Genomic DNA, 57,671 nt, shown 5'->3' with positions numbered 1-57,671 from the left:
CCATGGTATCGAAGAAGCGGATTGCGAAATTCATGTCGGCATTTCCGGACCTGGTGTCGTCAAACGTGCTTTGGAAAAAGTGAAAGGCGAACCGATGGATATCGTTGCCGACACAATCAAAAAAGCGGCGTTCCAAATCACCCGAATGGGGCAATTGGTCGGGAATATCGCATCGCAAAAATTGGGCGTGCCATTCGGTATCGTCGACTTGGCTTTGGCCCCGACTCCTGCAGTCGGCGACTCGGTAGGGGAAATCCTTGAAGAGTTTGGGTTGGGCGTAGTCGGTACCCATGGAACGGTTGCTGCTTTGGCTGTACTGAATGACGCAGTCAAAAAAGGCGGCGTAATGGCTTGCAGTCACGTTGGTGGCTTATCCGGCTCGTTCATCCCAGTATCTGAGGATCATCGCATGATCGAAGCGGCTGCTGCCAACCAAATCTCGTTGGATATGTTGTTGGCGATGACGGCTATCTGTTCGGTTGGGTTGGATATGATCGCAATCCCTGGCAATACGCCGGCGACAACGATCGCGGCGATGATCGCGGATGAAGCGGCCATCGGGGTCCAAAACAACAAAACCACAGCTGTCCGCGTGATTCCGGCAATCGGCTGTGGTGTGGGTGATTTTGTTGAATTCGGTGGTTTGCTCGGACGCGCTCCCGTACAACCTGTCCATGAAGAAAGTTCGGCTGACTTCATCAACCGCGGTGGACGTAGCCCTGCACCGATCCACTCATTCAAAAACTAAATGTCAGTCAAAAAAATGGAGTTGTCCCTTCGCGGGACGGCTCCATTTTTTTTGAGTGCGACCGAAGGACGTGAGCGTGAGCTCCGGTGAGGGGAGGTTTCCCCGGAGTTCGGCCAACATTTAGTCTGCATCCTCCTGCGAGCAAGGCTTCGCAGGAGGACATCGTGGGGATTGTCTCTCTTCTCCGGGGAGCGGCACCTTGGCCGGAGCTGGGTGTTCGATTCCGGCACACTCCTTTGGCGGCAACCAGGAACGGATACTGTCCAGACATAAAAAAACGAAGAAGGGCTGCCCGGCATGAGCAGCCCTTCATTAATGTTATACCGTAATTTTTTTCTCGTAGTATTTATATCCGATGAAGCAAACCACGAAGCAGAACAGGATGAAAACCGGCACATAAGTCGGATTGGACACGATGCCGCCGATCAGAATGATGGCGGAGCCCATGATCGCGAATACCGGCATGATCCAACCGAAGAAAGGACTGGTGATGACCCCTTCTTTTTTCATGCTGATGACTTTCAGATAAAGGATGACATAGGTCAGATAACTGAAGACAATCGCGATTTCGCTGACATCTCCGCCCCCCATAATACCGGATTTTTGGGTCAGATAGTGCAACACCATCCACACAAAAGCAATTGCAAAAGCAATCTGTGCAGCAACCGGGGACAGTTGACTTTTTGGATCAATCTGTTTCACCTTCGCGCTGTTGGGCAACATATTTTTCTCAGCGAGCGCCTGCGGCAAACGCAGGATACCCATGATTACGCCATTCGTTACACCCAAGATCGCGATCAATACAAACGAAAGAATGATGCTGCCGCCGCGTTCGCCCAACAAGGAAATGCCCACTGTTGTAGTGGCTTCATCCCCCATCGCCAAGATGTACTCGGGGCCGGCGATGGATACCAGTCCGCTGAAGTAGGTCAAGTAGATGGCCAAAACCAGCAAGGGTCCGATGGTCAAAGCCATTGGCATCGTCCGTTTGGCATTTTTCACTTCATGCGTGATGTTTGTCGCGATAGTCCAGCCGTCGTAGGAGAAGGCCATAGGTGCCAATGCAGCAAGCCAACCCCAACCGACATTCGTGATCGGAACAGCCAATTCAGGAGGAACGATCGGAGCAGGCTCTTTCCAGAAAATACCTACAAAGGCGATGGCGATCAGCGGAATCAGTTTCATGATGGTGGCGAGATTCTGGAAGTAGCCACCCAATCTGAGCGAGAAATAGTTCAACAAGAAGAAGAACGCCATATAGCCTGTTCCGATCAGTGTTTGTGTTTCCAATGTGTTCGGCAGACCCAACAGCATGCAGGTGTAGATGCCGGATACCCAGCTCACGACGACGGTGATCGTTGGCAGGTAAACGAACAATTGGAACCAGCCGAACGCGCTTGCTGCTTTGTCGGAGATGAACTCCTCGAAATAAGCGACGACGCCGCCGTTTTTTTCGGTCCGGTTAGCCAGTTGCGTCAAGGTGATGCTCCCGAAAATGATGCTGAATGCACCGATACAGAAAACCAAAATCCCTAATGCTACGTTCCCACCGGTCGCTCCCAAAATGTCATCAGCTTTGAAAAAGATTCCTGATCCGACGCAGATGCCGACAATCATGGATACTGCAGTAAATAAGCCGTAATGTTTCTCTTCTTTCATAAGTCACTCCCAATAGATGTATTTTTTCCCAAAAAAAAAGACGGACAGATCTGGATGGCAGCTGTGTCCGCCAAAATAATCTGTATAAATCCGTCTGCTATTATACCATCAAAATGATGGCAAGCCTATCAAACTTATAACATCAGTGCGTCAGTGGTTCTACATGGACATCTGTTTCAAAAACATTGAATACCGTGCGCAAGCAATCTTCGACTGCTTCCGTGATTTCGTGGCTGCGCAACACTGTCAGCTCCGCATCCAGCAGAATGGTCACATCAACATAGACATTTGCACCATAGCTGCGTGCGGCGATGGACGTCACTTGTTGGACATCAGGAATGTCGAGGATAGCCTGTCGGTATTCAGCCAAATGATTTGTTTCGAAACCGTCGGAAAGGGAGAAGGCACTTTCGCGGAAAATATCGATTGCAGTCTTGATGATGACGATGCCTACGAAGACTGCCATGACACCGTCCAACCAGTACAGCCCGAAAATGGAGCCAAAAATAGCGATGGCCGTTGCAAAGCTGGTAAGGGCATCACTCAGGTTATCTTTCGCGGAAGCGGCCAAGCCCAGACTGTTGATGCGGTTCGCGAGCCGGTTATTGAATATGTAGACTCCAATCATGATAACCCCTGCGATCAAGGCAGTGATACCCGACAGCACATCGGGAGTAGTAAACTCTCCACTGGTCAGTTTTGAAAAGCTTGAGAACAGAACCTGTAGGCCGACCAGAAGCATAAGCAAGGAAGTGGCGAGACTTGCGATCGTCTCTGCCTTCCAATGACCATAAGGATGTTCCTCATCAGCTGGTCGACGAGCGATACGCAGGCCAATCATGATAGCGACCGTGGAAATGACATCAGTAAAATTATTCAATCCATCGGCACTCAGCGCAGCTGATCCGAAGGCATTCCCGATGAAGAGTTTTGCGAAAGAGAGGGTAACATACGCAACCATGCTGAGCCGTGCGCCCTGTTCCGCCAATTTTAAGTCCTTATATCTTTCTTTCATCGTGTCCTACTCCATTTCCTTTGAATTCATCCGGGTGTTCTTTTGCATTTTCTGAAATTGAGACAATAGAAGGATTCTACTATATTTCAGTTTGGTTGTCATCCAAAATGAATGGAAATACTGTCTACCTCCCGTTGAATAGGGACAGAAACCGGTACAACAAGGCACTGGCCCAGGCAAAACATTGCCTTTTTCTGGCGTGCCACCTACAATGGAAGGAAATGCGAAAATGATAAGGAGGCTTTTTTATGGATCGCCAGAAAGATGCTCTGTACTACACCGAACTTTTAAGGACAAAAAAGGTATCCCCTGAAGAATTGATTGTGGATGCCTTCAAAAAGATAGATAGAGAGAATCCCCGCTACAATGCCGTCGTGCATACGCGCAGGGAAAAAGCGCTGCATGAAGCCAGAACAAGGGACTTTGGGAACACTTTATTCGGTGGTGTGCCGATCTTGATCAAAGATTTGGGTCAGGACTTGGCCGGGGAGCCGTCAACATCAGGCTCGCAGCTGCTGAGGAATTATGTCGCTCCCCGCACCAGTCATTTTATCGAGGCAATTGAAAAGGCCGGATTCATCGTCATCGGCCAGACGAGTACGCCTGAATTCGGATTCAAGAACATTACCGATGCCGTCATCCATGGACCAACCAGAAACCCCTTTAATCGGGACCATTCTCCGGGAGGTTCCAGCGGCGGTGCGGCAGCTGCCGTGGCATCAGATATGGTTGCCATCGCCACCGCCAGTGACGGTGGCGGTTCGATCCGGATTCCGGCCTCTTTCACAGGTTTGGTGGGGCTGAAACCGACAAGAGGGCGGACACCGGTGGGGCCAGGAGCATATCGCGGCTGGCAAGGCGCATCGATCAGCTTCGCATTGACGAAGACGGTAAGGGATACAGCGATGATGCTCGATGCTCTGCAGACAATCCAGGCGGCAGCGCCGTTCCAAACGCCTTTGTTTCCAGGCAGCCATTTCCAGGAACAGCAATCGGGAAAACATCGCAAGTTCCGGATTGCCTATTCACTCGAATCACCGGTGAAATCTGTCGTCAGTGCGGACGCGAAGCAGGCTGTACTCCAGACAGTGACAGTATTGGAAGAGTTGGGGTACGAAGTGGAAGAAAAAAAACCTGATATCGACGGGATCCTTTTGATGGAGGCCTACTATGCAATGAATGGAGCCGAAACGGATGCGATGCTGCGAGGGTTTGCCGCGAAACTGGGGCGGCCTTTGACGGCCGATGACATGGAGTTGGTTTCCTGGTCTCTCTATCAATACGGCCAAACAATCTCCGGTGGCGACTACTCCTTGGCATTGGGCCTATGGGACCAGGCTGCGGCCACAATGGATCAGTTTCATGAAAGCTATGACTTGCTGCTGCAGCCGACTACAGCAGCAGGTGCTCCCCGCATTGATCATGCTTTCCAAAGCGAGGAACTGAAGGAGCGGATGCGCAGAGCGGATCTGTTGTCGGCAGCGGACCGGAAAGAAGTTGTCTGGACTATGTTTGAAGAGAGTTTGGGCGTGACCCCATTCACGCAGCAAGCAAATTTGACCGGGCAGCCTGCCATCAGTCTGCCGGTATACCGAACAGATTCCGGCTTGCCTTTGGGGGTGCAGTTCACTGCTCCTAAAGGGAAAGAGGAGTGGCTTTTGGATATTGCGGCGGTACTGGAGAGGGCAGGTATGTTCATCTAATTGAAGGCGCTGATAATTGCGGCAATCCAAACCCTCTGCAGGTGCTTATCGTCGCAGCCGTTTCGTTACTCACATTTTTTTTTAATATTTTTTTCATTAAAGGGCTCTTTTTTTTATCCCATGCGAGGGAATTGGCGTGTGAGGGGGAGATGAAATGCCTTTCAAATGTTATTCTGACAAGGTTTTACGTATATGTTAGAAAATGTGACATAGGATGTAAAGGTAGCGTTGACTTGAATGAGAATTAGGAGTATTCTTGTTGTATTAAATGACTCAATTAATTGCTAGTAAATACGATTAATTGCTGAAAAGAACTATCTTTTTCTCAACAGGCACTAACTCCTGAAGAAAAAGGATACATCTGTGTTTCGCTCAACTCAGAAGCTTCGATGGAGGGGTTGGTATGAAAGAAAAAGAGCTACGACGTTCGATGGCTGTTTTTACCATCGGAACCGTCATGCAACTGACGGATCTGACAGCTAGACAGATCCGCTATTACGAAGAGCAAGAACTCGTTCATCCTAAGCGCACAGATACTAATCGCCGGATGTTTTCATTGAACGACGTCGATCGTCTGCTGGAAGTCAAAGACTATTTGGCTGAAGGATTGAACATCACTGCAATCAAGCGGATGTACAGTACCGAAAGACTAAAGAAGCAGCAAGAAGAGGAGCTTGAAAACAAGCACAAAAACTTGACTGATGAAGACGTCCGTCGCATCCTCTACAAAGAGATACTCAACGCAAGTGGATTTAACCCTGGGGATTCAAACAAACCTTGGGGAAGATTATAAAAAAAACAAACAAAGCACAGTCAAAGAGAGGGAATACAAATGCCAAAATTTACTAGAGAAGAAATCATCGCATCAGCAAAGAATGATAACGTCCGTTACCTACGCTTAATGTTCACTGACATTTTAGGAACAATCAAAAACGTGGAAGTTCCTATCAGCCAGTTAGAAAAAGTATTAGACAACAAAATGATGTTCGACGGTTCTTCCATCGAAGGTTTTGTACGTATTGAAGAAAGTGATATGTACTTGTACCCAGATTTGGATACATGGTTAGTATTCCCTTGGGGCACTGAACAAGGCAAAGTTGCACGTCTGATTTGTGATATCTATCAACCGAACGGCCAACCATTTGCTGGGGACCCACGCAGCAACTTGAAACGCGCACTTGCTGAAATGGAAGAGTTAGGCTTCACAGAATTTAATTTAGGACCTGAACCTGAATTCTTCCTGTTCAAATTGGATGAAAAAGGTCAACCTACATTGAAATTGAACGATCAAGGCGGATACTTCGACTTGGCTCCTACTGACTTAGGCGAAAACTGCCGTCGTGACATTGTTTTGGAATTAGAAGCTTTAGGTTTCGAAATCGAAGCAAGCCACCACGAAGTTGCACCAGGACAACACGAAATCGACTGGAAATACGCAAATGCTGTTGAAGCTTGCGACAACATCCAAACGTTCAAACTGATTGTTAAGACTGTAGCCCGCAAACATGGCTTGCATGCAACGTTCATGCCTAAACCAGTATTCGGAATCAACGGATCCGGAATGCACTTCAACATGTCTTTATTCAACGAAAACGGCAATGCTTTCTACGACAAAAACGATGATCGTCAATTAAGCGAAACAGCTTACCAATTCATCGCTGGTCTGATCAAACATGCTCGCGGCTTTACTGCTGTCTGCAACCCAATCGTTAACTCATACAAACGTTTGGTTCCTGGTTATGAAGCGCCTGTATACATCGCATGGAGCGGAAGAAACCGTTCACCGCTGATCCGTATCCCAGAATCACGCGGCATGTCCACTCGTGTTGAATTGCGTAGCGTTGACCCAGCTGCTAACCCATACTTGGCTTTAGCTGCATTATTGGCTGCAGGTCTTGACGGCGTGAAGAACAAATTGGAAGCTCCAGCTCCAATCGACCGCAATATCTACCAAATGTCAGCTGAAGACCGTTACGAAAACGGAATTTTGGACTTGCCTACAACATTGCAAGAAGCTCTTGGAGAGTTCTCTAAAGACCAATTGTTGGTTGAAGCATTAGGTGACCATATCAGCAACAACTTCATCGAATCAAAAGAAATCGAAGTAATGTCTTACATCCAACAAGTAACAGAGTGGGAAAGAGAACAATACCTGAATATGTACTAAGAGAGTGCGATGATTTGCGGGATTCAGAACGCGTTTACCAAGAGTGTTAGAAATCACGCACTTCCCCAAAAGGCCGAGACCAATTTGTCTCGGCCTTTTGTGTCGTTCAGGGAAGAAAAATCATGCTGTTGCTGTAAACTTCAGCCGAGAAAACGTATAATGGATATATGTAAAGTTCTTTAGAGGAGGGGTTACAGTGGAAGCAATCGAAATGGAAGGTTTGACCAAACGATACCGTAAGAGTGTGGCTTTGGACAATATTCACCTCACTGTGGAACAAGGCGAACGGTTTGGTTTCATCGGGCCGAACGGAGCAGGGAAGTCGACAACCATCAAGTTGTTGCTTGATTTCATCAAGCCCAGCAAAGGAAGTGCCCGAGTTTTCGGACTGGATGCCCAGAAAGACTCCGAGAGCCTGAAGCGCATCATCGGATATGTCCCGAGTGACGTGCACTACTACAGCAATCTTACCATTGAAGAGATTTTGATGATGACGGGGAAATTCCACCAAATCCATAATATCAAGGAAATGATGGCTTATTACGTGGAACGCTTCGCATTGGAGCCGAAAAAGAAAATGAAGGACCTTTCCTTGGGTAATCGGAAAAAAGTCGCGATTGTGAACAGTCTGATTTTCAATCCGGAACTTTTGATACTGGATGAGCCCACAAACGGACTGGATCCTTTGATGCAGCATCGTTTGTTTGAGGAGCTGAACTACCACAACAAAGAAGGCGCGACAGTCTTCATTTCTACGCATAACCTTCCGGAAGTGGAAGCATTCTGTACGCGGACTGCCTTCATCCGTGAAGGCAAAATCATTTCCGTGGAAGATATGGCTTCCGGTTATCAACCAGGGAAAGTGGTGACGCTGACCGGCTCAGCCATCGTAACGGAGGATTTCGAATCCAAAGGGTATCGCGTCCTTTCCAAGACGGATCGGGTCGTTTCCTTGCTCTACAAAGATAACGTGAAGCAGATTCTGGCCGATATGGCGCCGCTGGATTTGGAGGATATCGAAATCCGCAATCAGAATCTGGAGGAAAAATTCATGACTCTGTATGGTGGAGGTGGATCCCATGAATAGCATCCGTTTGGAGTTGAAACAGGAGCGCAACGGTTTGTTCGTGTGGCTTTTCTTTATGGTCCTGATCATGGGCTTGATGATGGCGATGTTTCCCGTCATGTCGAATCAAGGAATGGAGGACATCCTGACGACCAAGCTCGATGCGATGCCTCCGGAGATGTTGGAAGCCTTCTCGCTCACGAATGGCGCGAGCTTGCTGCAGGCCACTGGATTTTTTGCCTATATTTTTCAGTACCTCTTTTTGGCGGCCTGCATTTTTGCAACGATGAAAGGGGCCCAAGCGCTGATCAAGGAAGAGACGAACGGCACGATTGAGTATCTGTATGCCCAGCCAATCAGCAGAAAAGCCATTGTCACGAGCAAGTATATCGCCAATTTGGTGCTGCTGATGATCTTTTGGATTGTCTTGTATGGAGCAGCTTTGCTGTTCATCTATCTGATCAAGGAGGATGGAGCCGATTTTGTGGAAATCATAAAAGATACCACGCTGATTTTTGGCGCGGAGTCGTTGGTATTATTGTTCTTTTATTCAATCGGCTTCCTTTTCTCAACGTTCATCGCGAGCAGCCGTTCAACAAGCGGAGTCGCGTTGTTGCTGGTTTTCGGCACGTACATGATCGGCCTTGTCTCGAAGATGGTTGATGACTATGAATTTCTGCATGTTTTGTCGCCGATCGAATACGCACATCCAGCGGCATTGCTGGAAGAGGGGATTTCCTGGGAGTATATGGTCATCTGCATCATTGGAAGCTTGCTGGTATTGGGTCTAAGCTATCTCATCTACGGCAGAAAAGATTTGCGGATCCAGGTTTAGTGTTATAGGTCGTTTAGATGGTCCTGAATTAATCAAAATAAAAAAGCCCGCGCTGGGCTTTTTTATTTTGGATTAACCGAATGTCATGAACATTACTGCGGCGACGATCAGGGCGTAGGACAATTTCTCCAGGTTTTTCTTTGTGATCGGGTTCAGGCCTTTGTCGTAGCGTGTCTGGTACATGATCCAGACGTTGATTCCGATGCTGATGATGCCTAGTATGCTGGCTGTAAGATATTTATTCACGATGTTCCTCCTGTTGGTTTTTACTTTCCGTTTGAGTGTTCTGCGAATCGATGATCATGTCGATATGCGGGATATCATCCTCCAGGTAGATATCCGATACGGGCCGGAATCCGAATGAGGCATAAAAATCCTGCAAGTAGGCTTGTGCTTGCGCGTGGATCGCTAGTCCGGGGAAATGCATCTTTGCATACTCCAGCACGACCTGCATCAATTCCTGGCCATAGCCATGGGTGCGTTCGCCTTGCGGGACAAGAACGCGTCCGATGCGCACATTATCTAATTCCGGGATCAGCCGGGAATAGGCCAACAGCCTATCTTCCGCCTGCTTCCAGAAGTGGATGCTGACGAGGTCGGTATCATCCACCTCTTGATAAGGGCAATTCTGCTCCACAACGAAAACAGCGACCCGCTCTTTATAGATCAGATGCAATTCCCTCGCCGTCATTTCTTCAAAAGGTTTGATGACCCACATGTATGTTTTCCTCCTCATCGATTGGTGGAGAGCCACCATCATAGTCCTTATTATAGCAAAGCGCAGGCAAACAAAAAACCTGGAAACAGTTTACTGCAAAGAAATAAAGCCAAGGAGTGCGTCTCGCAGTGAGACGGCTCCTTGGCTTTATTTAGTGTTCGTTATTCGGTTTAATAATATTTTAGGGCAGCTGGGCCTGAATCGCTGTTGCTGATGCGGAAGGCATCGGCAACCGGGGAAACGAAGACTTTACCGTCACCGACATGACCCGTGTATAAAGCGCGGCGGGCAGCACGGATGACTTCTTCGACAGGCACCTCGCTGATGATCGTTTCGATGCGGACTTTCGGTAAAAGATTGCCCTCAGCCTTCGCACCACGATAGAAGGTTTGTTGGCCTTTTTGGAGCCCGTAACCATGCACGGATGTGACCGTCATGCCGGTTACACCGATAGCGTTCAATTCCGCTTTCAGACGCTCCAGTTTATCCGGATTGGCGATGATTTCCACTTTATTCATCGTGTAGCCTGAATCAGCCAATTTGAAGGCTCCGACTTTAGTCAGGTCCACTTCTTGGACAGCAGGGATTCCAGCAGGTTTGCTGCTGTCTGTTACATAATCTTCGAATGCAGTCGTTGCGACAAAGTCATGGTAGCTTGAAGTCAAGCCATGCTCAGCGACATCCATACCGACGATTTCTTCTTCAGCAGTAACGCGGAGACCCATTGTTTTTTGGATGACCTTGAAGACTACGTACATGGAACCGGCTGTGTAGGCTGCCACGGAAGCGACACCCAATGTTTGTATGCCCAGCATATTGAATCCACCGCCGTACAATAATCCGCCATCTGTTGCAAAAACACCGACTAAGATTGTTCCTAAGGCACCGTTCACGCCGTGGACACTGAAAGCACCGACGGGATCGTCGATTTTCAATTTTTGATCGACGAATTCAACGGCAAGGACAATGGCAAAGCCGGCGATGAATCCGATGGCGATGGCGCCGAAAGGAGAGACGACCGCACAACCTGCAGTAATGGCTACGAGACCTGCCAATGAACCGTTCAGCGTCATGGAAACATCGGGTTTGCCGTACTTCGCCCAAGTGAATAAGAGGGTGACCAGAGTCGCTGTGACTGCGGATAAGTTTGTATTCAAGAAGATCGTACCAATTAAGGCAAGGGTTTCGTCTCCAGTTGCCGCAACCGTTGATGCTCCGTTGAATCCGAACCATGCGAACCAGAGGATGAAGACGCCAAGGGCACCGATCGTCAAATTGTGGCCAGGAATGACTTGCGCTTTTCCATCTTTATATTTTCCGATACGCGGACCGACGACGGCAGCCCCGACAAGAGCAGCAACGCCACCTACCATATGCACGGCTGTGGATCCAGCGAAGTCAATGAAGCCCATTTGAGCCAGCCAACCGCCGCCCCAGATCCAATGTCCGGAGATAGGGTAGATCAACAAGGAAATGATGAAAGAGTACACGAGATAAGAGCTGAATTTTGTCCGTTCCGCAACAGCTCCGGATACGATAGTGGCTGCAGTTGCCGCGAATACGTTTTGGAACATGAAATGGACAGTTCCAGGAATGGTGGAATCAAGTCCTTCCATAAATAAAGCAGGAGTTCCGATGATGCCGGCGATATCGTCCCCGAACATGATGCTGTAGCCGATAAGGAAGAATCCCAATGATCCGAGTACAAAGTCCATAAGATTTTTCATGATGATGTTCGCTGCGTTCTTAGCGCGAGTGAAGCCCGTCTCGACCATCGCGAAACCGGCTTGCATAAAGAATACCAATACCGTTCCCAGCAAGGTCCATAATGTGTCTACTGATGAAAACATAAATGATTCCTCCTTTTGTTTTAGCATAGTCTTAGTGTATAGAAATAATTTTATTGATGCTATATCCTGCTTACACACCATGTAATATAATGTGACAATGCTTACAAATCAATGTTTGCAAGCGCTTGGATGCGAAAATGATGAGATTTCTGAGCTTAAATCTCATCAAATTGCAGGGATGTTGGATGCGGTTGTGTTTTTTTGGTCAACATGATTAAAATAAATCTGACATTAGCGAGTAGGGAATAGGACGGATGTCAGAATCGGTGACAACGAATAGGTTCCATCAGCGGGGATATCCGGGGTAAAGAGCAAATATACAGCAAAAAGCCGTAAGGGAAACATGCGGGACATGTTTTCCTTACGGCTCTATGTATTCTTTTAGTAACTTCTAAAAGTTGATGATCCAGTCCATTTCCGATAATTCAATCAATGGCAACTCGATCGCTTCCTCTTTTAACGCCTTCTCGAACCCTTCCTTCGAAAAAGGGCCTTTTACAGATTCAATTCTTCTATCGATAATAAAATATTCGAATGCTTCATTATGTTCTTTTTCAAGAATGATAAATTCATCGGTCCAATTCAATCGTGTAATATAGCCTTGGATGCTTCCAGTCGGGTAGCGATAAGATGAAGGCAGATGGAAAAGGTTTTGCCAAGAAGCGCACTGTCTCAAAAATAGGCCTTCTCCGACCGGTATTCTAAATTTAGCAATTCTGGATATTTCAGGCAACATTCTATTTTTCCACACTATCATTTCACCCCTTTTTTGTGTCCTCATTCTTTTGACATCCCTGTGGCTTAAAGCCGGATAACAGATCCGAAAATAAGAATGAATCGCTTACATTTCTGACAAGTCATAGTATAACTGCTTTTTTTTACAAAGTACAGTAGATTCTATTGATTTTATGTACTTTATATGTTTTTTAACATTTTTGCTTTAACATTTTTTTAATTTTCAGGGTATTTTCCTATTGACCAAAGCATCAAAATATGTCTGCCGAATTTAGACGTAATTTGACTTTAAACACTATATATTGTGGTGGAAATTTCTCTTCGGATGATATATAGTATACAAAGAGAATCGAAACAGAGTCTACTTTAAGTGGAGGCAACCAACGTGAGAAGCGCATCCGATAGGGAAAGCTTGCTCACTTTGTAACTACCTCTTACTTTTTATTAGCTTTTTTTGCATGTTCGGTTGATTTTTAACTAAGGAGTGGGAAAAATATGGCTTCATTACCAACAGATTACTTAAATGAGAGCACGAATCTTCAAGTCGCTGACACAGAAGTGAACATCCAAGTATTGAAGGCGGATGGACGGGTTGTTCCTTTTCATGCCAAGAAAATATATAAAGCAATCAAAAAAGCGGAGCGTTTTTTATCTGAACAGAACGAAGCGGCTGCAGATCACGATGTGGATGCTGTCGTGGCACTGGTTGTAGACAAACTGATTGCGTCAGAAGCGGAAAGTGTTTCGACGGATGATATCCATGATCAGGTTGAAGCGACGCTTGCTGAAATGGGCAATCTGCCATTAGCCGAAGCCTACAATACCTATAAATTAGCGAAGAAAGTCAAAAAACTTCAACAACAGGACATCGAATTGCGCATCCAAAGCTTGATGAATGCTGATCAGAGCGTCGTCAACGAGAATGCCAACAAGGACAGCCGGGTCTTCAATACGATCCGTGACTTGACGGCAGGAGTGGCCGCGAAAGCGATCGGCTTGCGGATGCTGCCGAAACACGTTTCCAACGCCCACATGAAAGGCGATATCCATTACCATGACTTGGATTACCAACCATATTCACCGATGACGAACTGTGTGCTGATCGATTTCCAGAATATGCTCCGTGAAGGTTTCAAAATCGGTAATGCCGAAGTGGACAGCCCGCGTTCAGTCAACACGGCGACTGCCCAAATGGCGCAGATTTTTGCGAACGTCGCTTCCAGTCAATACGGCGGCTGCAGCGCAGACCGGGTCGACGAAGTGTTGGCACCTTACGCACGCCTGAACTATGAGAAACACCTTGAAACAGCGAAAGAATGGGTGGAAGGCGAAGCGAAACAGATCGCTTATGCCGAAGAAAAAACCCGCAAAGATATCTATGATGCCATGCAGAGCCTGGAGTACGAAATCAACACACTCTACACTTCAAACGGACAAACACCATTCACCACGCTCGGATTCGGCTTGGGGACGGATTGGTTTGCGCGCGAAATCCAAAAAGCAGTTCTGCAAGTACGCATCAAAGGACTGGGCAAGGAAAGACGCACAGCAATCTTCCCGAAATTGATCTTCGCCTTGAAAAAAGGCACGAACCTAGAGACGCACGATCCCAACTATGACATCAAGCAGTTGGCCATCACTTGTGCCACGAAACGGATGTATCCGGATGTGCTGATGTACGATAAAATCGTTGAATTAACAGGCAGTTTCAAGACACCGATGGGTTGCCGTTCCTTCCTGCAGGGCTGGGAAGACGAAAACGGAAATGAAGTCAATTCCGGTCGGATGAATCTTGGGGTCGTGACGTTGAACATCCCTAGAATCGCCTTGGAATCGGAAGGGAATCCGGAAGCTTTCTGGAACATCTTCGAGGAGCGCTTGGCTATCTGTAAGGATGCGCTTGTCTACCGTGTCGAACGCACCAAAGAAGCGACGCCTACGAACGCACCGATCCTGTACCAGCACGGAGCCTTCGGGAAACGTCTGGGCGAAACGGATAAGGTCGATGAACTATTCAAAAACAAACGCGCGACAGTTTCTCTGGGATATATCGGATTGTATGAAGCGGCTACCGTTTTCTACGGAGCAGATTGGGAAACGAATCCGGAAGCAAAAGCCTTCACTTTGGACATCGTCAAGAAGATGAAGGAAAAAACGGATGCTTGGGGCAACCAATACGGTTATCATTTCAGCGTCTACTCGACTCCGAGCGAAAGTTTGACCGATCGCTTCTGCAGCATGGACACAGAGAAATTCGGCATCATCGCTGATATCACGGATAAGGAATACTACACAAACAGCTTCCATTACGATGTCCGCAAGAATCCGAATCCTTTCGAAAAAATCGCCTTCGAAATGGAATATCCGCAATATTGCTCAGGCGGCTTTATCCATTATTGCGAATACCCGAACTTGCAGCAAAATCCGAAAGCGTTGGAAACAGTCTGGGATTTCGCCTACGACAAAGTTGGCTATTTGGGAACGAATACGCCGATCGACCACTGCCTGGAGTGCGGTTTCGAAGGAGACTTCAATCCGACCGAACGCGGATTCCAATGCCCGGAATGCGGCAATACCGATCCGCAGACATGCGACGTCGTAAAACGCACATGCGGCTATCTCGGCAATCCGCAGATCCGTCCGATGGTGAAAGGTCGCCATAAAGAAATATCCGCCCGCGTCAAACATCTGCATGCGGATTGCAAGTCAGAACAGTAATCAGAACAGTTAGGTGATGTGAAGTGAAAAATCCGCAACCGCAAGAATGGTTGGCAGAGAAATACAGCAAGGACAAGGTTGCGGACTACAAACCGTTCAACTTTGTCGATGGCGAAGGCGTGCGCTGCAGCATCTATCTGAGCGGCTGCCTGTTCGCCTGCGAAGGCTGCTACAATAAGATTGTCCAAAATTTCGACTACGGGATTGCCTACACGACCGAGCTGGAGGAACAGATCATGGCCGATCTGCGCCAGCCTTATGTACAGGGCTTGACGCTTTTGGGCGGCGAACCGTTCCTCAACACGAAGGTTGCGCTGCGGCTTGCGCGACGCATCCGTGCGGAGTTCGGCCGGACCAAGGACATCTGGGGCTGGACCGGCTACTATTGGGACGAATTGGCTTCAGAATCCGAAGACAAGCAGGAATTGCTGCGCTTGATGGATGTACTCGTCGACGGCCGCTTCGAACTGTCCAAACGGGATCTGACATTGAAATTCCGCGGCAGCTCCAATCAGACTATCATCGATGTGCAAAAATCGCTGGAAGCCGGAGAAAAAGTTCTTTGGGCCAATGCTTACGCTTGAATGTTAAAACATATCGTGCTGCCTCACTTCGAGGCAGCATTTTTTTGATGCGCTTCATTACCCAAAAACACATCAAAAATGCTATACTAATTTTATTGAAACGTTTTCAAATAATCCCAATAAGAAAGTTGGTATGACAATTGAAAAAAATAAACATCGGTAATTCAGGACTGTTAGCATCAGAAATTTCGCTCGGCATCATGCGTATGAACGCTTTGACGCATGAAGAGGCGACAGTGGTCATCCGCACGGCAGTGGACAACGGCATCGATTACTTCGATCATGCGGACATCTACGGCAGAGGGACTTCGGAGGAAATTTTCGGAAAAGCCTTTAAGGAACTCGGCATCGCGAGGGACAGCGTGATGCTGCAGACGAAATGCGGCATCGTGCCGGGTGTCATGTTCGATTTCTCAAAAGAACATATCATCGCATCGGTGGAGGGAAGTCTGAAACGACTTCAGACCGATTACGTGGATGCCTTGCTGCTGCACCGTCCGGATACGTTGGTGGAACCGGAGGAAGTCGCCGAAGCTTTCGATGAACTGCACAAAGCAGGGAAAGTGCGCCATTTCGGCGTCAGCAACCAAAATCCGATGCAGATTGAATTGTTGAAGAAAGCTGTCACACAGCCATTATTGATCAATCAACTGCAGCTCAGCCTGACCCACGCACCGATGATCGATGCAGGATTCAACGTGAACATGATGAACAATCCTTCATTCATGCACGACGGTTCCGTCCTGGAATACAGCCGGATCTCGGACATGACGATCCAGCCGTGGTCGCCATTCCAAGCTGGTAATGGCAAGAAAGGGCTGTTCTTCGACCATCCCGATTATCCGGAATTGAATGAAAAAATCAACACAATTGCGGAAGATAAAGGCGTATCCCGGGAAGCAATCGCAATCGCGTGGTTGTTGCGTCATCCGGCTAAAATGCAGCCAATCGTCGGCAGCATGAACCCAGAGCGTATTGCAGCCATCTGCAAAGCTTCCGATGTGGCGCTGAGCCGCACCGAGTGGTATGAACTCTATAAGGCTGCAGGCAAAATGTTGCCTTAAAGAAAGGCAGCAACAGTTAAAGAGAAATAAAAAAAGAACAAGACTCCAATTGGAATCTTGTTCTTTTTTCGCTTTAGGGTTCGTAAATAATCTTATCAAAATAGAGCAAATCGATTTTTTTTGCATCGGCGAACGTGGCGTTGATTTCCCCGCTGTAGAGCATTTCCCCGGACTGGAGTTCGAAAACAGCCAGTTGAGAAGCCCGGTCAGGCTCCAGATAATTTTCCGTCAGTATGATGCGATTGTCGGAAACGAGGATTTGCCAATTCATATCGACGGTCTCTTCCCAATCAGCAGTATTCTGGAGAATGATTTTATCGCGCACTTGATCCTGCATCAGATCAAGTGGTTGGATTGACCATTCCTGATCCGTGTGCTGCAATTGATAGAAAATACCATCCTTAATTGCGTAAGATAAATCATCCGCCAATGCTTCAGCAGCCAGTGTTGACCATTCCTTCGTTGTCCAATCATAGCGCTTGAAGGATAGTGAGACAACCGGTGCAACGTATTCTGTAGCTTCCGAATCAGTTTCTTCGAGCCGCTCCATGACGAAGATTGCTTTTTGATCGCCTTGTGTAAACACGGATGTGGTAACACTCTGATAACCCGTAAAATCCGCAGGTATATCGAAAGCAAAATGTTCCTCCTGCATACCACTGTCCAGATCATAAATCAGGATATCCGTGCCACGATCATTTGAATACTCATCATAACGGCTGTACGAGATAATCAGCTTACCGTCCAGGAAGTCCGTGCTATTGACGTTATAATAGGTCTTTTCTTTTTTTTCCGGATAAGCGAGGAGCGTTTCCGCAACGGTTTTGTCAGCCTTATCCAGTGTCGCTATCAGGAAGCCGTCATTATCCGCTGCTGTATAGTACAAGTTTCCTTCGGTTTCGGCATAATTCCCTTCAAAAGGCCGCTTCCCACGCATAAACGCTTTATACTCATCGCGCCAAACCTGAACAGCGCTTTCTGCGTAGTCTTGGAAGAATGCATACTGACGTTGCGTCTCGGAATGGCGCAAGCCGGAGCTGTCAAAGCTTAGGGTAGTCGTTTCCCATTGCGAGTGTGCTGTTCCGTAATAGAGTAAGCCATCCAAAACTGCTTCATCACCAGAAACTGTCTCAATACCGATACGCAAAGGCTCTTCTTTTGCCAACAGCGGCTGTGTGTAGAATCCTCCGAGAACGACAAGCAAAAGGAGACTCAGCAATAAAATCGTTTGTTTTCTCATTTTTTGTCCTCCTTCTATACGCTGATGCGTTTTTCAAGCAACCGATAATTAGCCCATGTCCCGGACAGCAAAAGCATAAGGCTCACGGCAATCGTCATCCAGTACTTTTCTTCCGCATACAAACGCGTCGTGATGCCGGTACGCAGGAAGAGAAGCATCGCGGCAAAGAGGACGATTGCGAGAGTAGCTGCCAAGAATACCCCTTTCCAACGTCCGCTCAAGTGCATCAGGATGAACGTGTACCCTAAAGTGAGCGCTGTATAGCCAATAGTGTAAAAAAGCAGATAATTGGAAAAGAGACTTGGTAAAGCCAAGGCCAATGGAGAAGCGCTGGTTGATGCCATCTGCAAGGGGATTTCCCGATAGATGTCCGCCGGAATAAGTCCGGAAAAGACCAGCTCCTCAAGATACAAAAGCCCGATTTGCCAAACTTGCAGCCCTGTAATCAGGAGCCAAATGGTCGCGAATTTTGCTGCATACACAGCGAAACGGTTACCCGGCAGACTGAGCAAACGGAAAGAGAAACGGTTTTTTCCAGACCAATCCTGATACCAGATAAAGACGGCATAGAACAGCAATGCGAAAATGGCTGTCATGATCGAAAAAACGAAGAACGAGTTGTTGGTTACATCCTCCAACGTAAGATACCCATAGTCCTGCAGATATTGTTCGGGTAGTGCAGCATAGTTCTGTTGCCGGTAGTTTTCATATCCATCTTTCCAGAAATGGTATTCGTGGAAGACTGCATAAGCCTGTAAAGCCGTCACAAAAGCCAACAGGAAGCCATAGAACCGTTTCGCGCGATTCCATTCAAATATCCATAGTTCCATAAATTTTTTCATGGTTGATACACCTCCCGCATCACATCAATGATTGCCTTGCCTTCGTTTTGACGGATGTCTTCTGCGTAAAAATCTTTGACGACACGCCCGCTGCGCAGCATGACGATCCGGTCCAACAACATTTCGACTTCATCCATATGATGAGTGGCGATGAGGACGCCCTTGTCCGTCACGAATTTGCTCGTGAAGACCTCGAGAATATCCTCGCGGGCAAAGACATCGATGCCGGAAAATGGCTCATCCATCAAATAGTAATCCGCATCCAGGGAAAGTCCCAGCAAGAAACTCACCTTTGCGCTATTCCCTTTGGAGAGATTTTTCAGTTGCACATCCGATTCCAGACGGAAAAACGAAAGTAATTCATCCGCTTTGGCGGCATTCCAATTTGGGTAGTAGGTACTCATAAACTTCATCGACTCCGCGATTGTCATCCATCGTGGCATCGTCAGTGAGTCAGGGATATAGGAGATTTTTTCGTATAGCTGTTTATGAATGTCTTGCCCGTCGATCGTAATCGAGCCGTTGTTGCGTGGAGCTAAGCCCATAATGCAGTTCATGAGGGTCGTTTTGCCTGTACCGTTCATTCCGGTCAGACAAGTCACTTCATTTTTTTTGATGGTAAAGCTGACATCTTCCAAAATGGTCCGTTTGCCGTATTTTTTTTCCAGATTCTTGATTTCAATCATTCACGTGCACCTCCTTCAAGCGCTTTTTGATCAAGTCCAGGACCGCTTCATCCTCCAGTCCGATTGTCCGTACCGTTTCGATGAATCCCTGTAAGGCCTCGTCCAATAGCTCTTGTCTTAATGTCTGGATTTTTGATTGGCTTTCCGTTATTTTGCTGAGAGAATTTCCATCTGTATAAATCAAACCAAGCCCCTCCATTTCCTTATAAGCACGCTGCACCGTATTCGGATTCACTTTTAATTGTGTAGCCAATTCCCGGCGCGACGGTATTTCTTGTCCGGGTTGGAAAGCGCCGCTTACGATTTTCTGCTTGTGCATTTCGATAATCTGTTCGTAGACCGGACTTCTTTTGTCAAAAATCACTTTTTCCACCTGCCTTTTCCGATCGATTGTATTAAAGGGTTAATACACTTGGGTTAAAAAATATATGTACAGGTGTATTATATGCATAATACACCTATAAGTCAACCAGAATCCCAGAGGCAGACATTGATTGACTTTGGGATCGAATTTTTATCAAAATGAAGAATCACTCGTCTCCGAGACACTACTTGCTGAATCGAATACCGGCACCGACTTCAACTTTTTTGCTTGATCATACAGATCGAACTCGCCGGTCAGTTCCGTCGTGGAGACGGCTTTCTGGTCGGCTTGCGTAACGATCGAGCGGTAGGAGAAGTCGCTCAGATAGAAGGTTTCGGCATCCAGACGAATTTCGATATCGTAATCGGTCCGTTCGGCTGGAAAAGTCTGGAATAGGTAGTTGATCTCTTTGTTCAACGCATCATCGCTGCCGGAAAAGTGCAGCACATACTCATCCCCTTTCAGTTCGAGCGTGCCGTACGTTTCAATGATTTGGCTCAGTTCGATGAACGCTTCCAGCGGATAGACCTGCAGGCTGGCTAAGGGTACATCAGGGGTGGCATAAGCGGTCCAGTCTGCATCGTCGGTCCGGACGTAACCCACTTCAGGGGTCACATAGAATTCGGTTTTGGTTGCGGGATAAGGGTTGTTTTTGTCTATCCGCTTTCCATAGCCGGTCTTTTCTTCCGGGAACAGCGTCGCGTCGGCGGTTGTGTACTGCTCGTTCACTGTTGTTGCTCCATTGAGATCTTCTTTGGTGGTTGTTGTTCTGAAAGCGACGAACTGGTGATAGCTGTCCAGGTCGGCGGAACGGTTGACCAGATTCTGCATGACTTCTTCCCCAGGCAGGGCGGTTGTGCAGGCTGAAAGCAGCAAGAGCGGCAGAAGCAACGCGGAAAGGATGATTTTTTTCAAGGGTATTGCCTCCAAATCTATAGCAAAGGTATGGGATTAGTCAGTTTGTTTGGGATCTGCCCGATACGCGGGCAATCTTTTCTCATTGTACAAGAGAATCTGTGATTGCGAAAGGGCGGAGTTTCATGCGGGAGGAGAGTTGCGGATAAAAGTGCGGGTTTGCCATAGCAAGGAGAGCATTCTATAATGGGGGCAGCGGCTACAACAGAAATAAGGACCGAGGTGATGGAAATGGATGAAGATTTTTTCAAGGAAGATATCTATTATAAGGACCTTTACTACACAACCAAAGGCAAAGAGCAGTGCGCTCCCAACCACAGTTTCGGGCCGACAGTCCGGGAATATTTTTTGATCCATATCATTATGAAGGGAAAGGGATATTTCGAGATCGGCAATAGCCGCTTCAACCTGAAAGAAGGCCAGTTCTTCATCATCTATCCGAATGTGATGACCTATTATCAAGCGGATGAAGAGGATCCTTGGGAATATTATTGGATCGGAATGAAGGGCGAGCATCTGGAAGCTTTGCTGACGGCCATCGGTTTCCAGGTTTCGCATCCGGTAGGAAACATGAAGATCTTTGAGCAGGTGAAGGCGATGCTACAGGAGATTATGGCAGCAAATCCGTTCGATACGTTATCCCGGCTGCGCCTGCAAGGACAGTTGTACCTCTTTTTGAGCATGCTCGCACATGATTTGGATGGCACCGAAATCAAACAGATCGAGAAAATCAATAAAGGTGTCGAATACACGAAAAGGGCAATCGAGATCATCAAAGACAGGTATCAGGACAGTGACTTTATGATCGGCGACATCAGCCGGGAGTTGTCTCTGAATGACTCCTATTTGACTGCCGTTTTCCATAAAACGACAAACCGGACACCGCATGAGTATCTGATCGATTTCCGCATTCAGAAAAGCCGGGAGTACCTGGAAACAACGGATCTGAGTATCTCTGATATCGCTGAAAAGGTCGGCTACCAGAATCCATTGAGTTTTACGCGCATCTTCAAGAGCAAAATGCAGCTATCACCGAGGGCCTACGTCAAGAAAGTAAAAACAAAATAAGCGAACCAATCAGGTTGGACGACAAAGGTCGCGCTACTTGACAACCACTCACCGCCGCTTGGCATCAGAGATGAACTGTTGTCGGGTTGGCGCGGTCTTTTTTTAAAATCAACAAAAAGGTATGTTTTTGTACGGCTGAATATCTATCAGCCCTCTCCTGTATTTGGTATTATTATGACATCAAAACAAGTAAACGTTTGCAAAGCGATTGATTTTGAATGGTTCAGGTGCAATTTCTCTATGGCCCAATAGTTTCTTGGTTTTCGAGTATACAATTTTATAGATAAAAGAAAAGGTGGAGAAGAGATGTTAAAGAATTGGAAGAAAGTATCATTAGCTACAGTATTGTTATCAGGACTTGTTTTAGGTGCATGCGGAAACGGTTCCGATGGAGAAGCCGGTTCCGGTGATGTGACCATCACTTACAGCATCTGGGACAAAATCCAACAACCGGGAATGGAAGCGATCGCAGAAGCTTTCGAAGCGGATAACCCAGGCATCGATGTAAAAGTGGAAGTGACACCTTGGGATCAATACTGGACCAAATTGGAAGCGGGCGCAAAAGGTGATAGCATGCCGGATGTATTCTGGATGCATTCTAATGAAATCGCGAAGTATGCGGCTGGTGGCGTCCTGATGGATTTGTCGGAAACCTACGCAAACAGCGAAGTGACTTCATTAGATCATTTCCCGGAAGAATTGGTCGAATTGTATTCTGCTGACGAGGCAGTCTACGGCATCCCGAAAGATTACGATACGATTGGGTTATGGTACAACAAAACGTTGTTTGATGCGGCAGGCGTTGCCTATCCGGATGAAACCTGGAATTGGGACACAATGCTGGAAGCCGCTCAGAAGCTGAACGATCCTGACAACGGCGTATACGGTATCCTGGCTCCTTTGAACAGACAAGAAGGCTACCACAACTTCATCTTCCAAAATGGTGGCTACGTATTGTCCGATGACAAGACTGAATCCGGCTTCCGCTTGGATGAAACGATCGAAGCAGTGCAATGGTATGCGGATCTGAGCGTAAAACATGGCGTTTCGCCGACACAAAGCCAATTTGCTGAAAACACAAACTTATCCTTCTTCCAATCAGGACGCGGTGCAATGGGCTTCTTCGGATCTTGGATGACAGGCGAAATGGCGAACAACGACTATACGGCTGCAAATGCTGATGTTGCCCCACTGCCTAAAGGCAAACAAGCGGCGACAGTGTTCAACGGCTTGGCGAACTCCGTTGCGGCTTCAACCGAAAATGAAGAAGCGGCTCTGAAATTCGTAGAATTCCTGGGAACAGAGGAAGCGATGCGTCTGCAAGGCGAGAACGGTGCGGCTATTCCGGCTTATGAAGGAACAGAAGAGACATTCGTAGCTGCGTACAGCCAATTCAATATGCAAGTCTATGTGGACCAAATGGAAAATGCGTACATCAAGCCTTATTCAGCAGAGACAGCCCGTTGGGAAGATATCGAAAACACTGCTTTGATGTCTGTATTTGACGGCAAAGGTTCCGTCGCAGATGTTGCTGCAGACATCGTATCCGGTGTTGAAGAAGTTTTGGCGAACGAAAAATAACAAAATAGATGGCCGCTTATGGGGAACACGCTCATAAGTGGCTTTCAATATATAGAGGTGAATTATGATGAAATCGGATGTAGCAATCCCTAAAGAAAAAACGGTAGGTACGGTGACACCTGCGCAACGTAAAAGAAAAATGGCGTTATGGGGCTGGTTTTTCATCGCTCCGACCTTGATCGGGCTTTTGATCCTGAATGTCATCCCGTTGTTCCAATCGCTGTACATGAGTTTCCAGAGCGTGAGCACGTTCGGCATGTCGACCTTCGTCGGGCTGGACAATTATCTGAAAATGCTGCAAGATCCTGAATTTTGGCAATCGTTGAAGAATACTTTTTTCTACGCCGGGATCCAAGTACCTATCACCATCATCCTGTCGCTGTTCTTTGCGGTATTGATGAATACTAAGATAAAAGCGGTCGGATTGTACCGGACGATCTTCTTCTTGCCGATGATTGCAGCTCCTGCTGCCGTAGCCATGGTTTGGCGCTGGCTGTTCAACTCGGAATACGGCTTGCTGAATGCAGTGCTTGATAAACTCGGTTATTCCGGAAATATCTTATGGATCACCGATCCGGAAGTGGCGATCTGGTCGATCATCATCGTCGGCATCTGGACGAATGTCGGCTACAACATGATCTTGTTGTTGGCAGGGCTGAAGGAAATACCTAAAGAATATTATGAGGCGGCTGTCGTTGACGGTGCCGGACCGTTGAAACAATTTTTCTCGATCACGCTGCCATTGCTTTCGCCGCAACTGTTTTTCGTTTCGGTGACGAGTGTCATCGGTGCGCTGCAGGTGTTCGATATCATCTTCATGATGTTCGACCGCACGAACTTGGCGCTGAAGAGCACGCAATCATTAGTATACATGTTCTTCAATGAATCGTTCGTGCTCAACGATAAAGGTTACGGCTCGGCTGTCGCCATCTCATTGGTGCTGATCATCATGGCGATCACCGGCATCCAGCTGCTGGCACAGAAAAAATGGGTCACCTACGACTAGGAGTGAATAAACATGCAGACAAAAATGAATAAAACGACAGCACTGATCCACATCGTGCTGATCATCGGATCTTTGCTGATGGTCGTGCCGTTCTTATGGATGGTCTTGACCTCAGGTAAAACAATCAGCGAATCTACGCAGATACCACCGCAAATTTTCCCGGAAGTATTCCAGATCGAGAACTACAAAGCGGTATGGAATTCCTTGCCGTTCGTCAGTTTTTACATCAACACCGGTTTGATGATTGTCTTCAGGGTGTTGACATCGACGCTCTTCAGCGCGATGGCAGCCTTCGCGGTTGCCAAGCTGGACTTTCCAGGCAAAAATCTATTTTTTGCCATTGTGTTGACACAGATGATGATTCCTTCACAAATCTATCTGACACCGCAATATTTATTGGTCCAGAATCTGGGTCTTTTGAACTCAATCCCGGCTTTGGTTATCCCGGGTATCGTTTCTGCTTTCGGAACGTTCCTGTTGCGCCAATTCTTCATAAAATTGCCGGATGAACTGATGGAAGCTGCCACGATTGATGGTGCGACGACCTGGCAAGTGTTCTACCGCATCTATATGCCGTTGGCGCGTTCCGGCTTGGTGGCTTTGGGCATCTTCACGTCTCTGTTCGCTTTCAAGGATTTGATGTGGCCACTCGTCGTCAACATGTCCCAGGATAAAATGACGCTGTCGGCCGGTTTGGCCAGCCTGCAAGGACAATTCACGACAAACTATCCGCAGCTGATGGCCGGTTCGGTTATCGCGATCATCCCGATGGTTATCCTTTACATCTTGTTCCAAAAACAATTCATCGAAGGCATCGCCACAACCGGCGGGAAGTAAGAAAAGCTGAACGGGTTCGCTTAGCCCTGAAAGAATTTTAGGAAATCTGTCCTCGCAACGTTCCCTACGGTCACCTTGTACTGGGGCTCTAAGGGATGAATCCCTAAGAGTCCCATGCAACTGAGCATCGAAGAGCGCAATATGCTGAGAGACTTCCTGCGTCAGCAGGTTAGTCGAATAGTATCCTTGGCTCGCAGAGACAAGGGGTTCCTTGATCCTTTCCGAAGGGCTAACCCGTGAAGCTAGACATCATTAGAAAAGCGGACCAAGCCCGCTAGACATCACCAATAAAAGACGTAACTTAACGATATTTGAAAATGAGGTAACTGTAATGAAAATCAAAAACGAAGCAATGCTCATCACCTATCCGGACAGTCTGGGCAATAACCTGCAAGATCTGGAACAGGTGCTGGATACCCATCTGAAAGGGGTCGTCGGCGGCGTGCATATCCTGCCGTTCTTCCCTTCATCGGGCGACCGCGGCTTTTCGCCAATGGACTACACAAAAGTGGATGAGCGGTTCGGTGGCTGGGAAGACATCAAGCGCATCAGCGAAAAATACTACATGATGTATGAGTTCATGCTCAACCACATTTCTGCGCAATCTCCCTATTATTTGGACTTTTTGGAGAAGAAAGAAGCATCGCCCTACAAGGACTACTTCATCCGCTACAACGACTATTGGCCGGAGAACCGACCGACTGAAGCGGACATCGATCTGATCTACAAACGCAAACCCAAAGCGCCTTTCGTGGATGCTCACTTCAAAGACGGCACATCGGAAAAAGTCTGGTGCACGTTCTCGGAAGAGCAGATCGATCTGAACGTGAAGACCGAAGCGACGCGCCAGTTCATCAAGGATACGCTTAGTTTCTTGGCGGATAAAGGAGCTTCGATCATCCGCCTGGATGCATTCGCCTATGCCATCAAGGAATTGGATACGAACTGCTTCTTCGTAGAACCCGAAATTTGGGAGATGCTGGAATACGCAGTGGAAATCTTGAAGCCCTATGGTGTGACGGTCCTTCCCGAAATCCATGAGCATTATACGATCCAACAAAAAATCGCAGAAAAAGGCTATCCGGTTTATGATTTCGCCTTGCCAATGCTGGTGCTGCATGCCCTTTACAGCGGAAAAGCAGAGAAGCTGTTGCACTGGCTGGAGATCTGCCCACGCAACCAGTTCACGACCTTGGATACGCATGATGGCATCGGTGTCGTCGACGTGAAGGATCTGCTTACCCAGGAAGAAGTGGATTTCGCTGTTGAAGCCCTTTATGAAAAGGGCGCCAACCTGAAGCGGATCTACAGCTCGGAAGCCTACAACAACCTGGACATCTATCAGATCAACTGCACCTACTATTCGGCTTTGGGCAACAATGATGCCGCCTATCTGTTGGCGCGGGCGATCCAGTGCTTCACGCCGGGCATTCCGCAGATCTATTATGTCGGCTTGCTGGCCGGCGAAAACGATCTGGAACTGCTGGAGAACAGCAAGGAAGGCCGCAACATCAACCGTCACTACTATAGCCTGGACGAAATCAATCAGGAAATCGAGCGTCCGGTCGTAAAAGATCTGTTCCGCTTGCTGGCTTTCCGCAACACGGCCAAAGCGTTCGATGGCGACTTGAAAATAACGATGCTCGACGAAGGGGCTTTCACTTTGACGTGGGCCACTGCCGAAGAATCGGCCAGTCTGACGGTCGACCTGCCTACGAACAAATTCTCGATCCTACACCGCACTGCGGCAGGAGATGAACAAATATTTTAGAAAAATGAAGAGAGCCAAGGAGTGATGACTGTGACAATAACATTTGATGAAACAAAAAAATATTTTCATTTACAGAACGAATCAGTGAGCTATGTGATCGCACTGGAAGAAGAAAAATATGTGTCCCATCAGTATTGGGGAAAGCGGCTCAACAGCTTTTCGCAAGTGGCTGATTACCCGCGCCAAGACAATGCCTTTGCGCCCAATCCGTTCGAGGTGCCCGGCCGTGTGTTTTCGCTTGCGACCTTGCCACAGGAATTTCCGGGGAACGGCAGTGGCGATTTCCGCGAATCAGCATTCGAGTGCCTGTATCCGGATCAAACGACTGTCAGCCTGCTGACTTATAAGAGCCATGAAATCGTAACCGGCAAACAGCCATTGCAAGGCTTGCCGCATACTTACGAAACAAAAGAAGAGCCGGCGGAAACCTTGCTGCTGACGATGGAAGATACCGTCACAAAAGTCGAAGTCGTTCTGAGCTACACCTTGTTCCGCGACTATCCGGTACTGACACGTTCAGCAAGTTTCCGCAACAATGGAGCTGAAGACATCCATCTGAACAAAGCGTTGAGCATGTCCATCGATTTCCCGGATGCTGATTTTGACATGATCCAGTTGCCGGGTGCTTGGGGAAGGGAACGCCAAATTGTGCGTACCCCACTTGTCCGCGGCATCCACACGCTCGACAGTAAGCGTGGCACTACCAGTCACGCCTATCAACCATTTGTGGCGTTGGCCGATAAAACGGCGACCGAAGACCAGGGAGCGGTCTACGGTTTCCATTTCGTCTACAGCGGCGAATTCCGAGCCAATGTCGAAGTCGATACTTACGCGCAAACACGCGTCCAGATGGGCATCAATCCAACGCACTTCCAATGGCATTTGCCTGTTGGAGAGGCGTTCCAGACACCGGAAGTCGTATTGGTATACAGCGAAAACGGGTTGAATGGCCTATCGCAGACGCTGCATCCTTTCTACCAGAAGCATCTGATCCGCGGCCAGCACCAACTTGCGGAGCGTCCGGTCCTGATCAACAACTGGGAAGGCACCTATTTTGATTTCACAGCCGAAAAGATTGAGGCGATGGCCGATGAAGCGTCCACTTTGGGGATCGAACTGTTCGTGCTCGATGATGGTTGGTTCGGCAAACGTGACGATGATTACTCTTCGTTGGGTGATTGGCATGTCCATACCGCGAAATTGCCGTCCGGCTTGAAGCAGCTCGCGGAGAACATCAAGGCGAAAGGGATGCTGTTCGGGCTTTGGTTCGAACCGGAAATGATTTCCGAGGACAGCGAACTTTTCCGCGCCCATCCGGATTGGTGCATCCATACGCCAGGCCGGGAAAAATCGCTCAGCCGCAGCCAATACGTGATCGACTTCAGCCGCAAGGAAGTCCGCGATAACATCCTGGCGCAGATGATGGCGATACTGGATGACGTACCGGTCGACTACATCAAATGGGACTATAACCGCAACATGACCGAAATCGGTACGGCGGCTCCAGGCGCATTGCCGGGGGAAGTGCTGCACAAGTACATACTGGGTCTTTATGAAGTGATGGAGGCACTGGTGACGAAATATCCGCAGATTCTCTTCGAAAGCTGCTCAGGCGGCGGTGGACGCTTCGACCCGGGTATCCTTTACTATATGCCGCAGACTTGGACCAGTGACAATACCGATGCGGTGGCGAGACTGGAAATCCAATACGGCACCAGCCTTGTCATGCCGATTTCGAGCATGGGTTCGCACGTCTCAGCTATCCCGAATCATCAGACGCACCGTAAGGCTTCGATGAAGATGCGCGGGGATGTGGCGATGGCCGGCAATCTTGGCTACGAACTCGACGTCACGACGCTTTCCGAAGCCGAGAAGCAGGAGATGAAGGAGCAGATCAGCTTCTACAAGGAACACCGCAAGCTCGTCCAATACGGTGTCTTCCATCGCATCCTCAGTCCTTTCGAAACGCAGAACGAAGCGGCTTGGATCTTCGTCAGTCCGGAACAGGATGAGGCGCTTTATTTCTACTACCGCGTCCTCGATCGGGCCAACCTGAAGAAGAAAAAAGTGTTGTTCAAAGGCTTGGATTCTGCCAAATACTACACCGTCAGCGGCTACGAAGGTCTAATCGGCGGCGATGAATTGATGAACCGCGGACTCTACCTGAAGGATGCCCTGCAAGGGGACTACCAGAGCGTCTGTCTGGTGCTGAAGGAAGCACAATCCGTTTAAAACGCAAAAAAAGCAGGAGTTGTCTCGTTGATTCGAGACGGCTCCTGCTTTTTGTTCTCAGTCCAAATATTCTTTTTCGAAAGTCTTCGTGCTGCGCACGGTGTCGAATTGGCGCACCAATCCTTCGATCTCTTCGCGGTTGTTGCGGAATTTAGGCGGCAAGGCCAAGCGTTCGCCCAATGTTTCGTAAGGCTCTTCATCATCGATGAATCCGGGGCCGTCCGTCGCAAACTCGAGGAGAATCCCTTGGGCAATGTTGGCATAAAGCGATTCGAAGTAGAAACGGTCAACGTAGCCGGAAATCGGGAAGCGGTAGGAGCCCATATGCGCGATCCATTCTTCCAGTTCTTTGCGGTCCTTCACGCGGAAAGCCATGTGGTGGACGCTGCCGAAACCTTGCTGCGCCTGACCCAGCGTAGCGTTGTGCTCCACGATCATGCGGCCGCCGTTCCCGCCCTCGCCCACTTCGAAGAGATGTGTTTCGCCGACTGAATCAGCATGACGGAAACCAAGGACAGTCTCCAAGACTTGTCTGTAGAAATTGAAATCAGCGATGCGGACGAAAATCGGTCCCAAGCCGCGGATGCCGTACTCATTCGGAACGGGTCCTTTTTGCCACGGAATCCCGGGTGCCACGCCGGTATCAGCCTCATCGGAAACCAACTGATAGAGCTGCTCATCGAAATCCTGGAAGTCGATCACTTTTCGGCCGAACTGCTCATAGATGCCGGAATGTGTGACGTTGTATTTGTCGAAACGTTTTACCCAGTAGTCCAAGGCTTCATCCGATGGGACGCGCAGGCCGGTCTTGAAGATTTCATTGGTCCCTCTGATTGCTTTCGGGATCCCGGGGAAGTCGAAGAAGGTGATGTCCGTGCCGGCACTCCCGCGGTCATCGGCGAAGAATAGGTGATAAGTCTGGATGTCGTCCTGGTTGACGGTTTTTTTGACCAAGCGCATACCCAGAATATTGGTGAAGAAGGCATAATTCTTCTCGGCGCTGCTGGTGATGGCGGTGACGTGGTGGATTCCTCTTAAAGTGTTCATGGATATTATCCTCATTTCGTTATGTATTCTGTTTCGTATATTCCTAATTCGAGATATATAGCCAAAAAAAGAAATCAGCAATCAGCTAACTTAAGGTCAGTATACAGGCGTCCGATTCAAGATGCAAGCATTTTGCCCTGCCAAGAAGAAACGGCACGCGGGAGGCGTCTCAAAAGGAAAATGGAAGGGAAGCGTGTATAATGAGGATAGCAAAAAGCATTTTGTGGACCACAACAAAATTAAACAGGATGAAAGGCAGTGATCGCATGGCAGGAAATGGATTGATGATGCAGTATTTTGAATGGTATCTGGATGATGATGGACAACTATGGAATCGCCTGAAGGAGGATGCCAAGCATCTGAAGGAACTGGGCATAACAGCCGTCTGGACGCCTCCAGCCTACAAAGCGACAGGGACGAATGATACAGGCTATGGCGTCTATGATCTCTATGATTTGGGCGAATTCGACCAAAAAGGTGCCGTCCGCACAAAATACGGAACCAAAGCAGAATACTTGGCTGCAATCGAAGCTTTGCATGCGGAAGGAATTGCTGTTTATGCCGACGTCGTCCTGAACCACAAGGCCGGTGCAGACGAGACAGAACGCTTCCTTGCTTATGAAGTGAATCCCGACAAGCGTCAGGAAAAGGAGTCCAAGGCATATGAAATCGAAGGCTGGACGAAATTCACTTTTCCGGGCCGTGGCGACAAATATTCTGATTTCAAATGGTCTTGGGAACATTTCACCGGGACGGACTTCAACAACGAGAATGGCAAAGAAGCTATCTACATGATCAAAGGCTTCGAAAAAGGCTGGGCGGAAAACGAAAGTGTAGACAGCGAGTACGGTAATTACGATTACTTGATGTATGCGGATATCGACTACGGCCACCCTGCAGTCGTTGAGGAAGTCAAGAAATGGGCCGATTGGTACATCAAAGAAACCGGTGTCGACGGCTTCCGCTTGGATGCCGTCAAACACATCAATGATCAGTTCGTGAAGGATCTCGTGGAGACGATCCGCGCGCAGCATGGCGATGATTTTTACGTGGTCGGTGAATATTGGAAGTATAAATACGGCGCGATCAAGGAATATTTGGAAGCGACCGAGTTCACCTTCGATCTTTTCGATGTGGCCCTGCATCAGAACTTCCATGTCGCATCCCAGCAGGGCAAGGATTACGATCTGCGCGAGTTGTTCAAGCAGACGCTGGTCGCCAAAAATCCGACCCATGCGGTTACGTTTGTCGACAACCATGACTCACAACCCGACCAAGCTTTGCAATCCTTTGTGGAGCCATGGTTCAAACCGTTGGCATACGGCGTGACACTCTTGCGCGAACAGGGCTTCCCGTGCTTGTTCTACGGCGATTATTACGGTATTAAAGGTGCGAATCCAATCGACGGACAGAAAACCTTCCTGGATAAATTGCTCTATCTGCGCGCGAACCATGCTTACGGTGAACAGCGTGACTACTTCGATCACGGAAACTGCGTCGGCTGGACCCGTCTGGGCAACGAAGAGCATCCGTACGGTTTGGCGACAGTTCTTTCCAACAGCGAAGAGGGCTTCAAGGACATGTATGTCGGCGAACAGTATGCCGGGCAGACTTTCGCGGACTATACAGGCAACCGTGAAGACAAAGTCGAAATCGGTGAAGACGGCAACGGTCGCTTCCCGGTCAATGCCGGTTCGATTTCGGTATGGGTCAAAGACGCGATCTCCCCAGAGGAAGCATTCGACGCGGATGCAGTCGAATAGATTGAAGCGAAAATAATAGCTGCACAATGAAGGAGGTGTCTCATGGAGGCACCTCCTTCATTGTTGGTAGAGAACGCTCTCCTCCCGTGAACGAAGGCTTCGCCGGAGTTCGGCCCACATTCTGCTTGTGTTCTCCGAAGAAGGCAGCTTCGTCGCAGTTGAATGCGACTATTGCCGGCCTGCTCCGATTGGAAGGTCCTTCGCCGGAGCTGCGCTCGCATTCCGCCGCCCTCCTCCGGCCAACCAAACCCCATAAGAAAAAGGCTGTGCTCAATGAACGACAGCCTTTTTCTATGGGGGGAGGGTAGGTTAGAACTGGTAAGCGTAATTAGGGTGATGCCTCCATCCTCTGGTTAAGGGATGGCGATCACATCTTGGGATTGCATGTCGAAGAAGTGGGACTTGTTCATGTTGAAGGCCAAATCAGTGACCTCGCCTGGCGAATGGAAATCGCGCGCGTCCACACGGGAAATAAATTCTGTTCCGCCGACTTTACTGTAAAGCATCGTTTCAGCACCCAACAATTCGGATACGACGACTTCCGCTTTTACGGCCCAAGTCGGGTTGGTATCAATAACGATCTGCTCGCTCTGAATGTCTTCCGGGCGGATGCCGAAGATCAATTCTTTGCCGTTGTATCCACGTTCTTCCAGCACTCTGCGTTTTCCGGCCGGCAAGGTCAATTTAAGCCCTTCGCCGTTCGTGATGACACCATCCTGCAAAGTAACGTTGAAGAAGTTCATGGCAGGCGATCCGATGAATCCAGCTACGAAAACGTTAACCGGTGTATCGTAGACTTCTTTCGGGCTGCCGATCTGTTGCACAAATCCATCTTTCATGATGACGATGCGGTCTGCCATGGTCATCGCTTCGGTTTGGTCATGGGTTACGTAGATGGTTGTCGTATTCAGGCGACGGTGCAATTTTGCGATTTCAGCACGCATGGCCACACGCAATTTTGCATCCAAGTTTGATAACGGCTCATCCATCAGGAAGACTTTTGCATCACGCACGATTGCGCGGCCCAAAGCGACACGCTGTCTTTGCCCACCGGACAAAGCTGCCGGTTTGCGGTCCAAGTATTCCGTCAAGCCCAAGATGTCGGCTGCGTTATCGACGCGCTTCTTGATTTCATCTTTGCTGTACTTTCTCAATTTCAGACCGAATGCCATATTGTCGAATACAGTCATATGCGGATATAGGGCATAGTTCTGGAATACCATCGCGATATCGCGGTCTTTTGGTGCCACATCGTTCATGACGGTATCGCCGATGATCAATTCACCTTCGGAAATATCTTCCAAACCGGCAATCATACGCAGTGTTGTTGACTTTCCGCAACCGGAAGGACCAACAAAGACGATGAATTCGCGATCTTGGATATGCAAGTTGAAATCTGTAACCGAATAATTAGCGGCGTTGTCGTATTTTTTGTGGATACTGTTCAATTGGATCTCTACCATTTATTTGTACCTGCCTTTTTGGTTTTTTTGGCTTTTCTTTATGTCCTTATTCTATTTGAAAGCGGATTCCGCGACCACGGGAAACTGACCAAAAAAAGCACCTGTTTTTTGTGCGTTTTGCCGAAGGCGCTTTCCAATCGCAAAAAATGTTCAGAAAATCCTTAGGAATTGACAGGTGCACAACTAAACCGTGAAAAACAACCGTTGTTTTGGTAAAATGGTTCTTTGATGCATGAAAAATCGCTGAAGCGATACTAGAGAGAAAAAGGGGTTTTGATCCATGAGCAAAAGAGGTTTTGAAGTCATCAGCAGTTATGCCGATAAAAACATCCAATTACCCAAGCGTGCAACGAAACACGCAGCGGGGTATGATTTTGAAGCAGCCGAAGAAATCGTGCTGCCGGCGATCTGGAAAACGATCGTAAAAAGTGCGGGTTTGCAGCTTGGAGAACTGTTCGGGAGCGACAACGATGAGGCAATCGAAAAGAAAGAGGAGCTTTTGCGTCCGCTTTTGGTGCCTACCGGAATCAAAGCCTACATGCAGGAAGATGAATACCTTCAATTGACGAACCGCTCCAGCAATCCACTGAAAAATTTCATTGTGCTGCCGAACGGTGTTGGCATAGTCGATGCGGATTATTACAACAACGAGGGCAATGAAGGGCACATCTACTTCCAGTTTCTTAATTTTGGCTTGCGCGACAAAGTCATCCATAAGGGTGATCGTATCGGCCAGGGCATCTTCCTCCAGTTTCTGAAAGCCGACCAGGATGAAGCAGAAGCATCACAACGCACAGGCGGTTTCGGCTCGTCAGGACAGGCTTAAAAAGAAAAGCCAAATCAGCGGGTATTTGCGTATTGTTATACGTAGAGCAGGCTTTTTGTGATAAAATAAGATAAGTTGATTCATACTTGAAGGAGAGATTCATTTGGCAAAGAAAAATGCAGTGAAATACGTTTGTCAGGCTTGCGGATACGAGTCGCCGAAATGGCTGGGACGTTGCCCGAACTGCAACACTTGGAACCAAATGGAGGAAGAAAAGGAAGCGACGAAAGCCGTGAAGCAACAGCAACGTTCCAATTTCAGCGGGAACGTACCTGAAGCGATCGCCATCCAGGACATCAAGACCGAAAACCTGCCGCGTGTCAAAACGCAGATGGAAGAAGTCAACCATGTGCTGGGCGGCGGCATCGTGCCCGGTTCGTTGATTCTGATCGGGGGCGACCCGGGAATCGGCAAGTCCACCTTGCTGCTGCAGGTTTCTGCGCAGATCAATCAAGGCGGTCACCGCGTTCTGTACATCTCCGGAGAGGAAAGCGCGAGTCAGATCAAGTTGCGGGCGGAACGGCTAGGGGTCAAGGGCACCGACTTCTACATCTACCCGGAAACCGATATCGACGCGATCCGAAACACGATCGAGCGGATCAAGCCGGAATTCGTCATCGTCGACTCGATCCAGACGATGATCCATCCGGACAACACGAGCACGGCCGGCAGCGTGTCGCAAGTGCGCGAATGCACGGCTGAATTCATGCGGATCGCGAAGAGCAACGACATCGCGATCTTCATCGTCGGGCATGTGACGAAGGAAGGCGCGATTGCCGGTCCACGGATGCTGGAGCACATGGTGGATACGGTGCTGTATTTTGAAGGCGATCGGCATCATGCTTTCCGGATCTTGCGCGCCGTCAAAAATCGCTTCGGATCGACCGACGAAATCGGCGTTTTCGAAATGATCGAGGGCGGTCTGCGTGAGGTGCGGAACCCTTCTGAGCTGTTCCTGGAAGAACGGCTTGCCGGAGCATCCGGTTCAGCAGTCGTTGCCTCACTCGAGGGCACGCGTCCGATTTTGGCCGAAATCCAGTGTCTGATTACGCCGACAGTCTTCGGGAATGCCCGCCGGACTGCAAGCGGCTTGGACTACAACCGGGTTTCGCTGATCATGGCCGTGCTGGAAAAGCGGGCAGGCTTGCTGCTGCAGAACCAGGATGCCTACTTCAAATCGACAGGTGGCGTGAAGCTGGATGAGCCGGCCATCGACCTGGCAGTAGCCGTCAGCATCGCCTCAAGTTATTGGGATAGTGAGACTTCCGCGACCGAGTGTTTTATCGGTGAAATCGGCCTGACCGGGGAAATCCGACGGGTGAGCCGGATCGAGCAACGCGTCAACGAAGCTGAAAAATTGGGCTTCACGAAGGTGTATCTGCCGAAGAACAATATGGCTGGCTGGAAGCACCCGCAAGGGATCCAGATCATTCCTGTCGCAACGCTTCAAGAAACGCTGCGCAAAGTATTTCCGAATAAAAATTGATGACAGAAGGAAAGAGAGGGAAGCCTTTGAAACGGAAAATCATTACGGCCGTCTTCCTGATGGTGGGCGGCAGCGCTGGTATCACAGCACTGCCTTACCTGTGGGAATTAGCGGGCATACAAAACAATCTTTTCAATAATGTTTTTGTTAATTTTGGGGTTGGAGCACTTATATTTTATTTATTGTCATTCTTATTGATGAAATTGATTTTGGACATCATCCAAAAGATAGAAAATTATTTCAGTACCTTATCGGTCAGCTACATGTTGTTCGGTTCGATCGGAACGATCATCGGGCTTGTATTGGCTTGGTTGATCGGAATCCCGTTGACATCACTGAGGATACCGGTCATCAACGATGTGCTGCCGGCTATTTTGTCCTTGATCTTGGCTTACTTCGGCTTCCGCGTGGGGACTACCCGGATTGAAGAATTCCGTAAACTGTTCGCACCGAAACCGAAAAAGCAGGAAGAAACACAGATGCTTGACCGCAAAGCGGATGACACATTCCGAAAATACAAGATTTTGGATACGAGCGTCATCATCGACGGCCGCATCTACGACATCGCCAAAACCGGCTTCCTGGAAGGAGTCATCGTCATTCCCAACTTCGTATTGCGCGAACTCCAGTATATCGCGGATTCTTCCGATAGCCTCAAGCGTGTAAGGGGCAGAAGGGGATTGGATATCCTGAACAAACTTCAAAAAGAAGAAGACATCATCGTGGAGAGCTATGACGGTGAATTCGAAGAGATTCCTGAAGTCGACAGCAAGCTGATCCGTTTGGCGAAACTGATCGACGGCATCGTCATCACGAATGACTATAACCTGAACAAAGTCTGCGAATTCCAGAATGTGCCGGTGCTGAACATCAATGCTTTGGCAAATGCTGTGAAGCCGGTCGTCATACCTGGCGAATACATGGTCGTCACCGTCATCAAAGTCGGAACGGAACGCAATCAAGGGGTGGCCTACCTGGATGACGGCACGATGATCGTCGTCGAAGAGGGACAGCACTACATGAACGAAACGATCGAAGTCGTCGTCACAAGCGCCCTCCAGACAGCTGCCGGCCGCATGATCTTTGCGAAGCCTGCGCATTCACAAAAAGGCATCAAATAAATAAACAAGTACGAAATAAACAGCTTCACAGAAAAGGGGATACTTCATATGACAAAGAAAATCCGCGTACGTTATGCACCAAGCCCGACCGGTAACTTGCATATCGGAAACGCTCGTACCGCATTGTTCAACTACCTGTTTGCTCGCCACAACGACGGCGAGTTCATTATCCGTATCGAAGACACGGACCAAAAACGTAACCTTGAACACGGCGAAGAAAGCCAACTGCAAAACTTGAAATGGTTAGGGATGGACTGGGACGAAGGTCCGGACAAACCAGGCAAATTCGGACCGTACCGTCAATCCGAAAGACAGCATATCTACGATCCATTGATCGATCAATTGTTGCTTTCCAACCGTGCCTACAAGTGCTATTGCACCGAGGATGAATTGGAGTCGGAACGCGAACACCAAAGAGCACGCGGCGAAATGCCGCATTACGGCGGTAAATGCGCAAACCTGACGCCTTCCCAACAAGCTGAAAAAGAAGCGCAAGGCATTACTCCAGTCATCCGTTTCCGTGTGCCGATCGAAAACACTTATACATTCGATGATATCGTCAAAGGACCGATCACATTCGAAGCCAGCAGCGTCGGCGGGGACTACATCATCCGCAAACGCGACGGTTTCCCGACCTATAACTTCGCGGTTGCCGTGGATGATCACATGATGGAAATCACCCACGTTCTGCGCGGGGATGACCATATCGCCAATACACCGAAACAAATGATGATTTATGAAGCGTTCGAGTGGAAAATACCTACTTTCGGACACATGACGTTGATCATCAATAGCGAAACCGGCAAAAAATTGAGCAAACGCGATGAAACGATCCTGCAGTTCATCGAACAATACAAAGACTTGGGCTACCTGCCGGAAGCGATGTTCAACTTCATTACGCTGCTGGGTTGGTCACCGGTCGGGGAAGACGAAATCTTCTCGAAAGACGAGCTGATCAAGATGTTCGATCCGGCACGTTTGAGCAAATCGCCTGCCGCTTTCGACCAGAAGAAACTGGAATGGATCAACAACCAATACATGAAGAGTGCCGATTTGGACACAATCGTAACGTTAGCCGCGCCGCACTTGGTGGCTGCCGGAAAATTGCCGGAAAATCCGAGTGAAGCCGACAGTGAGTACGCGAAAAAGCTGATCGGTTTGTACCATGAGCAAATGAGCTATGCCGCGGAAATCGTTAACCTATCGGAAATGTTCTTCGCTGATGAACTCAGCCTGGACGCAGAAGCGCAGGAAATCCTGGCTGCCGAAACAGCGCCGGTCGTGCTTGCCGCATTCAAAGAACAATTGCTTGCCATCGAGCCTTTCGAAGAAGCTGAAATTCTGGGTGCCATCAAAGCAGTCCAAAAAGAAACCAAGATCAAAGGCAAGAACCTATACATGGCCATCCGTGTCGCCGTCAGCGGCCAAATGCACGGACCTGAAATCGGCAAGACCATCGAAGTGCTGGGCAGAGACAAGAGCTTGGCTCACCTGAACAGCGTATTGGAAAAGCTATAGAACGGACAAAAAAAGGATAGTAAAAATGAGCTGATTCTATATAATGGATGGATAATCCAAAAAGGAGCATGAAATGACTTGAATAGATTACGCGAAACAATTCAAACCATAAAAGATCATGATCCGGCTGCAAGGAGTACGTTGGAAGTCGTTCTGACGTACCCGGGGTTACATGCCATCCTAATATATGATATCGCTCATTTTTTTTATAAGCGAAAATGGTATACCTTCAGTCGGGTGCTTTCGCATCTGGGGCGTTTATTAACCGGTATCGAAATCCATCCGGGGGCAACGATCGGGCATCGTCTGTTCATTGACCATGGTATGGGGATCGTCATCGGGGAAACCGCCGAAGTCGGCGATGATGTCATGATTTACCATGGCGTGACGCTGGGCGGCACCGGGAAAGATACCGGCAAACGCCATCCCACGATCGGGAATAATGTGCTGTTGTCTGCCCATGTGCAAGTATTGGGGCCGATCAAAATCGGCGACAATGCCAAAATCGGGGCATCGGCTGTGGTCGTCAGCGAAATTCCGCCTGATGTCACAGCTGTCGGTATCCCGGCAAAAATCGTCCGTTACCATAAACGGAATGAGGAAAAAATGACCGAATGATTAGCAAACGAAAAAGGGCGTCAGCCCTTTTTTCGAAGCTGGAAAGGAGTGCGCAATGTTAAAAATCTACAATACCCTGACGCGCGAAAAAGAAGAGTTCCAACCGATCCAAAAGAATAAGGTGGGCATGTACGTCTGTGGTCCGACCGTCTACAACTACATCCATATCGGCAATGCCCGCAGCACAGTGGCTTTCGATACCGTCCGCCGCTACTTGGAATACCGCGGCTATGACGTGAATTTCGTCTCCAACTTCACCGACGTGGACGACAAGATCATCCGTGCCGCCAAAGAGTTGGGCATTTCCGCGAAAGAAGTCGCCGAAAAGTTCATCGCGGCCTTCTATGAAGATACCGCGGCTCTGCACGTCGAAAAAGCGACGCTGAATCCGCGCGTGATGGAAAATATCCCGGACATCATCGCCTTCATCGGCGATCTGATCGATAAAGGCTATGCCTATGAAGCTGACGGCGACGTCTATTACCGTACCGGTAAGTTCAAGGACTACGGCAAATTGAGCGATCAATCGATCAAGGACCTGATCGTCGGCGCCAGCGAACGCCTGGATGCGGAAGAGAACGTGAAAAAGGAAGATCAGCTTGATTTCGCACTTTGGAAAGCAGCGAAGCCGGATGAAGTCTCCTGGGAATCACCTTGGGGCTCGGGACGCCCGGGCTGGCACATCGAATGCTCGGTGATGGCGACCAAATACTTGGGCGACACCATCGATATCCACGGTGGCGGCCATGACCTGACTTTCCCGCATCACGAAAACGAAATCGCTCAGAGCGAAGCCAAAACCGGCAAAACTTTCGCGAACTACTGGATGCACAACGGCTTCGTCACAATCGGTGAAACAGCCGAGAAGATGAGCAAGTCGCTCGGGAACTTCGTGACGGTGCATGATATCCTGAAGGGAGTCGATCCGCAGGTGCTGCGTTTCTTCCTCGGAACTGCGCATTACCGCCGTCCGGTAAAATACAGCGAAAAAGCCATCGAAGAAGCCAAAATCAATCTGGAAAAAGTAAAAATCGCCTATCAGAATGCCCACTACCGCCTCCAAGATGCCGTTGCGGCACTGCCCGATGATGCCGAGCAATTGGCTTTGTTCCAGAATCTGCAGGCACAGTTCGTTGCCGAAATGGATGACGATTTCCAAGCGGATAACGCCATGTCTATCGTTTACCAGTTCGCCAAGGAATTGAACATCTACGCGGAAGGCGAAGCCGTTTCTGAAGCAGTCATCACTGCAGCATTGGCTTTGTACAAGGCAATGGTCGGCGTCTTCGGCGTCGTACTCGGTGAAGAAGCACTGCTGGATGACGACATCCAGACTTTGATTGATGAACGGACACAAGCCCGAACAGACAAAAATTTCGCCCGCAGTGATGAAATCCGCGATTACCTGAAGGATCAGGGCATCATTCTGGATGACACCGCCCAAGGCACCAGATGGAGAAGAGCATAGTGACAGAACAGAATTGGAGCTTATTGAACGGTCTTGCCTTGGCCTATGTCGGCGATGCCGCTTATGAGACTTATATCAGAACGCATTTACTAGAAAAAGGACACACCAAACCCAACCAGCTTCACCGGCGCGCGACTTTTTTCGTTTCGGCCAAGGCCCAAGCGAAACTGATGCATGTGATGCTTGAAAAAGAAGGCTTCCTGAGCGAAGCAGAAATGGATATGTACCGTCGCGGCCGCAACAGCAAGAGCCATACGATCGCCAAAAATGCGGACGTAACGACCTACCGCATCGCGACCGGCTTCGAGTCGCTGATGGGCTATCTGCATCTTTCCGGGCAAAAAGTTCGGCTTGAAGAGTTGATCCGTTGGTGTATCCAAGAAGTCGAGGAAAACAATTATGAAAAATAAACCGAACCGCGCGTTCAAGGACAGCCGCAATGCACCGAAAAAGGGCAGACCGGAACCAAAACCAAGACGACGCGATGACGCAGAAAAAGAAACACCCGAAAACGAAGACTTCGTGATGGGACGCCACCCGGTATTGGAATTGCTGCGCTCCGATCGCGATGTCAACAAACTGTTCATCCAGGATGGACTGGGCGGAGAAAAATTGGGCGACATCATCAAGCTGGCGAAGGACCGCAAGATCCAGATCCAAGCGGTACCGAAAAGCAAGCTCGACACGTTGTCCGATAACGCCGTACACCAGGGCGTCATCGCCGCTACGGCTGCTTTCCAGTATGCCGTACTCGATGATCTGTTCGAAGCGGCTGCCGCCAAGAACGAAGATCCTTTCTTCATCATCCTGGATGGTGTCGAGGATCCGCATAATCTGGGGTCCGTGCTACGTACCGCAGATGCTTGCGGTGCCCATGGAGTCATCATTCCCAAGCGCCGCGCAGTCGGTTTGACGGCGACCGTCGCCAAAGCATCGACAGGCGCCATCGAGCACGTACCGGTCGTGCGCGTCACGAACTTGCACCGCACCATCGAAGAACTGAAGGAACGCGGTGTCTGGATCTACGCCACCGACATGTCCGGGCAGGATTACCGCCAGTGGGACACAACGTTGCCGTTGGCGATGATCATCGGCAACGAAGGTAAAGGCATTTCCCGCCTGTTGAAGGAATCCGCTGATGGCCTGTTGACCATCCCGATGGTCGGCCATGTGCAGAGCCTGAATGCCGGCGTTGCAGCCGGACTGATGATGTACGAAGTTTTCCGCAAACGCCACGTTTGATCCGATTCGTAGCATCTGCGTACCAGAAAAAGCGAGGTGAAGATCCTGTTGAAGAAAGAAATCCTGATAGTGGACGGCTACAATATGATCGGCGCCTGGCCGGAACTGGTGAAGCTGAAGAACCAGGACCTAATCGAAGAGGCCAGGGATCAACTGCTGCAGGCGCTGTCCGATTATCAAAATTATGAAGGCAACGAAGTCTGGTGCGTTTTTGATGCCCAGTTCGTTCCCGGCATCACGAAAGAGTATTCTAAATACCGGGTGAAGGTCATCTTTACCGCACAAGGGGAGACCGCCGACACCTACATCGAAGGCGTCGTCAAAAAACTGCGCAACGTGCTGACCGAAGTCTATGTCGCCACCAGCGACTTGGCCGAACAGCAGCTCGTCTTTTCGAAAGGCGCCCAGCGCATCTCCGCCATGGAACTCTACAAGGACATCAAACGTTCCAAAAAAGCCTTGGAGACCGAAAGCCGCCGCTTCCGCGACCAACGCCAGCGCGGCACTTGGTCGGATGACCAGCTGGAGATCCTGCGGGAGATCTATAAGGATATGCTGGATTGAAGGCAATCTGATAGTGAACAATACAAAGAAGAGGCCGCTTCGTTTCATTGTGAAACGAGGCGGCCTCTTTTGCGTGCGGAATGGCATTTATGCTTGGGCTTTCCCCGCCAACAGGGCGTCGGCGGGGAAAGTCAGTTCAAAGGACAGTCAGAAAACCCGCCAAAACTGCCTTGGCGGGGAAAAACGCCCCCGGACAACACGAGATTCCCCGCAAAAACCATTTTGGCGGGGAATCTCGCCACGAACTCGAAGCTCAGGACATACACCCGACTGAAATTTATTTTTGGCTTGCTGTGGAGTCGACTTCAAGGTGTAAACTATAATCGTATTGAAAAGGAGGAAGAGGTTATGACTGAAAAAAAAGTAGCCGTTATTGCAGGAGCTTCGAGCGGGATTGGTGAAGCAACAGCAAAATTATTAGCGGAAAATGGTCTCATCGTTGTTTTGGCGGCCAGACGAGAAGAACGTCTGAAAGAGTTGGCAGAAGAAATCAAATCAAATGGTGGCGAAGCCTTGTATCAAGTGACAGATGTCAGAAACCATTCAGATGTAGAAGAATTAATCAAAGTAGCCATCGAGAATTTTGGGAAAGTTGATATTTTGATCAACAGTGCAGGGATTATGGCCCATTCACCATTAAAAGACAAACGCATTTCGGATTGGGACAATATGATAGATATTAACCTCAAAGGAACGCTTTATGGGATTGGAGCAGTCCTCCCGTACATGAATGCCAAAAAATCCGGCCATATCATCAACATTTCATCCGTTGCTGGACATTATGCGCATGCAGGAGGAGCAGTATATTCAGCAACCAAATGGGCAGTTCGCGCAATCAGTGAATCTTTGAGGGAAGAGGTCGCTAAAGACGGATCAAATATCCGTGTCTCGGTTATTTCTCCCGGTGCAATAAATACGGAGTTATTGTCTTCAATGACAGATGCCAACTTGAGAAAAAATTATGAAGAATTTTACGAAAATTTCGGGATTCCGGTTGAGCGTGTGGCTTCAGTGATTCAACAGGTGATTAACGTACCAGCTGATTCCGCTTGGAATGAAGTGATTATCCGTCCTACGAAACAAGTTCAATAAGGAAGAAGGAATGGCATTGAAAAGAATACTTCACATTGCTTTGGCTAGTGGATTTTTACTGGCGGGATGTACTGGAAATGGAGCGGAGAACAGCATGAATCAAGCGAACAAGTCTGAAGAAAGTCAAAGCTCGATAGAACAATCCACTTCCTCATCATCGGTTGAAATAATCGGCACCGGACAATACGGGAGAGGCGCGCAGTCAGACGGTCAGGATACAAACAGCACGGAAGAACCTATGCGCATACTGACGGAAGATGCTGATGCGATCATCATTTATTTCTCAAGAAGCGGAAACACGGAGAATCTGGTCAAAATGATCTATAACGAGACGAATGCCGATGTTTTGGAACTGACGCTCTCCGAACCGTATCCGGAAGATTATGAAGAAACTGTCGAACGGGCAAATGCAGAAAGGGATAGCGGCAACTTCCCCGAAATCAACACGGAAATACCTGATTTTAGTCAGTACGATCGGATTTTTCTTGGGTATCAAACATGGGCAATGACGCTATCGAACCCGATCATCAGTTTTTTGGGAACCAACGGGGAGTTGATCGACGGGAAAACCATTTACCCATTTTCATCTAATGCGGGATACGGAGAAGGAAATTCGCTTCAGCGGATGCAAGAAATATTGCCAAACAGCATGATTGAAGAGAGCTTTACCGTGGAAGATGAAGCTGTTGTTTCCTCCCAGAATGAATTAGCTGAGTGGGTAGCGGATCAGTAGTGCAAAATCCAAAGAAAGAAGGAAACTCTTTATGAAAATTCTAATTTTAGGAGCAGCAGGTCAAATCGCTGTAAAATTAACCGATTTACTTTTAGAAGAGACAGATATAAATCTAGTTCTTTATGCACGCCATGGCGAACAGTGCATTACAAGACAAGACCATCGTGTGAATGTTATTTCTGGTGATTTTCTCGAAAAAGAAAAATTGATCCTTGCCATGAAAGATATCGATGCAGTTTATCTGAATGATATGGGAAATACAGAAGCTGTAAAAATCATTGTGGAAGCTATGCAAGAAGTAGGAATCAAACGTTTCATAGGAGCATCCATTTTAGGGATTTATGATGAAGTAGTGGGCAAGTTCGGCGAGTGGAATCATGCAATGATCGGCACTAGTCCTCGCATGCAAGCACAAAAAGACTCAGCGAAAGTTGTTGAAGAATCCAATCTTGATTACATTTTGCTGAGATTAACTTGGTTGTACAATCAACCGAAGAATGAAGCCTACGCGTTGAGCTTGAAAGGCACTCCATTTAAAGGAGCTCAGGTGACCCGTGAAGCCGTGGCTAGGCTGATTGCAGATCTGTTAACCGGAAAAATATCTTATGACAAGGAAAGCCTTGGGGTCTATGAACCCGGAACAGAGCTCTTCCCTAAACCCACCTTTTATTGAGAGAAATCTTAAAAACTAACTTGAGTGCCGCTGCCATTTGAACAGGATAACAAGCAGTAACCTTTGGGTTCATGCTGCATAACGAATCGAGACTTCTTCTGAAGCCTTGATTTTTTTATAATGAAAGTTATTAAAAATCACCGGGGGTCAGGTCATGCGAAGAAAAAAACTTTTGATGCTTCTTTCACTTATGATCATTTTCTTTTCGGGCTGTTCTGCAAACATGGATCCTCAGGAGGATACCCCATCGCAGGGGAGTGGGCGCTTTGGCACCACGACGCGTTCCGCTGAGGCAGAAGACGAACTACCAACTGTAGCTGCACAGTCCCGTGTCGTCGATATCATCAACTTACCCGAGTTTGACGAGTTTGGCCGCTTTCTTTTTCCGACAGAGCGCGGAATGCCGGACAGCAGCATGCAGCTAAGCGCCATCGGCTCCTTGTTGCCTTATCATAACCATATCGACACGGATACGACCCTGGATGTCATCAACGAGATGCTGAGGATGGTAAGGGACGGAGATACCATCTTCTATGAGATTTACAGTGATGAAGAAAAGGAGGCTGACCCGACAAAAGAAAATACGGGGTTGTTTTTCTTCCGGGGAGAAACGGATGCGCCTTTTGCGGTCATCAGCGCAGGGGGAGGCTTTTCCTATGTCGGCTCCATCCATGAGAGTTTTCCACACGCATTGGAACTGAGCCGCAGAGGCTATAATGCATTTGCCTTGCAGTACCGCACCGGTGGAGCAGATGTTGCCTGCGAGGATTTGGCGAGGGCGATTTCCTTCATCTTCACCCACGCAACTGAATTGCGAGTGAACACTGACGGCTACTCCCTTTGGGGCGGATCGGCAGGGGCGCGGATGGCAGCCTATCTGGGATCGTATGGTCCTGCAGCCTTCGGAGATGACGATCTGCCCCGACCCGGAACCGTTGTGATGCAGTATACAGGCCACACGGATTATACGCAGAACGACCCACCCACCTATGCCTGCGTGGGGGAAAGCGACGGTATAGCCAGCTGGCGCACTATGGAGCAGCGCATCGACAACTTAAGCGCACTCGGCATCGATACAGCATTCCAAAAGTATCCTGATCTCGGGCATGGTTTCGGACTGGGAATCGGGACTTCGGCAGAAGGATGGATCGACGATGCTGTAACTTTTTGGGAAAAACACATGGAGGAGTGACATCAATGAAAAAACTATTTGCAATCACAGCGGCCCTTTTGTTGGCCGTCCATCTCAGCGCTTGCGGTAGAGAAGACACAGATACAACAGCCAACACTTCCGCGGCCAATTCTTCCGGCGAAAGCCTTTCATCCATCGACAGCTCAGCTGACATACTGATCGCTTATTTCTCCGTACCGGAAGATGTAGATACGCAAGGTGTGGATGCGGTGGCGGGAGCCAGCGTTGTGCTGAATGACGGCGAGAAGATGGGGAATACGGAATATGTTGCCGATTTGATCCAGCAGACCATCGGCGGAGAGCTCTTCCGCATCGAAACCACCGCCAGCTATCCGCTCGATCATGATCCGCTGGTGGATCAGGCCGCAGACGAACAGGATAATAATGCCCGTCCGGAACTTGCCTCCCATCTGGAAAACTTCGATCAGTATGAAGTGATTCTGTTGGGATTCCCGAATTGGTGGGGAGACATGCCGATGCCTGTATACAGCTTTTTGGAGGAGTATGACTTCGGTTCAAAGACGATCGTTCCGTTCATCACCCATGGCGGCAGCGGTTCATCCGATACAATCGAAACGATTTCCGAAATACAGCCCGGCGCTCTGATATGGGATGATGCCCTGGTACTTTCTCGAAATGATGTGGTAGACAGCGAGGAGGAAGTGATTTCCTGGGCTGAAGGCTTAGCATATTAGCCTATCCGCAAACCGCGGAGACTGATTTTTGGCTATAGCCAACATTTATCATTTTCCGCAGATCGCCAAAGAATAAGTGTAATGAAGGAGGCGGTCCAATGAAGCCGATTAATATCAAAAAAATGACAATCGATAGCGCTATGCCGATCGGCTTGCTGCTCTTGATGAGCTATGGGCTAGTGGGGCAAGTTATTCATGAATGGATCGGGGTAGGGATGTTCATTTTGTTCATTTGGCACCATATCCTCAATAGCAATTGGAGTAAAAGTTTGTTCCGGGGAAGATACAATGCATACAGGCTCGCACAGACAGCGCTTGTTTCCGCAATGCTTCTGTGTACGGTCGGGCTCATGGTCAGTGGCATTGTGCTTTCCCGACATGTTTTTTCCTTTCTGCCCATCAACGGCGGAAGACAGCTGGCGAGAACCATCCATCTGCTGTGCGCTTATTGGGGGTTTGTTCTTATGAGTGTGCATCTCGGCTTTCACTGGAACAGAATGATGGGGATGATGCGCAGACGCAAGAAGAAAGAATCTTCGGTTTCTGCAAAGCTTCTTCGCAGTCTGACGGCAGTATTCGTTGCATACGGTGTCTACGCCTTTATTTTCCGGGAAATCGGGACCTATATGCTATTGCAGAGCCAATTCGTATACTTTGACTTTGAAGAGCCACTGATGCTGTTTTTTCTGGACTACGTTGCAATCATGGGGTTGTTCATCTATATCGGGCATTATGCAGAGGTGTTGTTGAGAGGCAGAAAAAAAAAGGCAAGAAGCTGAAAAGCGCTCCTTTCTTTTTTGTATTTCGATAAGCAAAATTGGTATAATCAAGGCTATATAGCCTGATCATGATAGGGACAGATTTGAATGCAGGGAGGCAAGGACTAGTATGTATAATCCACAACTCGATACTTTTCTTGTCGTTGCGGAAACAGGCAGCTTTTCAAAAGCATCCGAAAAATTGTTCATTTCCCCAACGGCAGTAAGCAAACAGATCAATCATCTGGAGAGCAAAATCGGACTAACCTTGTTCAACCGAACGCCCAGAGGCATGACCTTGACTGCTGCCGGGTAATCGATGTACAGAGACTCCCTTTGTCTTATTCAATACGCCAAAGATTCCATATCCAGGGCCGAAAATGCTGAGGACGGGAATGACTGTACCATAAGGATAGGAACATCGGTCATGACCTCCTCCCAGTCCATTGCGGAGATATGGTCAATGCTAAGGCTTTCTGAGCCGAACTTCAAATTTCAGTTGGTATCTTTTGAAAACACGCCGGAGAATGCTCGTGAAATTTTACGAAATTTGGGAGAAAACATTGATATTGTTGCTGGTGTGTTTGATGAAAATTTTTTGCAAAGTCGAAAATGTTCAACAGTGGAACTCTCAAGAGAACCCATTTGTGTCGCATTATCGATCTATCATCCTTTAGCCAAGAAGGACAGCCTTGAAATCAGCGATCTATATGGAGAAAACCTGATGATTATCCGAAAAGGATGGAATACTTATGTCGACAAACTTAGGGATGATCTGTGGAACCATCATCCGCACATCACGATAAAAGACTTCTCCTTTTATGACATAGAAATATTCAATCGATGCGCCTCTTCAGATGAGCTGCTGATGGCAATCGGAAAATGGGACAATATTCACCCGTTGGTAAAAGTCATACCTGTTTCATGGAAGCACACAATTCCGTTTGGACTGCTGCACTCCCCAAAGCCAACAGCAAAAGTGCAAAAACTGTTGGCCGCCATCAACAGATCACCTCTGTCGGAAATCTCGACGAGATGATAAGGAACATAAAGAAGCCCGAAAGGGAAGCTGCAGCCACAGCTTCCCATTCGGGCTTCTTTCGTTAATTGTCCTTATATTTTTGCGCTCAGGCTCCCACCTTGTCGGGCAGATGCACTGTGAACGAGTTGCCGAGGGGATAGGCAATAAAAAAAGAGGCGAGATCTCTCGCCCCTTTTCACTAAGTTGATGACTTTATTCCAAATTAATATGATTTTCCGATATAACCAGCTAAGTTTTCAATTGTTTGCGCATCGTGGTGGTCAGCGTATACGGTGGTATCTGTGTTGATTGCAGCAATTTTTGCCATATCATCTGCGCTTAGTTCGAAATCAAAGATGTCGAAGTTTTGGCGCACGCGTTCCGGATTTGCTGATTTGGAAAGCGAAACGACACCACGCTGTAATTGCCATCTAAGCATGACTTGCGCAGTTGATTTGGCGTATTTGTCAGCGATCTCTTTCAAAACCGGGTTGGTGAAGACGTCAAATTTGCCTTCAGCAAAAGCACCCCAGCTCTCAATTTGGATACCTTTAGATGCCATGTAGTCTTGGTCAGCTTGCTTTTGGTGGAAGACATGCAACTCAACTTGGTTCACAGCTGGCGTTACTTTGTTGAAAAGTGACAAGTTAGCTAATTGGTCGTTCTTGAAATTAGACACACCGATAGCTTTGATTTTGCCTTCGTTATAAAGTTCTTCCAGCGCACGCCATGCGCCAAAAGTATCCCCTACAGGTTGGTGAAGAAGGTAGAGGTCAACATAGTCCAGATCAAGTTTTGCAAGGGATTCAGCAAAAGCTTTTTTGGCGCCTTCGTAACTCATGTCTGAGATCCAAAGTTTTGTTGTGATGAAGAGTTCCTCGCGGGGCACGCCTGACGCTTTGATGGCTTTGCCTACTGCTTCTTCGTTACCATAGGCTTGCGCTGTATCAATAAGGCGGTAACCTGTTTTGATAGCTTCTTCGACGACTTCCTGACAAACTGCTGGATCCGGAATTTGGAAAACGCCAAAACCAACCATAGGCATCTTGATTCCATTATTAAGTGTTGTATATTCCATGTGTATCCCTCTTTCTTTGTTTTATACTTTTATTATAAAGCGTGGAGTTGAATCCATAGCAAGAGAAAAGATTTATTTTTCGGAAACTTCTTAGGCTTGCTTATCGTAATTCACGCGTGCCAACAAAAACAGACGGTGCATCCATTTTGGCAAATTGAAGAAGCGTTTGCCTTTATCGAGTTGGGAGATTTGCGCCAATTCGGTAAAAATCGGTTGGACTGATCCGATAAGTCCCTGTCCCAAGGCTAGGAATACGGATATCGTTATTTAAAGTCCTATATTGCATGGTTTCCTCCTTATTCAGTTAATCTTCTGCTATTTTCCAAAAAAACGCGGCAGCATATTGTAAAGGTATTCCTGAACGGACACGAGGTCATGGACGCCGCCGTCATTGATGGCCATGGTCAAGTTATCAGGAGTAAAACTTGGCCGTGTGCGCATTTCCTCAACCTGCGTCGTGATCAGATCGTTCGCGAAGTCTTCGGTACCGGTGGCTGCATAAATGTAATAATCATCGGATTCGAGATTGCTTTCCCGAACGGCGTTTTCCAGTACATCCACCGTCCTGACTGAATTATCGCGGCCGCCGTATACTTCGACTTCCCAGCTGTCGCCACTCATCGGACCAAAGTATCTGATGTAATCAAGGTTATGGATGAACTGGGACCACGTCGTCACCGAGCCGCCGGAAAAGCCCGCAAAAGCACGGTGCGCACGTGAATTCCGGAAAGCCTCTTCGGATATTCCCTCTGCATAGGTAGGATAGTTGCTCTCGATATAGGGAACGAGATTGTTCCTGAAATCCTGGTGGAAATGACGGATTTCATCTTCCGAACGACGGAAATCCTGTGACCGGTTTTCAGCATCAAAGGTTGGCGTAACCACAATCGTTGGCTCGATATCGCCATTTGCATGCATGTTATCCAAGATGGTGACCAAATCGGAATAGTTGAAGAAATCACCCGCAGTCATGCGCCAACCATGCATGAGGTAGAGGATATTGTACCGCTTTTCAGCATCGGCCTCATCATAGCCAGCCGGCAGATAAACATAAGCAGTCTTGGTGATTTCGGGAGGGTTATCCTGTGTGTAATCCAGGCTGGCATACTGAACCTCAACGACTCGACCGGTTTCACTCGGCCTTTCGAAGTAAGCGCTCGGAACGTCCGTGGACTGGATCCTGCTCGCTTGACCCTCGCTGTTTGCGGGGCTCTCTTGGCCCGGGTCGCTCAGCCAGAAATAAAGCATGCCCAACAATAGAACCACAGCCAGAAAACCGACACTCATTTTCGTCACGCTCTTCATCATCATCGCCTCCATTAGTCATAATACCGCTTGTCGATCCGAGCTCGTCACATTTTGTAAGCTTCGAAATCACTTGCTATCCGGGTATAGGTTTCGGCAGCCAATTTCCAGCCCGCTTCAGTCTTTGTGAAGACTTCCGAGAGGACGAAAGGATTCTGGACTTCATTTCCCCCGATCACAGCTGTCAGGATCATTTTTTTGAAAAGGATGGCGGTGCTGCCGTAGTCCTCAACGTATTCTTCTGCAACATCCACCGCTTTGAAGAGGAAGATTTTCTCGTTAAACACTTCCAGTTCCCCAGTCTTGTCGAAAGTGATGCCCATATGAACAAAGCGTGCGTTATCAGCGATGAACCCTGCAACTGCGGTCATATCATTTGCTTGCTTGGCTGCCCAAATTTGTTCGGAAATGCCTTGAATAGCGTGTGTTGTCATAATCATTCTCCCCTATCATTAATAAGTGTAATCAGGAATCAAGATTTGCATGCATTCTTGATTGTATTGATAAACCTATTGTAAACCGTGGAGTTAAGACCATAGCAAGTTTTTTCCTTATTTTATATATATTTCTTGCTATGGAGTGCACACAATACTGTACAGTGAAAGGAATCCTAGATGTTTGGATGTAAGGATAGGAATGAAATCATGAAGGGGTGAGAGGATGAAAAAATTCGTTAGATTATTGATCGGTACAGCATCACTCTTTGCTTTAGCAGCCTGCAGCAGTGACAATGGATCGAATCAAGCAACAAATGAAGCGGACGCCACAAGCGAAAGCGGAAATGCCAGTGATTCAACCGCATCCTTAAATGGCGGCTCGGGAAGGACACTGGTTGCGTACTTTTCTTATCCGGTAGGGACAGATTTGGACGTGGTAACGGGTGCCAGCGTTTTGCAAAATGATGGCGAATATCTTGGACTAGTGGAGCAGGCCTCGATCTGGATCAGTGAAGAACTCGAAGCAGATTCCTTTTTGATTGAGCCGGCGGAAGCATATCCCGATGATGTAGGGCAAATCATCGATGAAGTCAGCTCTGATGATGCACCTGATCGCGAACTGGCTCAACTAGTAGAAAACTTTGACAATTACGACACGATCTATTTGGGCTATCCGATTTGGATGGCAACACTTCCGCCGATGGTCCAGCAATTTCTGGAAAGCCATGATTTTACCGGCAAAACCGTTATCCCTTATACCGTTCATGGCGGAAGCGGCCTGGCTAACACGGTAAGAACCATCCAAGACGAGATTCCTGAGGCGACTGTGGTGACGGATGCTTTATCGGTTTCCCGAAACAACATCGAAAGCAGCCAACAAGAAATTTTGGATTGGCTGGCAGAAATAAATGAATGACTGATCAGCCTTGGTCGTTCCGATTCTGAAAGGATCACCGAAGATGAAGCAATAATGGGCTGGCTGTTTGACCAGAATCTGTAAAAGAATGAGAGAACGCAAGTCAATAGTGTTCATTTGCATATTTGAGAACGACAGTAAGACGGGGTGAGGTTTAAATGAACAGCAAGCAAGTAGCAGAAATCTTTAACCTATCGATCGATACCCTCAGATATTATGAACGAGTGGGGGCAATTCCACCGGTAGAGAGGGATAAAAACGGCTATCGGAACTATCAGACTGGAGATATGAACTGGATTTTTCTGCCAAAAATTTACGAGCGGCCGGGCTCTCAATGGAATCCCTTATCGAATTTTCCCAATTAGCCCAAATGGGTGCAGAACGAGATGTTTCATCCGAACAAAAAGCAATTCTCAGCGACCAATTTGAGAAAATCAATGAAAAAGTTGAGGAATTAATTAGAGTAAGCCGAATGCTGAAATACAAAATCGATACGTATGATGACCATCTTGCAAAGGCACTAAGCGGAGCATTAACTGGAGAAAATGCAGAAAAAATGTGGGAGATTGATTACTCTGATCTTAAAAACGAACAGCAACCTGTAATTATATGAGGAGGAACAAAATAATGCGTATCATGATTTTAGGTGCTGCCGGCGAAATCGGCAGAATGGTGACGGCAAATTTATTGGAGCAAACTGATTTTGATTTAACTTTGTATGGGCGCAATGTGACATCCCGGCTAGCTTCCAGTGCCAATTCACGTGTGAAATTAGTCGATGGAACTTTTGAGGATACGGCGACGATTAAAGCTAACTTAAGCGATGTCGATGCCGTTTATCTCAACTTTGTTGCTGAGGATCCTATTATTAAGTCGCTACTTAAAATAATGGAGGAAGCCGGAGTCAAGCGGTTCATCCTCGCCAGTGTTCCTGATTTGTACGAAGAAGTGACTGGTAATTTTCAGAAATGGTATCGTGCCGGTATGGGCAAAATTTGGCAGTCCAAATTACGCACAGCCGCTGACCTCGTTGAAGCCAGCGACCTGGACTATGTGATTTTGCGTATCACCTGGCTGTACAACCAAGCGGGGAATACTGCTGTTCATGTTACACGCAAAGGGGAACCATTCACTGAAGCACAAGTAACGCGACAAGCGGTATCCCAATTTGTGACGGATTTACTGACGGGCAAAGCAGATTATCATCGCGAGAGTTTGGGCGTGGGCGAACCGGGTACGGACTACGCGAAACCAAGCTTTTATTGATTTAAAGAGACCTAAGCGGAGCAGGCGAAAGAACGAAAGCAAAAAGGCAGGAACTCACCCGGGTGCGGGAAGTTCCTGCCTTTTTCTTGTTCGTATAATTTTTTCAAAACAAACTAAGGGGATGAAGATGCCGCTCAATATTTCGAGAACGGCGCTGAAATAGCTTTTGCGGTCTCGTCCGGTTCGTATCTGATCGAACCGAATAGGGGTGGATAGAGACTATTTGGCATAATCGGATGTCTGAAAAAGGGGGAATGAGAGGTAGGCATGCAGAATGAAAGACACTACTGTCGACACTCTTTAACAGAAACGGTATATGTTGGATATGTTCGCTTTGGGTGAGGTATACTGTATAGAGGCTTTAAATAATTTCTCGAGGATGCAGAAAGTGGGTAATGCTATTGAAAAAACAAACGAAAAAAATGATTGCCCCAATAGTGATTACAGTTTTGGTCATTTCCTATTTTATGTTCTACATGTGGCTGGGATTTGCTGAGTCTGGGGACATCCCTTTGCTGATGAAAATACTACTGATCGTTGTCCCCAGCGGATTGATTGTGCTGATGGTGTACTTGTTAATAGAAAGAGTCAATGAAATCAAGGAGGATGATGACGATGATCTTAGTCAATACTGATTACATAAGCGGAAAAGAATTGGAAATGTTGGGACTGGTTAAGGGGAGTACGATTCAGTCAAAAAACTTAGGACGCGATATTTCACAAGGGCTTAAAACGCTGATCGGCGGAGAGCTCAAAGCCTACAACGAAATGATGAATGAAGCCAGGGCCATAGCGACAAAGCGGATGGTTGACGAAGCGACCACACTAGGAGCGGATGCAGTGGTAAACATTCGATATGCTTCCTCTGCAATCATGCAAGGCGCAGCCGAAGTGATTGCATATGGGACCGCTGTTAAATTTAAATAAAATGACATAGGAACGCAAATGATAGCTTTCATTTGCTTTCTTTTTGTGTTCATCTACCGGTTTCCGCAGTACTTCCTGCACAAAACATACTTCGAATGAAATCCGAACGAAAAGATACACAAGTTTGTTTTTTGGTCGACTTTTAAACTTATTTATAACTGAATATGAACTTTATTCAGAATTTTTGTATTAAAATCCGGAAAAAACCTCGACAACAATAATATCCAATGGTATCATTTTTGAAAACATTGGATATTTCAGAGAAGGCGGGAAAACATGAAAGAATTGTACGACGGCAAAACAAAAACAGTCTTATTGGATGAAGCGAATAAGGAAGTCTACTTATTGTTTAAAGATAGCGCAACCGGCGAAGATGGCGTCTTCGATCCAGGCTCCAACACAGTTGGCGGCAGTGTTGCCGGCAAAGGGAAAATTGGCTTGACTGTTTCCAAATACTTTTTTGAATTGATGGAAAAAAATGGTATTCCTACGCACTACCTGGATGCGGATATCGAAAAAGGTGTCATGAAAGTTCGCCAACTGACGGTACCGAATCTGGAATTTGTTTTACGCTATTTCACGGCTGGCAGCATGTGTCGCCGTTTTACCTTGCCGGAAGGCTTGCCTTTTGACCCACCATATTTGGAAGTGACCTTGAAAGACGATGAACAAGGCGATCCATTGATTACCGACCGCTTGTGCCAAATGAAAGGCATTTTAAAGCCTGGGCAATACGATGAAGCGCTCGATATCTTAACGAAAGTCGGCGCAGTTCTTAGAGAGGCTTTAGCCGAAATGAACTTAACCTTAATCGATTTCAAAATTGAAATTGGTTATGACAATGACGGAAAAATGTACGTCGTGGATGAAATCACCCCCGACATTTGGCGCGTCAAAGATGAAGCGGGCAATATTCCCAACCAAATTGACTGTGCGCAATTGATTTTAGAAAAAATTCAATAAGCAAAAGGTGAGGTCCCAATACGGGATCTCACCTTTTTTAAATATCCGCAAAGATTCCAAAGCGCCCTCTAGTGGTGATAGTCGATCTGAGTTTAAGGATATTTCCTCATCGAAACCACTTGGATCAGGATGAGTGCTAGACTGGTCAGCAAGGTGACGAAGACGATGCTTTGGATACCGCTGAGGTTGATGACGACGGCAGCCAAGCTGGCGCCGAACGCACCGCCCAATTGGATCAAGGAACCGTTGATGCTGAGCATAAAACTGGATTTGTTATCGGTCACTTGGGCGATGCCGGTGTTGAGCTGCAGGCCGGTGAACCAGGCACTCATCAGCCATATGATAATGAAGAGCACGCTTAACCATTTCGACGGTTGGACAACAAGGATCAATAGCATCGCTGCCGTTTGGAGCACCGCCCCGAGCATCATTGACTTGGCGTATCCGATGGCATCCGATACATGGCCGCCGAGCAGGTTGCCCGTGAAACTGGCAAGGCCAAGCGCAACCAGTATCAGGCTCATCAGCGGCTCGATGGAAGGGAAAAGCAACAGCAAGTACGGTGTCGCATAGGTGTAGAAGGCGTTGTATCCCATGAACATCATCAACGTATAGGCAAGCAGCAGCAACGTTTTCCCGTCCTTAAAGAACTGCAGCTCATTTTTCAGATCCAGTTTGGTGGCTTCATGATCCGCTTTCGGCAAATACTTCAGGAAATAAACGAGAGACAACAGCATCATGGCATTCAGTATCCAAAAAATGCTGCGCCAATCCAGGACTGCGGACAAGGCGCGCGTCAACGGGATGCCGATGACAAGCGCCAAGGAACTCCCCATGATATAGAAAGCCAAGGAACGCCCTTGCCGATCCTTGGGCGAGAGCGCCAAAATCGTTGAAATGGCCAGCACACCATAACTGTTGGCGGAAATCCCCATCAGCAGCCGGACGATGAGCAGTTGCACAAAATTTTGGGCATAGATGAGCGCGAAGGTCGTCAAAATAGTCGCAAACAGCATCAATTTCAGCATCTTGCTGCGTTCGACCTTCCTGAACAGGATCAAAGTAATCGGCACTCCAAATGCAGCCCCATAAGAATACATCGTGTTCAACAGACCGGACTGGGCCACCGAGATGTCCAGCGAAACAGCCACTTTGTCCAAAATGCCGCTGAAGACAAAAGCCGTCATGGCAAGGACAAAACTCATCAAACTGAAGATCAGTAACATCATGTTTGGTTTTTTCATATTATTCTCCTTTAAAAAAGGTTATTGATTGCGGTTACAAAAGGCTGCGCCCGGATTATCCGATTAGCTTTTCCGCATATAAAACCAGTATACAGGTTAAACTGGACTTCAAGTCAAGGAGATTCGTGAAGATTTCTGTTACGGCAACAGGAAGGTAGGGGATTCCTCTTTTTGCAATGCTGACTGCTCCCCATGGATAAATCCAGGGGGTTCCAATGGCTGTTGGGACGTCACGGACCGTACTGGCGATATTTCCAAAAAAGTGGAGATGTCGTTTTTCTATTTCCGTTCTATTCCCAAAAGCCCTTAGACTTTCTCAACAAGGCGCCCGATGGCACCATTCGCGTTGAAGGCTCACAGCTGAACCTTTTGGTTGCTCTTTACATTTGTTAAGCTAATTGAAAATCTCGCAGTCCGAAATTGCAGGACTGGCGTCCGGTTGATTGGCAGAGCGTCTGGATGCAGGTGTCGTGGTGCGCCATGAAGGTCGCAAACGTCGCGCTACATTTTGTGCGGTCAGTCTCGTTGCGTGTCGGTTGGCTGTTTTTCAGGAGGAATGCACTGTACAGATCCCGTTGGACAAGCTGCCCGGCAACAAAGGTCGTACGTTCATCACGTGTCTTTTTGATATACGTATCGTTTACGTGGTTATACTGGCTGGCACGAAATTTAAAGGTATCCACCTCGTAAAGCGCACCCCCTTCTTGGGGTGCTTTTTGCTTCACGATGGCGATCAACATGGCCGGCGCATGATAGCCGATGGACTTGCCATAGCGTTTCTTGCGGTTGAACCGCCCGTTCTTGTTGACGGTCGTTTCTTTAGCCCGCTTCATCAATGCACGGAAATCCAT

At 48.0% G+C, this 57,671-nt stretch carries 56 protein-coding genes and 1 pseudogene (1 of these 57 running past the window's edge); 39 read left to right on the top strand and 18 right to left on the bottom strand.

Annotated features, from left to right (window positions below; all coding sequences use genetic code 11):
- A protein-coding gene (locus TES5_RS08575) for a PFL family protein (protein ID WP_068561454.1) crosses the window boundary here: on the top strand, positions 1–748 show its 3' portion. 611 nt of this gene lie to the left of the window's left edge; only the last 748 of its 1,359 coding nucleotides appear in the window; its start codon lies beyond the left edge, outside the window; the stop codon is at positions 746–748.
- A gap of 318 nt (positions 749–1,066) precedes the next feature.
- On the opposite strand, the gene TES5_RS08570 is transcribed toward TES5_RS08575, so the two are convergent.
- Positions 1,067–2,407: an APC family permease gene (locus TES5_RS08570; protein WP_068561453.1), complete on the bottom strand. Its 1,341-nt coding sequence runs from the start codon at positions 2,405–2,407 to the stop codon at positions 1,067–1,069.
- A 142-nt stretch (positions 2,408–2,549) separates the two neighbouring features.
- A complete protein-coding gene (locus TES5_RS08565) occupies positions 2,550–3,422 on the bottom strand; it encodes a cation diffusion facilitator family transporter (RefSeq protein ID WP_068561452.1) in 873 nt (290 codons plus the stop codon).
- Between the two features lie 248 nt (positions 3,423–3,670).
- On the opposite strand from TES5_RS08565, the gene TES5_RS08560 reads away from it, so the two are divergent.
- The 5 genes from TES5_RS08560 to TES5_RS08540 all read left to right on the top strand — a co-directional run bounded on the left by TES5_RS08560 (position 3,671) and on the right by TES5_RS08540 (position 9,193).
- A complete protein-coding gene (locus tag TES5_RS08560; RefSeq protein ID WP_068561451.1) occupies positions 3,671–5,125 on the top strand; it encodes an amidase in 1,455 nt (484 codons plus the stop codon).
- A 403-nt stretch (positions 5,126–5,528) separates the two neighbouring features.
- Positions 5,529–5,918: a MerR family transcriptional regulator gene (locus TES5_RS08555; protein ID WP_068561450.1), complete on the top strand. Its 390-nt coding sequence runs from the start codon at positions 5,529–5,531 to the stop codon at positions 5,916–5,918.
- A 39-nt stretch (positions 5,919–5,957) separates the two neighbouring features.
- Positions 5,958–7,292, top strand: a complete 1,335-nt coding sequence (gene glnA / locus TES5_RS08550) for a type I glutamate--ammonia ligase (RefSeq protein ID WP_068561449.1) — start codon at positions 5,958–5,960, stop codon at positions 7,290–7,292.
- Positions 7,293–7,488: 196 nt separating this feature from the next.
- On the top strand, positions 7,489–8,379 hold the full coding sequence (locus TES5_RS08545; RefSeq protein ID WP_068561448.1) for an ABC transporter ATP-binding protein: 891 nt from the start codon (positions 7,489–7,491) through the stop codon (positions 8,377–8,379).
- Positions 8,372–9,193: an ABC transporter permease subunit gene (locus tag TES5_RS08540; protein ID WP_068561447.1), complete on the top strand. Its 822-nt coding sequence runs from the start codon at positions 8,372–8,374 to the stop codon at positions 9,191–9,193. The genes TES5_RS08545 and TES5_RS08540 overlap by 8 nt, the downstream gene beginning before the upstream one ends.
- A gap of 72 nt (positions 9,194–9,265) precedes the next feature.
- Here TES5_RS08540 and TES5_RS15195 read toward each other — a convergent pair whose 3' ends face one another.
- The 4 genes from TES5_RS15195 to TES5_RS08525 all read right to left on the bottom strand — a co-directional run bounded on the left by TES5_RS15195 (position 9,266) and on the right by TES5_RS08525 (position 12,437).
- Complete coding sequence (locus TES5_RS15195) at positions 9,266–9,439, bottom strand: hypothetical protein (protein WP_157080403.1); 174 nt, start codon at positions 9,437–9,439, stop codon at positions 9,266–9,268.
- Complete coding sequence (locus TES5_RS08535; protein ID WP_068561446.1) at positions 9,432–9,911, bottom strand: GNAT family N-acetyltransferase; 480 nt, start codon at positions 9,909–9,911, stop codon at positions 9,432–9,434. The genes TES5_RS15195 and TES5_RS08535 overlap by 8 nt, the downstream gene beginning before the upstream one ends.
- Positions 9,912–10,081: 170 nt before the next feature.
- On the bottom strand, positions 10,082–11,761 hold the full coding sequence (locus TES5_RS08530; protein WP_068561445.1) for an ammonium transporter: 1,680 nt from the start codon (positions 11,759–11,761) through the stop codon (positions 10,082–10,084).
- Between the two features lie 391 nt (positions 11,762–12,152).
- A complete protein-coding gene (locus TES5_RS08525) occupies positions 12,153–12,437 on the bottom strand; it encodes a hypothetical protein (RefSeq protein ID WP_068561444.1) in 285 nt (94 codons plus the stop codon).
- A 554-nt stretch (positions 12,438–12,991) separates the two neighbouring features.
- On the opposite strand from TES5_RS08525, the gene nrdD reads away from it, so the two are divergent.
- The 3 genes from nrdD to TES5_RS08510 all read left to right on the top strand — a co-directional run bounded on the left by nrdD (position 12,992) and on the right by TES5_RS08510 (position 16,862).
- Positions 12,992–15,214 carry an anaerobic ribonucleoside-triphosphate reductase gene (nrdD, locus tag TES5_RS08520; RefSeq protein WP_068561443.1) on the top strand — a complete coding sequence of 741 codons (2,223 nt, stop codon included), beginning with the start codon at positions 12,992–12,994 and terminating at the stop codon, positions 15,212–15,214.
- Positions 15,215–15,237: 23 nt separating this feature from the next.
- The gene (nrdG, locus tag TES5_RS08515) at positions 15,238–15,798 is read left to right on the top strand and encodes an anaerobic ribonucleoside-triphosphate reductase activating protein (RefSeq protein WP_068561442.1); all 561 of its coding nucleotides are present in this window, start codon (positions 15,238–15,240) and stop codon (positions 15,796–15,798) included.
- 140 nt (positions 15,799–15,938) lie between these two features.
- The gene (locus TES5_RS08510; protein ID WP_068561441.1) at positions 15,939–16,862 is read left to right on the top strand and encodes an aldo/keto reductase; all 924 of its coding nucleotides are present in this window, start codon (positions 15,939–15,941) and stop codon (positions 16,860–16,862) included.
- A gap of 73 nt (positions 16,863–16,935) precedes the next feature.
- Here the strand turns inward: TES5_RS08510 and TES5_RS08505 are convergent, their stop codons facing one another.
- From TES5_RS08505 to TES5_RS08485, 5 genes are all read right to left on the bottom strand, one after another.
- Positions 16,936–18,102 (bottom strand): hypothetical protein, encoded by a 1,167-nt coding sequence (locus TES5_RS08505; RefSeq protein WP_068561440.1) that lies wholly within the window; start codon positions 18,100–18,102, stop codon positions 16,936–16,938.
- Positions 18,103–18,116: 14 nt separating this feature from the next.
- The gene (locus tag TES5_RS08500; RefSeq protein WP_068561439.1) at positions 18,117–18,944 is read right to left on the bottom strand and encodes a hypothetical protein; all 828 of its coding nucleotides are present in this window, start codon (positions 18,942–18,944) and stop codon (positions 18,117–18,119) included.
- Complete coding sequence (locus TES5_RS08495) at positions 18,941–19,630, bottom strand: ABC transporter ATP-binding protein (protein ID WP_068561438.1); 690 nt, start codon at positions 19,628–19,630, stop codon at positions 18,941–18,943. The genes TES5_RS08500 and TES5_RS08495 overlap by 4 nt, the downstream gene beginning before the upstream one ends.
- Complete coding sequence (locus tag TES5_RS08490) at positions 19,623–19,994, bottom strand: GntR family transcriptional regulator (RefSeq protein WP_232309336.1); 372 nt, start codon at positions 19,992–19,994, stop codon at positions 19,623–19,625. Before TES5_RS08490 ends, TES5_RS08495 begins: the two co-directional genes overlap by 8 nt.
- 153 nt (positions 19,995–20,147) lie before the next feature.
- The gene (locus TES5_RS08485; RefSeq protein WP_068561437.1) at positions 20,148–20,909 is read right to left on the bottom strand and encodes a DUF6612 family protein; all 762 of its coding nucleotides are present in this window, start codon (positions 20,907–20,909) and stop codon (positions 20,148–20,150) included.
- 186 nt (positions 20,910–21,095) lie between these two features.
- On the opposite strand from TES5_RS08485, the gene TES5_RS08480 reads away from it, so the two are divergent.
- The 6 genes from TES5_RS08480 to TES5_RS08455 all read left to right on the top strand — a co-directional run bounded on the left by TES5_RS08480 (position 21,096) and on the right by TES5_RS08455 (position 29,404).
- Positions 21,096–21,977, top strand: a complete 882-nt coding sequence (locus TES5_RS08480; protein WP_068561436.1) for an AraC family transcriptional regulator — start codon at positions 21,096–21,098, stop codon at positions 21,975–21,977.
- A 306-nt stretch (positions 21,978–22,283) separates the two neighbouring features.
- Positions 22,284–23,558, top strand: coding sequence for an ABC transporter substrate-binding protein (locus tag TES5_RS08475; protein ID WP_068561435.1), 1,275 nt, complete (start codon positions 22,284–22,286; stop codon positions 23,556–23,558).
- A gap of 139 nt (positions 23,559–23,697) precedes the next feature.
- Positions 23,698–24,564 carry a carbohydrate ABC transporter permease gene (locus TES5_RS08470; RefSeq protein WP_198143323.1) on the top strand — a complete coding sequence of 289 codons (867 nt, stop codon included), beginning with the start codon at positions 23,698–23,700 and terminating at the stop codon, positions 24,562–24,564.
- A 12-nt stretch (positions 24,565–24,576) separates the two neighbouring features.
- A complete protein-coding gene (locus TES5_RS08465) occupies positions 24,577–25,401 on the top strand; it encodes a carbohydrate ABC transporter permease (protein WP_068561434.1) in 825 nt (274 codons plus the stop codon).
- 331 nt (positions 25,402–25,732) lie between these two features.
- Entirely contained in the window at positions 25,733–27,172 is a 1,440-nt protein-coding gene (gene gtfA, locus TES5_RS08460) for a sucrose phosphorylase (RefSeq protein WP_068561433.1), read from the top strand.
- A 24-nt stretch (positions 27,173–27,196) separates the two neighbouring features.
- Positions 27,197–29,404, top strand: coding sequence for an alpha-galactosidase (locus TES5_RS08455; RefSeq protein ID WP_068561432.1), 2,208 nt, complete (start codon positions 27,197–27,199; stop codon positions 29,402–29,404).
- Positions 29,405–29,461: 57 nt separating this feature from the next.
- Here TES5_RS08455 and TES5_RS08450 read toward each other — a convergent pair whose 3' ends face one another.
- On the bottom strand, positions 29,462–30,451 hold the full coding sequence (locus TES5_RS08450) for a VOC family protein (RefSeq protein WP_068561431.1): 990 nt from the start codon (positions 30,449–30,451) through the stop codon (positions 29,462–29,464).
- A gap of 266 nt (positions 30,452–30,717) precedes the next feature.
- Here TES5_RS08450 and TES5_RS08445 point away from each other — a divergent pair, with 266 nt between their 5' ends.
- On the top strand, positions 30,718–32,214 hold the full coding sequence (locus TES5_RS08445) for an alpha-amylase (RefSeq protein ID WP_068561494.1): 1,497 nt from the start codon (positions 30,718–30,720) through the stop codon (positions 32,212–32,214).
- 353 nt (positions 32,215–32,567) lie between these two features.
- Here TES5_RS08445 and TES5_RS08440 read toward each other — a convergent pair whose 3' ends face one another.
- Positions 32,568–33,677 (bottom strand): ABC transporter ATP-binding protein, encoded by a 1,110-nt coding sequence (locus TES5_RS08440; RefSeq protein WP_068561430.1) that lies wholly within the window; start codon positions 33,675–33,677, stop codon positions 32,568–32,570.
- Between the two features lie 280 nt (positions 33,678–33,957).
- On the opposite strand from TES5_RS08440, the gene TES5_RS08430 reads away from it, so the two are divergent.
- From TES5_RS08430 to TES5_RS08355, 17 genes are all read left to right on the top strand, one after another.
- Positions 33,958–34,503, top strand: coding sequence for a dCTP deaminase/dUTPase family protein (locus TES5_RS08430; protein ID WP_068561428.1), 546 nt, complete (start codon positions 33,958–33,960; stop codon positions 34,501–34,503).
- A 103-nt stretch (positions 34,504–34,606) separates the two neighbouring features.
- Positions 34,607–35,989, top strand: a complete 1,383-nt coding sequence (gene radA, locus TES5_RS08425) for a DNA repair protein RadA (protein ID WP_068561427.1) — start codon at positions 34,607–34,609, stop codon at positions 35,987–35,989.
- A 26-nt stretch (positions 35,990–36,015) separates the two neighbouring features.
- Positions 36,016–37,110 carry a PIN/TRAM domain-containing protein gene (locus tag TES5_RS08420; RefSeq protein WP_068561426.1) on the top strand — a complete coding sequence of 365 codons (1,095 nt, stop codon included), beginning with the start codon at positions 36,016–36,018 and terminating at the stop codon, positions 37,108–37,110.
- 48 nt (positions 37,111–37,158) lie between these two features.
- Positions 37,159–38,628, top strand: a complete 1,470-nt coding sequence (gene gltX / locus TES5_RS08415) for a glutamate--tRNA ligase (RefSeq protein ID WP_068561425.1) — start codon at positions 37,159–37,161, stop codon at positions 38,626–38,628.
- Positions 38,629–38,706: 78 nt separating this feature from the next.
- Positions 38,707–39,246 carry a serine O-acetyltransferase EpsC gene (epsC, locus tag TES5_RS08410; RefSeq protein ID WP_068561424.1) on the top strand — a complete coding sequence of 180 codons (540 nt, stop codon included), beginning with the start codon at positions 38,707–38,709 and terminating at the stop codon, positions 39,244–39,246.
- Positions 39,247–39,301: 55 nt separating this feature from the next.
- On the top strand, positions 39,302–40,714 hold the full coding sequence (gene cysS, locus TES5_RS08405; protein ID WP_068561423.1) for a cysteine--tRNA ligase: 1,413 nt from the start codon (positions 39,302–39,304) through the stop codon (positions 40,712–40,714).
- Positions 40,699–41,124 carry a Mini-ribonuclease 3 gene (locus tag TES5_RS08400; protein ID WP_068561422.1) on the top strand — a complete coding sequence of 142 codons (426 nt, stop codon included), beginning with the start codon at positions 40,699–40,701 and terminating at the stop codon, positions 41,122–41,124. The genes cysS and TES5_RS08400 overlap by 16 nt, the downstream gene beginning before the upstream one ends.
- Positions 41,125–41,239: 115 nt before the next feature.
- Positions 41,240–41,956, top strand: a complete 717-nt coding sequence (gene rlmB / locus TES5_RS08395) for a 23S rRNA (guanosine(2251)-2'-O)-methyltransferase RlmB (protein WP_068561493.1) — start codon at positions 41,240–41,242, stop codon at positions 41,954–41,956.
- Positions 41,957–42,004: 48 nt separating this feature from the next.
- Entirely contained in the window at positions 42,005–42,520 is a 516-nt protein-coding gene (locus tag TES5_RS08390; protein ID WP_068561492.1) for an NYN domain-containing protein, read from the top strand.
- Between the two features lie 348 nt (positions 42,521–42,868).
- Positions 42,869–43,612, top strand: a complete 744-nt coding sequence (locus tag TES5_RS08385; protein WP_068561421.1) for an SDR family oxidoreductase — start codon at positions 42,869–42,871, stop codon at positions 43,610–43,612.
- A gap of 16 nt (positions 43,613–43,628) precedes the next feature.
- A complete protein-coding gene (locus TES5_RS08380) occupies positions 43,629–44,345 on the top strand; it encodes a flavodoxin (RefSeq protein WP_232309333.1) in 717 nt (238 codons plus the stop codon).
- 31 nt (positions 44,346–44,376) lie between these two features.
- Positions 44,377–45,018 carry an NAD(P)H-binding protein gene (locus tag TES5_RS08375; RefSeq protein ID WP_068561420.1) on the top strand — a complete coding sequence of 214 codons (642 nt, stop codon included), beginning with the start codon at positions 44,377–44,379 and terminating at the stop codon, positions 45,016–45,018.
- A 154-nt stretch (positions 45,019–45,172) separates the two neighbouring features.
- Positions 45,173–46,210 carry an alpha/beta hydrolase gene (locus tag TES5_RS08370; RefSeq protein WP_068561419.1) on the top strand — a complete coding sequence of 346 codons (1,038 nt, stop codon included), beginning with the start codon at positions 45,173–45,175 and terminating at the stop codon, positions 46,208–46,210.
- Between the two features lie 5 nt (positions 46,211–46,215).
- Positions 46,216–46,905, top strand: a complete 690-nt coding sequence (locus TES5_RS08365; RefSeq protein ID WP_068561418.1) for a flavodoxin — start codon at positions 46,216–46,218, stop codon at positions 46,903–46,905.
- 98 nt (positions 46,906–47,003) lie between these two features.
- On the top strand, positions 47,004–47,684 hold the full coding sequence (locus TES5_RS08360; protein ID WP_068561417.1) for a DUF4405 domain-containing protein: 681 nt from the start codon (positions 47,004–47,006) through the stop codon (positions 47,682–47,684).
- A gap of 109 nt (positions 47,685–47,793) precedes the next feature.
- On the top strand, positions 47,794–47,979 hold the full coding sequence (locus TES5_RS15360; protein WP_198143319.1) for a LysR family transcriptional regulator: 186 nt from the start codon (positions 47,794–47,796) through the stop codon (positions 47,977–47,979).
- Between the two features lie 3 nt (positions 47,980–47,982).
- On the top strand, positions 47,983–48,702 hold the full coding sequence (locus TES5_RS08355; RefSeq protein ID WP_198143318.1) for a LysR substrate-binding domain-containing protein: 720 nt from the start codon (positions 47,983–47,985) through the stop codon (positions 48,700–48,702).
- A gap of 205 nt (positions 48,703–48,907) precedes the next feature.
- Here TES5_RS08355 and TES5_RS08350 read toward each other — a convergent pair whose 3' ends face one another.
- The 3 genes from TES5_RS08350 to TES5_RS08340 form a co-directional block, all read right to left on the bottom strand.
- Positions 48,908–49,762 carry an aldo/keto reductase gene (locus TES5_RS08350; protein ID WP_068561416.1) on the bottom strand — a complete coding sequence of 285 codons (855 nt, stop codon included), beginning with the start codon at positions 49,760–49,762 and terminating at the stop codon, positions 48,908–48,910.
- A gap of 315 nt (positions 49,763–50,077) precedes the next feature.
- A complete protein-coding gene (locus TES5_RS08345; RefSeq protein ID WP_198143317.1) occupies positions 50,078–51,070 on the bottom strand; it encodes an alpha/beta hydrolase in 993 nt (330 codons plus the stop codon).
- Between the two features lie 44 nt (positions 51,071–51,114).
- Positions 51,115–51,501, bottom strand: a complete 387-nt coding sequence (locus TES5_RS08340; protein WP_068561415.1) for a nuclear transport factor 2 family protein — start codon at positions 51,499–51,501, stop codon at positions 51,115–51,117.
- Between the two features lie 226 nt (positions 51,502–51,727).
- On the opposite strand from TES5_RS08340, the gene TES5_RS08335 reads away from it, so the two are divergent.
- The 6 genes and pseudogenes from TES5_RS08335 (at position 51,728) to TES5_RS08310 (ending at position 55,576) form a co-directional block, all read left to right on the top strand.
- Complete coding sequence (locus TES5_RS08335; RefSeq protein WP_068561414.1) at positions 51,728–52,420, top strand: flavodoxin; 693 nt, start codon at positions 51,728–51,730, stop codon at positions 52,418–52,420.
- A gap of 158 nt (positions 52,421–52,578) precedes the next feature.
- Positions 52,579–53,033: pseudogene (locus TES5_RS08330) on the top strand (MerR family transcriptional regulator).
- Positions 53,034–53,047: 14 nt separating this feature from the next.
- Entirely contained in the window at positions 53,048–53,686 is a 639-nt protein-coding gene (locus tag TES5_RS08325; RefSeq protein ID WP_068561413.1) for an NAD(P)H-binding protein, read from the top strand.
- Between the two features lie 401 nt (positions 53,687–54,087).
- Positions 54,088–54,321 (top strand): hypothetical protein, encoded by a 234-nt coding sequence (locus TES5_RS08320; protein ID WP_143148208.1) that lies wholly within the window; start codon positions 54,088–54,090, stop codon positions 54,319–54,321.
- Positions 54,302–54,613, top strand: coding sequence for a YbjQ family protein (locus tag TES5_RS08315; protein ID WP_068561411.1), 312 nt, complete (start codon positions 54,302–54,304; stop codon positions 54,611–54,613). Before TES5_RS08320 ends, TES5_RS08315 begins: the two co-directional genes overlap by 20 nt.
- 276 nt (positions 54,614–54,889) lie before the next feature.
- The gene (locus tag TES5_RS08310; protein ID WP_068561410.1) at positions 54,890–55,576 is read left to right on the top strand and encodes a phosphoribosylaminoimidazolesuccinocarboxamide synthase; all 687 of its coding nucleotides are present in this window, start codon (positions 54,890–54,892) and stop codon (positions 55,574–55,576) included.
- A 92-nt stretch (positions 55,577–55,668) separates the two neighbouring features.
- On the opposite strand, the gene TES5_RS08305 is transcribed toward TES5_RS08310, so the two are convergent.
- Both TES5_RS08305 and TES5_RS15355 read right to left on the bottom strand, forming a co-directional pair.
- A complete protein-coding gene (locus TES5_RS08305; RefSeq protein ID WP_068561409.1) occupies positions 55,669–56,820 on the bottom strand; it encodes an MFS transporter in 1,152 nt (383 codons plus the stop codon).
- Positions 56,821–57,209: 389 nt separating this feature from the next.
- A partial coding sequence (locus TES5_RS15355) for a hypothetical protein (RefSeq protein WP_068561408.1) occupies positions 57,210–57,671 on the bottom strand: 462 nt, incomplete at its 5' end.

The organism is Trichococcus sp. ES5 (genome assembly GCF_900067165.1).
In the GTDB taxonomy this organism is placed as follows: Bacteria; Bacillota; Bacilli; order Lactobacillales; family Aerococcaceae; genus Trichococcus; species Trichococcus flocculiformis.
This window is presented reverse-complemented; position numbering and strand designations above follow the sequence as displayed.

Coding starts and splice junctions, on each gene's coding strand:
- TES5_RS08385 (WP_068561421.1), top strand. CDS start 42,869: ATGACTGAAAAAAAAGTAGCCGTTATTGCAGGAGCTTCGAGCGGGATT.
- TES5_RS08570 (WP_068561453.1), bottom strand. CDS start 2,407: ATGAAAGAAGAGAAACATTACGGCTTATTTACTGCAGTATCCATGATT.
- TES5_RS08315 (WP_068561411.1), top strand. CDS start 54,302: ATGATCTTAGTCAATACTGATTACATAAGCGGAAAAGAATTGGAAATG.
- TES5_RS08565 (WP_068561452.1), bottom strand. CDS start 3,422: ATGAAAGAAAGATATAAGGACTTAAAATTGGCGGAACAGGGCGCACGG.
- cysS (WP_068561423.1), top strand. CDS start 39,302: ATGTTAAAAATCTACAATACCCTGACGCGCGAAAAAGAAGAGTTCCAA.
- TES5_RS08305 (WP_068561409.1), bottom strand. CDS start 56,820: ATGAAAAAACCAAACATGATGTTACTGATCTTCAGTTTGATGAGTTTT.
- TES5_RS08480 (WP_068561436.1), top strand. CDS start 21,096: ATGGGGGCAGCGGCTACAACAGAAATAAGGACCGAGGTGATGGAAATG.
- TES5_RS08400 (WP_068561422.1), top strand. CDS start 40,699: ATGGAGAAGAGCATAGTGACAGAACAGAATTGGAGCTTATTGAACGGT.
- TES5_RS08450 (WP_068561431.1), bottom strand. CDS start 30,451: ATGAACACTTTAAGAGGAATCCACCACGTCACCGCCATCACCAGCAGC.
- TES5_RS15360 (WP_198143319.1), top strand. CDS start 47,794: ATGTATAATCCACAACTCGATACTTTTCTTGTCGTTGCGGAAACAGGC.
- TES5_RS08505 (WP_068561440.1), bottom strand. CDS start 18,102: ATGAGAAAACAAACGATTTTATTGCTGAGTCTCCTTTTGCTTGTCGTT.
- TES5_RS08555 (WP_068561450.1), top strand. CDS start 5,529: ATGAAAGAAAAAGAGCTACGACGTTCGATGGCTGTTTTTACCATCGGA.
- TES5_RS08370 (WP_068561419.1), top strand. CDS start 45,173: ATGCGAAGAAAAAAACTTTTGATGCTTCTTTCACTTATGATCATTTTC.
- TES5_RS08560 (WP_068561451.1), top strand. CDS start 3,671: ATGGATCGCCAGAAAGATGCTCTGTACTACACCGAACTTTTAAGGACA.
- TES5_RS08530 (WP_068561445.1), bottom strand. CDS start 11,761: ATGTTTTCATCAGTAGACACATTATGGACCTTGCTGGGAACGGTATTG.
- TES5_RS08440 (WP_068561430.1), bottom strand. CDS start 33,677: ATGGTAGAGATCCAATTGAACAGTATCCACAAAAAATACGACAACGCC.
- gltX (WP_068561425.1), top strand. CDS start 37,159: ATGACAAAGAAAATCCGCGTACGTTATGCACCAAGCCCGACCGGTAAC.
- TES5_RS08445 (WP_068561494.1), top strand. CDS start 30,718: ATGGCAGGAAATGGATTGATGATGCAGTATTTTGAATGGTATCTGGAT.
- TES5_RS08535 (WP_068561446.1), bottom strand. CDS start 9,911: ATGTGGGTCATCAAACCTTTTGAAGAAATGACGGCGAGGGAATTGCAT.
- rlmB (WP_068561493.1), top strand. CDS start 41,240: ATGGGACGCCACCCGGTATTGGAATTGCTGCGCTCCGATCGCGATGTC.
- TES5_RS08470 (WP_198143323.1), top strand. CDS start 23,698: ATGGCGTTATGGGGCTGGTTTTTCATCGCTCCGACCTTGATCGGGCTT.
- TES5_RS08365 (WP_068561418.1), top strand. CDS start 46,216: ATGAAAAAACTATTTGCAATCACAGCGGCCCTTTTGTTGGCCGTCCAT.
- TES5_RS08325 (WP_068561413.1), top strand. CDS start 53,048: ATGCGTATCATGATTTTAGGTGCTGCCGGCGAAATCGGCAGAATGGTG.
- glnA (WP_068561449.1), top strand. CDS start 5,958: ATGCCAAAATTTACTAGAGAAGAAATCATCGCATCAGCAAAGAATGAT.
- TES5_RS08350 (WP_068561416.1), bottom strand. CDS start 49,762: ATGGAATATACAACACTTAATAATGGAATCAAGATGCCTATGGTTGGT.
- TES5_RS08540 (WP_068561447.1), top strand. CDS start 8,372: ATGAATAGCATCCGTTTGGAGTTGAAACAGGAGCGCAACGGTTTGTTC.
- TES5_RS08465 (WP_068561434.1), top strand. CDS start 24,577: ATGCAGACAAAAATGAATAAAACGACAGCACTGATCCACATCGTGCTG.
- TES5_RS08335 (WP_068561414.1), top strand. CDS start 51,728: ATGAAAAAATTCGTTAGATTATTGATCGGTACAGCATCACTCTTTGCT.
- TES5_RS08455 (WP_068561432.1), top strand. CDS start 27,197: ATGACTGTGACAATAACATTTGATGAAACAAAAAAATATTTTCATTTA.
- TES5_RS08375 (WP_068561420.1), top strand. CDS start 44,377: ATGAAAATTCTAATTTTAGGAGCAGCAGGTCAAATCGCTGTAAAATTA.
- TES5_RS08360 (WP_068561417.1), top strand. CDS start 47,004: ATGAAGCCGATTAATATCAAAAAAATGACAATCGATAGCGCTATGCCG.
- TES5_RS08430 (WP_068561428.1), top strand. CDS start 33,958: ATGAGCAAAAGAGGTTTTGAAGTCATCAGCAGTTATGCCGATAAAAAC.
- nrdD (WP_068561443.1), top strand. CDS start 12,992: ATGGCTTCATTACCAACAGATTACTTAAATGAGAGCACGAATCTTCAA.
- TES5_RS08495 (WP_068561438.1), bottom strand. CDS start 19,630: ATGATTGAAATCAAGAATCTGGAAAAAAAATACGGCAAACGGACCATT.
- gtfA (WP_068561433.1), top strand. CDS start 25,733: ATGAAAATCAAAAACGAAGCAATGCTCATCACCTATCCGGACAGTCTG.
- TES5_RS08500 (WP_068561439.1), bottom strand. CDS start 18,944: ATGAAAAAATTTATGGAACTATGGATATTTGAATGGAATCGCGCGAAA.
- TES5_RS08355 (WP_198143318.1), top strand. CDS start 47,983: ATGTACAGAGACTCCCTTTGTCTTATTCAATACGCCAAAGATTCCATA.
- TES5_RS08340 (WP_068561415.1), bottom strand. CDS start 51,501: ATGACAACACACGCTATTCAAGGCATTTCCGAACAAATTTGGGCAGCC.
- TES5_RS08345 (WP_198143317.1), bottom strand. CDS start 51,070: ATGATGAAGAGCGTGACGAAAATGAGTGTCGGTTTTCTGGCTGTGGTT.
- TES5_RS08310 (WP_068561410.1), top strand. CDS start 54,890: ATGAAAGAATTGTACGACGGCAAAACAAAAACAGTCTTATTGGATGAA.
- TES5_RS08475 (WP_068561435.1), top strand. CDS start 22,284: ATGTTAAAGAATTGGAAGAAAGTATCATTAGCTACAGTATTGTTATCA.